The organism is Paraburkholderia tuberum STM678 (assembly GCF_902833905.1).
GTDB classification, from domain to species: domain Bacteria; phylum Pseudomonadota; class Gammaproteobacteria; order Burkholderiales; family Burkholderiaceae; genus Paraburkholderia; species Paraburkholderia tuberum.
In genome coordinates this window covers 1-50,218 of sequence record NZ_CADFGP010000051.1, presented here as the reverse complement: position 1 = coordinate 50,218, position 50,218 = coordinate 1, and the positions used below count along the sequence as shown (strand labels likewise).

The 50,218-nt window shown below is 63.9% G+C and carries 48 protein-coding genes and 1 tRNA gene; 34 read left to right on the top strand and 15 right to left on the bottom strand.

Features of this window, described 5'->3' with window-relative positions:
* Positions 1 to 191: 191 nt before the first annotated feature.
* A complete protein-coding gene (locus tag HWY30_RS31920; RefSeq protein ID WP_090800653.1) occupies positions 192 to 533 on the bottom strand; it encodes a hypothetical protein in 342 nt (113 codons plus the stop codon).
* Between the two features lie 464 nt (positions 534 to 997).
* Here HWY30_RS31920 and HWY30_RS31915 point away from each other — a divergent pair, with 464 nt between their 5' ends.
* The 23 genes from HWY30_RS31915 to HWY30_RS41135 all read left to right on the top strand — a co-directional run bounded on the left by HWY30_RS31915 (position 998) and on the right by HWY30_RS41135 (position 19,581).
* Entirely contained in the window at positions 998 to 2,284 is a 1,287-nt protein-coding gene (locus HWY30_RS31915; RefSeq protein WP_090805357.1) for an MFS transporter, read from the top strand.
* 19 nt (positions 2,285 to 2,303) lie between these two features.
* Positions 2,304 to 4,739, top strand: a complete 2,436-nt coding sequence (locus HWY30_RS31910) for a glycoside hydrolase family 31 protein (RefSeq protein WP_090800655.1) — start codon at positions 2,304 to 2,306, stop codon at positions 4,737 to 4,739.
* Between the two features lie 61 nt (positions 4,740 to 4,800).
* Entirely contained in the window at positions 4,801 to 5,985 is a 1,185-nt protein-coding gene (locus HWY30_RS31905) for a porin (RefSeq protein ID WP_090800656.1), read from the top strand.
* A 440-nt stretch (positions 5,986 to 6,425) separates the two neighbouring features.
* Positions 6,426 to 7,727: a tyrosine-type recombinase/integrase gene (locus HWY30_RS31900; RefSeq protein ID WP_090800658.1), complete on the top strand. Its 1,302-nt coding sequence runs from the start codon at positions 6,426 to 6,428 to the stop codon at positions 7,725 to 7,727.
* 99 nt (positions 7,728 to 7,826) lie between these two features.
* The gene (locus HWY30_RS31895; RefSeq protein ID WP_090800659.1) at positions 7,827 to 8,117 is read left to right on the top strand and encodes a hypothetical protein; all 291 of its coding nucleotides are present in this window, start codon (positions 7,827 to 7,829) and stop codon (positions 8,115 to 8,117) included.
* Between the two features lie 114 nt (positions 8,118 to 8,231).
* Entirely contained in the window at positions 8,232 to 8,729 is a 498-nt protein-coding gene (locus HWY30_RS31890) for a hypothetical protein (RefSeq protein WP_143037103.1), read from the top strand.
* A 102-nt stretch (positions 8,730 to 8,831) separates the two neighbouring features.
* Positions 8,832 to 9,050 carry a helix-turn-helix transcriptional regulator gene (locus HWY30_RS31885; protein ID WP_167368593.1) on the top strand — a complete coding sequence of 73 codons (219 nt, stop codon included), beginning with the start codon at positions 8,832 to 8,834 and terminating at the stop codon, positions 9,048 to 9,050.
* An 11-nt stretch (positions 9,051 to 9,061) separates the two neighbouring features.
* Complete coding sequence (locus tag HWY30_RS31880) at positions 9,062 to 9,247, top strand: hypothetical protein (protein WP_143037104.1); 186 nt, start codon at positions 9,062 to 9,064, stop codon at positions 9,245 to 9,247.
* On the top strand, positions 9,244 to 10,074 hold the full coding sequence (locus HWY30_RS31875; protein ID WP_090800665.1) for a DUF7146 domain-containing protein: 831 nt from the start codon (positions 9,244 to 9,246) through the stop codon (positions 10,072 to 10,074). The genes HWY30_RS31880 and HWY30_RS31875 overlap by 4 nt, the downstream gene beginning before the upstream one ends.
* Positions 10,071 to 11,285, top strand: coding sequence for an AAA family ATPase (locus HWY30_RS31870; RefSeq protein ID WP_090800667.1), 1,215 nt, complete (start codon positions 10,071 to 10,073; stop codon positions 11,283 to 11,285). Before HWY30_RS31875 ends, HWY30_RS31870 begins: the two co-directional genes overlap by 4 nt.
* A 260-nt stretch (positions 11,286 to 11,545) precedes the next feature.
* Positions 11,546 to 11,749, top strand: a complete 204-nt coding sequence (locus HWY30_RS31865) for a hypothetical protein (RefSeq protein WP_090800668.1) — start codon at positions 11,546 to 11,548, stop codon at positions 11,747 to 11,749.
* Entirely contained in the window at positions 11,746 to 11,976 is a 231-nt protein-coding gene (locus HWY30_RS31860) for a hypothetical protein (RefSeq protein ID WP_090800670.1), read from the top strand. The genes HWY30_RS31865 and HWY30_RS31860 overlap by 4 nt, the downstream gene beginning before the upstream one ends.
* A gap of 112 nt (positions 11,977 to 12,088) precedes the next feature.
* Positions 12,089 to 12,478, top strand: a complete 390-nt coding sequence (locus HWY30_RS31855; protein WP_090800671.1) for a single-stranded DNA-binding protein — start codon at positions 12,089 to 12,091, stop codon at positions 12,476 to 12,478.
* Positions 12,479 to 12,496: 18 nt separating this feature from the next.
* Positions 12,497 to 13,849 carry a hypothetical protein gene (locus HWY30_RS31850; protein WP_143037105.1) on the top strand — a complete coding sequence of 451 codons (1,353 nt, stop codon included), beginning with the start codon at positions 12,497 to 12,499 and terminating at the stop codon, positions 13,847 to 13,849.
* 11 nt (positions 13,850 to 13,860) lie between these two features.
* On the top strand, positions 13,861 to 14,334 hold the full coding sequence (locus HWY30_RS31845) for a Bbp16 family capsid cement protein (protein ID WP_090800674.1): 474 nt from the start codon (positions 13,861 to 13,863) through the stop codon (positions 14,332 to 14,334).
* Between the two features lie 18 nt (positions 14,335 to 14,352).
* Positions 14,353 to 14,928, top strand: coding sequence for a hypothetical protein (locus HWY30_RS31840; protein WP_143037106.1), 576 nt, complete (start codon positions 14,353 to 14,355; stop codon positions 14,926 to 14,928).
* Positions 14,921 to 15,484 carry a terminase small subunit gene (locus tag HWY30_RS31835; protein ID WP_090800677.1) on the top strand — a complete coding sequence of 188 codons (564 nt, stop codon included), beginning with the start codon at positions 14,921 to 14,923 and terminating at the stop codon, positions 15,482 to 15,484. The genes HWY30_RS31840 and HWY30_RS31835 overlap by 8 nt, the downstream gene beginning before the upstream one ends.
* Positions 15,485 to 15,523: 39 nt before the next feature.
* A complete protein-coding gene (locus tag HWY30_RS31830; protein WP_208524344.1) occupies positions 15,524 to 17,803 on the top strand; it encodes a transglycosylase SLT domain-containing protein in 2,280 nt (759 codons plus the stop codon).
* Between the two features lie 28 nt (positions 17,804 to 17,831).
* Positions 17,832 to 18,044, top strand: a complete 213-nt coding sequence (locus HWY30_RS31825; protein ID WP_090800679.1) for a hypothetical protein — start codon at positions 17,832 to 17,834, stop codon at positions 18,042 to 18,044.
* Positions 18,037 to 18,285, top strand: coding sequence for a hypothetical protein (locus tag HWY30_RS31820; RefSeq protein ID WP_090800680.1), 249 nt, complete (start codon positions 18,037 to 18,039; stop codon positions 18,283 to 18,285). The genes HWY30_RS31825 and HWY30_RS31820 overlap by 8 nt, the downstream gene beginning before the upstream one ends.
* Before the next feature lie 102 nt (positions 18,286 to 18,387).
* Complete coding sequence (locus tag HWY30_RS31815; protein ID WP_090800682.1) at positions 18,388 to 18,711, top strand: hypothetical protein; 324 nt, start codon at positions 18,388 to 18,390, stop codon at positions 18,709 to 18,711.
* 4 nt (positions 18,712 to 18,715) lie between these two features.
* A complete protein-coding gene (locus HWY30_RS31810; RefSeq protein ID WP_090800684.1) occupies positions 18,716 to 19,396 on the top strand; it encodes a hypothetical protein in 681 nt (226 codons plus the stop codon).
* Positions 19,397 to 19,443: 47 nt separating this feature from the next.
* Entirely contained in the window at positions 19,444 to 19,581 is a 138-nt protein-coding gene (locus HWY30_RS41135; protein ID WP_167368594.1) for a hypothetical protein, read from the top strand.
* Between the two features lie 238 nt (positions 19,582 to 19,819).
* Here the strand turns inward: HWY30_RS41135 and HWY30_RS31805 are convergent.
* The 6 genes from HWY30_RS31805 to cysS form a co-directional block, all read right to left on the bottom strand.
* Positions 19,820 to 19,913 (bottom strand) — tRNA-Ser (locus tag HWY30_RS31805).
* A 180-nt stretch (positions 19,914 to 20,093) separates the two neighbouring features.
* Entirely contained in the window at positions 20,094 to 21,344 is a 1,251-nt protein-coding gene (locus HWY30_RS31800; protein WP_090800687.1) for an aspartate kinase, read from the bottom strand.
* Positions 21,345 to 21,759: 415 nt separating this feature from the next.
* On the bottom strand, positions 21,760 to 23,235 hold the full coding sequence (tilS, locus tag HWY30_RS31795) for a tRNA lysidine(34) synthetase TilS (RefSeq protein ID WP_090800689.1): 1,476 nt from the start codon (positions 23,233 to 23,235) through the stop codon (positions 21,760 to 21,762).
* Positions 23,236 to 23,288: 53 nt separating this feature from the next.
* Positions 23,289 to 24,260: an acetyl-CoA carboxylase carboxyltransferase subunit alpha gene (locus tag HWY30_RS31790; protein ID WP_090800690.1), complete on the bottom strand. Its 972-nt coding sequence runs from the start codon at positions 24,258 to 24,260 to the stop codon at positions 23,289 to 23,291.
* Positions 24,261 to 24,388: 128 nt separating this feature from the next.
* Positions 24,389 to 25,513, bottom strand: coding sequence for a DNA-3-methyladenine glycosylase family protein (locus HWY30_RS31785; RefSeq protein WP_090800692.1), 1,125 nt, complete (start codon positions 25,511 to 25,513; stop codon positions 24,389 to 24,391).
* A gap of 47 nt (positions 25,514 to 25,560) precedes the next feature.
* On the bottom strand, positions 25,561 to 26,958 hold the full coding sequence (gene cysS / locus HWY30_RS31780) for a cysteine--tRNA ligase (RefSeq protein WP_090800693.1): 1,398 nt from the start codon (positions 26,956 to 26,958) through the stop codon (positions 25,561 to 25,563).
* 250 nt (positions 26,959 to 27,208) lie between these two features.
* Between cysS and HWY30_RS31775 the strand changes: the two genes are divergently transcribed.
* From HWY30_RS31775 to HWY30_RS31760, 4 genes are all read left to right on the top strand, one after another.
* Positions 27,209 to 28,000 (top strand): tetratricopeptide repeat protein, encoded by a 792-nt coding sequence (locus tag HWY30_RS31775; protein WP_090800695.1) that lies wholly within the window; start codon positions 27,209 to 27,211, stop codon positions 27,998 to 28,000.
* Between the two features lie 50 nt (positions 28,001 to 28,050).
* Positions 28,051 to 28,632 (top strand): peptidylprolyl isomerase, encoded by a 582-nt coding sequence (locus HWY30_RS31770; protein ID WP_090800696.1) that lies wholly within the window; start codon positions 28,051 to 28,053, stop codon positions 28,630 to 28,632.
* A gap of 126 nt (positions 28,633 to 28,758) precedes the next feature.
* Positions 28,759 to 29,253: a peptidylprolyl isomerase gene (locus HWY30_RS31765; RefSeq protein ID WP_090800697.1), complete on the top strand. Its 495-nt coding sequence runs from the start codon at positions 28,759 to 28,761 to the stop codon at positions 29,251 to 29,253.
* 63 nt (positions 29,254 to 29,316) lie between these two features.
* Positions 29,317 to 30,114, top strand: a complete 798-nt coding sequence (locus HWY30_RS31760; RefSeq protein WP_090800699.1) for a UDP-2,3-diacylglucosamine diphosphatase — start codon at positions 29,317 to 29,319, stop codon at positions 30,112 to 30,114.
* Positions 30,115 to 30,159: 45 nt separating this feature from the next.
* Here the strand turns inward: HWY30_RS31760 and cysE are convergent, their stop codons facing one another.
* The 3 genes from cysE to HWY30_RS31745 form a co-directional block, all read right to left on the bottom strand.
* Entirely contained in the window at positions 30,160 to 30,987 is an 828-nt protein-coding gene (gene cysE / locus HWY30_RS31755; RefSeq protein WP_090800700.1) for a serine O-acetyltransferase, read from the bottom strand.
* Between the two features lie 255 nt (positions 30,988 to 31,242).
* Positions 31,243 to 32,073: an RNA methyltransferase gene (locus HWY30_RS31750; protein WP_090800702.1), complete on the bottom strand. Its 831-nt coding sequence runs from the start codon at positions 32,071 to 32,073 to the stop codon at positions 31,243 to 31,245.
* 260 nt (positions 32,074 to 32,333) lie between these two features.
* Positions 32,334 to 32,489, bottom strand: a complete 156-nt coding sequence (locus HWY30_RS31745; RefSeq protein WP_167368595.1) for a hypothetical protein — start codon at positions 32,487 to 32,489, stop codon at positions 32,334 to 32,336.
* Between HWY30_RS31745 and HWY30_RS31740 the strand changes: the two genes are divergently transcribed.
* The 4 genes from HWY30_RS31740 to HWY30_RS31725 all read left to right on the top strand — a co-directional run bounded on the left by HWY30_RS31740 (position 32,484) and on the right by HWY30_RS31725 (position 39,109).
* Positions 32,484 to 33,287: an inositol monophosphatase family protein gene (locus tag HWY30_RS31740; RefSeq protein WP_090805360.1), complete on the top strand. Its 804-nt coding sequence runs from the start codon at positions 32,484 to 32,486 to the stop codon at positions 33,285 to 33,287. The two genes, HWY30_RS31745 and HWY30_RS31740, sit on opposite strands and share 6 nt — an antisense overlap.
* 213 nt (positions 33,288 to 33,500) lie before the next feature.
* Complete coding sequence (gene lplT, locus HWY30_RS31735) at positions 33,501 to 34,799, top strand: lysophospholipid transporter LplT (protein ID WP_090800703.1); 1,299 nt, start codon at positions 33,501 to 33,503, stop codon at positions 34,797 to 34,799.
* A gap of 208 nt (positions 34,800 to 35,007) precedes the next feature.
* Entirely contained in the window at positions 35,008 to 37,695 is a 2,688-nt protein-coding gene (gene mutS, locus HWY30_RS31730; protein ID WP_090800705.1) for a DNA mismatch repair protein MutS, read from the top strand.
* Positions 37,661 to 39,109, top strand: a complete 1,449-nt coding sequence (locus HWY30_RS31725) for a hypothetical protein (RefSeq protein WP_090800707.1) — start codon at positions 37,661 to 37,663, stop codon at positions 39,107 to 39,109. The genes mutS and HWY30_RS31725 overlap by 35 nt, the downstream gene beginning before the upstream one ends.
* Here HWY30_RS31725 and HWY30_RS31720 read toward each other — a convergent pair.
* The gene (locus tag HWY30_RS31720) at positions 39,089 to 39,631 is read right to left on the bottom strand and encodes an FKBP-type peptidyl-prolyl cis-trans isomerase (protein WP_090800708.1); all 543 of its coding nucleotides are present in this window, start codon (positions 39,629 to 39,631) and stop codon (positions 39,089 to 39,091) included. The two genes, HWY30_RS31725 and HWY30_RS31720, sit on opposite strands and share 21 nt — an antisense overlap.
* Positions 39,632 to 39,663: 32 nt before the next feature.
* On the opposite strand from HWY30_RS31720, the gene HWY30_RS31715 reads away from it, so the two are divergent.
* Both HWY30_RS31715 and HWY30_RS41985 read left to right on the top strand, forming a co-directional pair.
* Positions 39,664 to 40,917 carry a cupin domain-containing protein gene (locus HWY30_RS31715; RefSeq protein WP_090800710.1) on the top strand — a complete coding sequence of 418 codons (1,254 nt, stop codon included), beginning with the start codon at positions 39,664 to 39,666 and terminating at the stop codon, positions 40,915 to 40,917.
* 231 nt (positions 40,918 to 41,148) lie between these two features.
* Positions 41,149 to 41,400, top strand: coding sequence for a hypothetical protein (locus tag HWY30_RS41985; RefSeq protein ID WP_167368596.1), 252 nt, complete (start codon positions 41,149 to 41,151; stop codon positions 41,398 to 41,400).
* A 189-nt stretch (positions 41,401 to 41,589) separates the two neighbouring features.
* Here HWY30_RS41985 and yoaA read toward each other — a convergent pair whose 3' ends face one another.
* The 3 genes from yoaA to HWY30_RS31700 form a co-directional block, all read right to left on the bottom strand.
* Positions 41,590 to 43,854 (bottom strand): DNA repair helicase YoaA, encoded by a 2,265-nt coding sequence (gene yoaA / locus HWY30_RS31710; protein WP_090800711.1) that lies wholly within the window; start codon positions 43,852 to 43,854, stop codon positions 41,590 to 41,592.
* A 63-nt stretch (positions 43,855 to 43,917) separates the two neighbouring features.
* A complete protein-coding gene (locus HWY30_RS31705; protein ID WP_013089766.1) occupies positions 43,918 to 44,136 on the bottom strand; it encodes a DUF465 domain-containing protein in 219 nt (72 codons plus the stop codon).
* Between the two features lie 148 nt (positions 44,137 to 44,284).
* Positions 44,285 to 45,232, bottom strand: a complete 948-nt coding sequence (locus HWY30_RS31700; RefSeq protein ID WP_090800712.1) for a coiled-coil domain-containing protein — start codon at positions 45,230 to 45,232, stop codon at positions 44,285 to 44,287.
* A gap of 317 nt (positions 45,233 to 45,549) precedes the next feature.
* Here HWY30_RS31700 and HWY30_RS31695 point away from each other — a divergent pair, with 317 nt between their 5' ends.
* Positions 45,550 to 47,904, top strand: coding sequence for a Tex family protein (locus HWY30_RS31695; RefSeq protein WP_090800714.1), 2,355 nt, complete (start codon positions 45,550 to 45,552; stop codon positions 47,902 to 47,904).
* 149 nt (positions 47,905 to 48,053) lie between these two features.
* Here HWY30_RS31695 and HWY30_RS31690 read toward each other — a convergent pair whose 3' ends face one another.
* Positions 48,054 to 49,940 (bottom strand): potassium transporter Kup, encoded by a 1,887-nt coding sequence (locus tag HWY30_RS31690; protein ID WP_090800715.1) that lies wholly within the window; start codon positions 49,938 to 49,940, stop codon positions 48,054 to 48,056.
* Positions 49,941 to 50,218 lie beyond the last annotated feature (278 nt).

Sequence of the window (50,218 nt, the reverse complement as noted above, 5' to 3'; positions counted from 1 at the left end):
CTTCCCCTTGCCGGGTGTGCAGAGGACTTTCACCCCCAAGTCATCCGGCTCGCCACCACAGCGGGTCGGACAGCGCCAGTCACGGCGCTACGCGCCATGCCTGGCGCACCAAAAAACAAAACCGCCCTCCAAGGGCGGTTCTGTCATCGCTGCGGCCGGTTGGCGCGCTTCAGCGCTGACGCAGCGGCGACTCAGTGCCAGCCGCGATGTTGGTCGTAGTGACCGCGCGCATAGTCGCCGCGGCCCGCCGGATGGTGGCGATACCAGTCGTCGCGCGCCCAGTAGCGATGGCCGTCCCAGTAACGGTTGCCATGCCAGCCGATCACGATTTGCGGACCGCCGTAGTACACGGGAGCCGGCTGATAGACAACGGGCGGCGGCGGCGGCGGTGCGTAGACCGGCGCCGGTGCGACGTAGACCGGCGCGGGAATGCCGATATTGACCCCGACGTTGAGCCCCGCGGCCATCGCGGCACCCGATGCAGCCAACGTCAACACGCCGAACACAAGCGGAACAATACGAGCGGACTTCATTGATCACCTTTGTAGGAACATGTTTTGTTGGCGGAAATATAACGCAAAGGCAGCAACACGCGTATTTCAACTTTGTAATAACTGATGCTGAAAATCGCCTCGCCGGCGGCGGCGTAATGTCTGGTTACACACGCCAGACGGCGGTGAAAAAGCACCCTCCGCGCGGGCGCGGGCTCGCGGCCTGGCTGACATCCCGAAAACGAACATTTTAAAGTTCGAAAGAACATATCTGTTCGATATTCCTCACCACGGTCATCCGACCACCGCTCGTAGACGGGGCAAAAAAATATTAAATTATCCAGAAAAATCAAGGAATGATGTGGCAACAACTATGGTTTCCACGGATATCCAAGTCGTTTCCAAGTGGTAGGATGACTTCCATTGAAAACCAATAAATGTTCGAATTCGCGCATACTCGAGCACTGCGTCGGAAGCAACCGCTCAATGCGCCACGGAGACTGATTTTGAAAACGATCAAGGGATTGCGCTGGTGGATCATCGCCCTCGTGTGCGTTGGGACGATCGTCAACTATCTGTCGCGCAACGCGCTCGGGGTGATGGCGCCCGAGCTGATGAAACTGCTGCACATGAACACGCGGCAGTACTCGTACGTGGTCGGCGCGTTCCAGGTCGGCTATACGGTGATGCAGCCCGTCTGCGGCCTGATCATCGATCTGATCGGCCTGCGCCTCGGTTTCGCGCTGTTCGCGTGCCTGTGGTCGCTGACCGGCGTGTTCCACGGTTTCGCGGGCAGCTGGTTTTCGCTCGCGGCGCTGCGCGGTTTCATGGGCCTGTCCGAAGCGGTCGCGATTCCGGCCGGCATGAAGGTCGTCGCCGAATGGTTTCCCGATCGCGAGAAATCCGTCGCGGTCGGCTACTTCAATGCGGGCACCTCGCTCGGCTCGCTGCTCGCGCCGCCGCTCGTCGTTTTCCTGTCGCTGCGCTACGGCTGGCAGAGCGCGTTCGCGGTGACCGGCGCGCTCGGCTTCGTGTGGGCCGCCGCATGGTTCGTGCTGTACCGCTCGCCCGCCGAGCACAAGCGCGTGAGCGATGCCGAGCGCGCCGCGATCGTCGAAGGCCAGGCACCGCCCGCCGCGCGCCGCGCGAGCGTGCGTGAAGTGCTGCGCACGCGCCGCTTCTGGGCGATCGCGCAAGCGCGCTTTTTCGCCGAGCCCGCGTGGCAGACGTTCAGCTTCTGGATTCCGCTGTATCTCGCCACGCAGCGTCATATGGATCTGAAGCAGATCGCGATGTTCGCGTGGCTGCCGTTTCTCGCCGCGGACCTGGGCGGTCTGTTCGGCGGCTATCTGTCGCCATTCCTGATGAAGCATTTTCGCGTGCCGCTGATCTGGTCGCGCATCTCGGGCGTCGTGCTCGGCGCGCTGATGATGATCGGGCCGGCATCGATCGGTCTCGTCGCGTCGCCCTACCAGGCCATCGCCCTCTTCTGCGTCGGCGGCTTCGCGCACCAGATGATCTCGGCGCTCGTCAACACGCTCGCCGCCGACGTATTCGATCCGGGCGAAGTCGGCACCGTCGCCGGCTTCGCGGGCATGGCCGCGTGGATCGGCGGCCTCGGCTTCTCCCTGACGGTCGGCGCGCTTGCCGATTCGATCGGCTACACGCCGCTGTTCGGTGCGCTCGGCGCATTCGACATCATCGGCGCGACGCTGCTGATCATCCTGATGCGCGGTGTGCCGCGCCACGGCCGCGCGCGCCGCGCCGAACTGAGCGTCAACACGGCTGCCTGACCTTCCTGGAAGACTCATCATGCGTTCACAGATCAATCTCAAACATCCGCCGCGCTTCGCGCTCGTCCCCCACGCTGGCGACCCGGCGGCCAACCCGGTCGTGCTAAGCGCGCAGCCGAATTGCCGCATCGAGCTGTTCGTGCTCGCCGAGGACATCATCCGCGTGCTCGTGCTGCCGGACGGCGAAACGCGCGGCCCGCGCACATGGGCGATCGCGCCCGGGATCGACGACGTGCCGCTCGAAGGCCGCGAGCGCCGCGACCTGAGCGGCTTCACGCCGCCGCCGTTCACGGTGAACGAAGCAGCCGGTCACATCGAGATCGAAACGGCGCGCGTGCGCGTAAGCGTGGCGCTCGAAGGCGGCGCCTGCGCCTGGGACATCCTGCACGAAGGCACATGGCATCGCGTGATGAGCGATCGCAAGACCCAGGCCTACAACTTCGGCTGGTGGGACTCGCGCGTCTATCACTACGTCGAGCGGCGCCGCGACGAAATGTACGTGGGCCTCGGCGAGCGTGCCGGCTCGCTCGATCGCGCGCAGCAAAGCTACGAGATGCGCAACATCGACGCGATGGGCTACAGCGCGCGCACCACGGACCCGCTGTACAAGCACATCCCGTTCTACGTGACGTGGCAGCCGCAGACGACGACGGGCTTCGGCCTGTTCTACGACACGCTCGCCGATTGCCGCTTCGACATGGGCCGCGAGCTCGACAACTATCACGGCCACTATCGGCACTTCATTGCCGAGCATGGCGATCTCGACTACTACTTCATCGCATCGCCCGGCTCGCCGCTCGACGCGGTGCGCCGCTTCACGTGGCTCACCGGACGTCCCGCGTGGATGCCGAAGTGGGGCCTCGGCTACTCGGGCTCGACGATGAGCTATACCGACGCGCCGGACGCGCAACAGCAGATGGGCAAATTCATCGAGCGTTGCCGCGAACACGACGTGCTGTGCGATTCGTTCCATCTGTCGTCGGGCTATACGTCGATCGGGCCGAAGCGCTACGTGTTCAACTGGAATCACGACAAGTTTCCGGACATCGACGGCTTCGTGCGGAGCTATCTCGATCACGGCGTGCGTCTGTGCGCGAACATCAAGCCGTGTCTGCTACAAGACCACCCAGCGTTCGACGACGTCGCCCACGCCGGCCTGTTGATCGAAGCGCCCGATGGCGATCCCGCATGGGTGCAGTTCTGGGACGAAGTCGGCGCGTACCTCGACTTCACGAATCCCGCGACGATCGACTGGTGGAAAGCTCGCGTGAAGGACGCACTGCTCAAATACGGCATCGCGGCCACCTGGAACGACAACAACGAGTTCGAGATCTGGTCGCCGCAGGCGATCGCGCGCGGCTTCGGCAAGCCCTATCCGGCATACCAGGCGAAGGTGCTGCAGACGCAGCTGATGATGCGCGCGTCGCACGACGCGCAGCGCGAGCACGCGCCTGACAGGCGCCCGTTCCTCGTGTCGCGCTCGGGCGGCGTCGGCATGCATCGCTACGTGCAGACGTGGTCGGGCGACAACTACACGTCGTGGGAAACGCTGCGCTTCAATCTGAAGATGGGTCTCGGGCTCGCGATGTCGGGCGTGTCGAATAGCGGTCACGACATCGGCGGCTTCTCGGGTCCGGCGCCGGAGCCGGAGCTGTTCGCGCGCTGGGTCGCGTTCGGCATCTTCCTGCCGCGCTTTTCGATTCACTCGTGGAACGACGACGGCACCGTCAACGAGCCGTGGATGCATCCCGAAGTCACGCGGCACGTGGCAGACCTGATCAAGCTGCGCTATCGCCTGATCCCTTATCTCTACGAGCTGCTGTGGCAATCGCATAGCGCGTACGAGCCGGTGCTGCGGCCGCTGTTCGCGGAGTTTCCGCACGATCCGCGCTGCCTCGTCGATGGCGACGACATGATGCTCGGCTCGTCGATGCTGGTCGCGCCAGTGGTCGATCCGGGCCAGAGCACGCGCGCCGTGTATCTACCGGCCGGTTCGCGCTGGGTGTCGTACTGGAGCGGCGAAACATTCGACGGCGGCCAGACCGTCACGTTGCCCGCGCCGTTCGAGCGGCCGGTGTTCCTGCTGCGTGAAGGCAGCGTGATTCCGCTCAACATCGCCGAGCAGCATTTTGGCCGCCCCGCCGACGAACGCGCATTCCTCGCGGTGCCGTATGCCGACGCGGGCACCGCGCAAGGCGGCTCGATCGAGGACGACGGCGAGACCGAAGCCTGGCGCAACGGCGAGCAAGGCCGCTGGAACGTCACGCTGACGGGCGACGCAAACACTTTGCGGGTGACGCTCGAGCGTTCGCAATGGATGCCGCGCGTGCAGCCGCAAGTGCGCGTGTTCGTGCCGATGCGCGAAACACGCGCGGTCGTCTGCGCTAACGGCACGCTCGTCACCGATCACACTGCGCACGGCTGGCGCTGCCTGACGATTTCGGTGCCGCACTGAACAACACACCGCACCGGCCTGAGGGATCAGGCCGTCCCATCAGTCTGGAGACATCCCAATCATGAAAATAAACCAGCGCGCGCGCACCCGCGCGTTCGTCCTCTGCTGCCTGCCGTTCGCGGGCACCGCGTTGTCCACCAGCGCATCGGCGCAAAGCAGCGTCACGCTGTATGGCGTCGTCGACAATGCGTTCGCCTATGCCAGCAACCAGAAGGGGCATTCGAATTTCTACATGAGCCAGGGCAACCTGCAGGCGAGCAAGTTCGGCTTCCTCGGCTCGGAAGATCTCGGCGGCGGCACGAAGGCGATCTTCCGGCTCGAGAGCGGCTTCAATTCGCTGACTGGCGCGCAAAGCACCGCGGGCTACCTGTTCAATCGCCAGGCCTATGTCGGCCTCGCGAACGACCGCTACGGCACGGTGACGCTCGGCCGCCAGTACACACCCTACTTCCAGATGGTCGGCGCGCTCGGACCGACCGGCGTGCTGACCGGCGCGACCGGCGCGCACCCCGGCGATCTCGACGCCCTCGACACGACGCTGCGCTTCAATAATTCGGTAACCTACCTATCGCCGACGATCGGGGGCCTGCAGGCAAGCGCGCAGTATGGTCTCGGCGGCGTGCCCGGCAGCGTCGCGAACGGCAGCCTGTTCAGCGCGGCGCTGCGTTATGACTTCCAGCCCGTGTCGCTCGCAGCCGGCTACGTGAAGCTGAAGGACATTTCGACGAGCGCGGCGCTCGGCAGCTTCGCGATCAACTCGCCGGTCAACAACGGTTACGCGAGCGCGCGCAGCGCGCAACTGTTCGCCGCGGCGGGTCGCTATACGTGGCACGATCTGATGGTGGGCCTCAACTACTCGAATGTGCAGTACGCGCCGGGCCACGGCTCGCTGTTCTTCGACAAGGCCGTGTTCAACACGTACGGTGCGATCGCGACGTACCGGATCACGCCGAGCGTGACGGTCGGCGGCGGCTATAGCTTCACCCAGGCAAGCAAGGCGAACGGCATCAGCGATCCGGCGCACTATCATCAGATCTCGCTCGAACAGACCTACAACCTGTCGACGCGCACCACGCTGTACGCGCTCGAGGCCTATCAGCATGCAGGCGGCAAGTCACTGATCTCGTCGGGCAGCGGTGTGACCATCGCCGACGCGGTCGCGGTGGTCGGCGACTCGCAGAACACGACGCCGTCATCGGGTCCGTCTCAGTTCGTCGGCATGGTGGGGTTGCGGCACGCGTTCTAAGCGAGGCGGTCTCGGTCAGCGGCACGACGGGATCAGTCATGCGGACTCCTTGCCTGCCGCGCCGGATCTGGCGCGGTTTTCTGCGGACCAGCGTGGCGGGCTAACGGCGCCATGCATTGATCAGCAGACCTGCCTATTCACGTAGGACGTGGTCACACGCTGGAGGGCGGGAATGCCGCTGACGTCGCTGAAGTAGCGAGCGAGATCAAAATCAAGCCGCGCAAAAACAAAAACCCCGCAGAGCTAGACTCTGCGGGGTTTCGCCACCATTGCTGGCGGAGACGGAGTCCGCCATTTGTTTCTCTACGGTTGTCTACATCTCTCTCCCCTATCCGTCATAACCCCCTGAAAAACAGGCGCTTTCCGCACATACTGCTCTTGTATACTCCACGATCATCTACTAGAATCTACGCAATGGGTGTGGGTAAGAGTGGGGGTAGATGATGGCAACGAAGGGATTGGGAGCGCTGCACAAGCTGTCCGCGGCTGGCGTCAGCAAGCTTAAAGAGCCCGGTTATTTCGGGGACGGTGGCGGCCTGTACCTGCAGGTCTCGCCGAGTCTCTCGAAGAGCTGGATCTTCCGGTTCAAGATTCACGGGAAGTCGAGAGAGATGGGGCTCGGTTCGCTCAATGCGCTGAGCCTTGCTGATGCACGCGAGAAGGCCGCCGATTGCCGTCGCCTGCTCAACGATGGCGTTGACCCGATCGAAGCCCGGAGGTTGAAAAAGGATCAGGAACAGCGCGACGCCGCCCTCAGGGCCGCCACGTCGATGACGTTCGCGGCGTGCGCGAAGGCTTACATCAGTGCCCACTCGCCCGGCTGGAAGAATTCGAAGCATGCCTCTCAGTGGACGAACACCATCGAGACCTACGCCGCGCCCGTGGTCGGCCTGCTGGCCGTTCAGGACGTCGATACGGGGTTCGTGCTGCGCGTGCTTGAGCCGATCTGGAAGGAGAAGCCCGAGACCGCCAGCCGCCTGCGTGGCCGTCTTGAAAACATCCTCGACTGGGCGACCGTGCGCGGGTTCCGCGCCGGCGACAACCCGGCGCGCTGGCGCGGGCATCTGGAAGCGCTCCTGCCGTCGCGCGAGAAGGTACGCGCAGTGCGCCCTATGCCGGCGCTCCCGTTCATTCAGGCCGGCGCATTCATGGCCGAGTTGCGCGCCCGTGAAGGCCTCGCCGCGCTCGCGCTCGAGTTCCAGATCCTGACCGCCGCGCGTTCCGGCGAAGTGCGCGGCGCCAGGTGGGAAGAGTTCGACCTGGAGGCGAAGGTCTGGACGGTGCCGGCCGCGCGCATGAAGATGAAGGTTGAGCACGCGGTGCCACTCTCTACGCGCGCGGCGGCGATCGTCGAGCGGCTGAGCAAGACGAAAACCGGCCCGCTGGTCTTTTCTACAGGCACGAAGCCCCTCTCTGACATGACGCTCGCGTCCGTCATCAAGCGCATGAACGGAGACAGCGAGCCGCCGACGTGGCGCGATCCGAAGCAGCAGAATGCCGCGGTTGTGCCGCACGGGTTCCGCTCGATGTTCCGCGACTGGGCGGCCGAGCGCACGAGCTATGCGAGCGAGGTTGTCGAGATGGCGCTCGCGCACGCGATCGGCAACAAGGTTGAGGCAGCGTATCGGCGCGGCGATCTGTTCGAGAAGCGCCGCCGGCTGATGAACGAATGGGCGAAGTTCTGCGCGACCGTGGCGAACTCGTCGACCGTGGCATCGATCGGATCGGCGCGCGCGGCATAGATTGAAGACCGCAGCCTGACGGTATCAGGTAGCGGCGGCCAGGGTGTTGGCGCACCATGGTCGCCTGACCACAGCATGATCTTCAGAGGAGATCACACCATGGCTAAGAACGATTCTATCGCGTCAGACACCCAAGTCCTGACGCACACGGCTTTTGACCGGCCGCCCGTGCTGAATGCGCGGCGTCGCGGGTCGACACCGCGCGACGTTCCCATGCTCAACCGCGAGCGGAGGCAGCGCGCGCAGAAGTCCCGGCATGAGGCGCAGCGCACGCCCACGCCCGAGGAGCGGATCGCCGAGTACGAGGCGACCATCAATGAGGTGGCGTATGAGGCGGCGTACCACCTTCTGATGGCGATACGGGCTATCAAAAAACTCCCGAGGGTGTGACGGCCGCGCGTGCGGGTAGGCGGCGGGGTAGCAGGTCAACGCGCCCCGCAATCCCACGCAGAACAAGGGACGGCGGCGGAGTGCTTCTCCGCCGCGCAGATCGTCGAGGTGAGAATGACAAGTAAGCACGCGTACGTGACCACGCACCGCGGCGACGTCGCTGCAGCCGCTCGCTGGCTGCTTCATGAGTTCGACCCCGCAGCCTTCGCCGCTGTCTGTCTCATCAATGACACACCAGAGTACCGCGCCGAACTGGCTGCAAACGCCGAGCGCCTCGGCAAGCTCTTTCAGAAGATGGCAAAACGCCAGCGGAGCGGCGACGAGTTCGAGGCGCGCATTCCCCGGGATCTGGCGAGATGGTTTGGCGGGCTCCTGACTCCCATTCGTTGGCACCGTCATAACCTCACCGTGGCGTGCCACGCGGCAGCCAATAGCCGGTCGGGAAGGCCGCGCCCTGACAAAATTCGCGCCTTGCACCGCGTGACGCTGGTAGGCATGGACGAGCGATACGAACGAAGGCTTCGGGCGCGCATCCGGCAAGACCGGGAAGTGGACGAACTGGTCGAACGTCTCGTCGCGAATGGCGGTTCGATCATCGGCGGCGCGTTCTAAGAATCTCCGGAATTCTGACCCGTCTCAAGTACGGACGCGCTCCTTACTCTAGAGCCAAGTAGATGCACCGCATCTGCGTTGACTCTAAGCATGGAGCGCGTCATGCACCCTGTAATCTCCTCACTCGGCACCAATCTCACTGACGATCGCCACCTTCGCCCGAACGCGGCGGCGGAGTATCTCGGCATCGGTCTGAGCACCCTTTTCAAGTACGCGAAGTACGACCCGACCTTCCCGAAGGGCATCAAGCTGTCCACGAAGTGCACGGTGTACAGCATGCGGTCACTTGCCGAGTGGGTGCACTCGAAGCGCGCTGCCTGATCGGAGCGACCGTGAGCGATCCCCTTCAATACGTTGCAGGCGAGCACGCAGCCGCCGCGGTGCTGGCGAACATTGCCACCGACATCGCCGTCCCGAACGAGATCTATCTGACCTTGGCTCGGCTTGAAACCGATTCGGCGCGCGTCGGGTTCTGCCGTCTACTTCAGAAGCATTTAGAACAAGCGGCGGCTGCATGATCGCGTGGAGCCAATACGAACCCGGCCAGCATCGTGCGTCCTGTCCTGAGTGCGGGCGCGGCGAACGCGACAAGACGCTTGGCATAACCATCGAATGGGACGGCAAAGGCGTCGCGCACTGCTTCCGGTGCAATCACGTCGAGACCTTCCGCCCCGAGCAGGGCGTCCATGTCACAGCCTCTGATACGCCTCGCATCCGGGCCACTGCGCCGATCGCGAAGCACGACACCTTGTCGGACTATGGCCGCGACCTGTGGGCCGGCAGCAAGCCCGTCGCCGGCGTCGCGCGCGGCTACCTGACTGAGCGCCGCTGCTGCATCCCGCCGGCCGATGGTGACCTGCGCTGGCATCCTGCACTGAAGCACCCGAGCGGCTATGTCGGGCCGGCACTGATCGGGCTGGTGACCGACGCAATCACTTGCGAGCCGATCAGCCTGCACAGAACGTGGATCAATGCCGACGGCACCAAGGCTGACGTCGATCCGCCGCGGATGCTGCTCGGTGGCCATCGCAAGCAGGGCGGCGTGATCCGTCTGTGGCCCGATGAAGCGGTCGCCTCGGGGCTTGGCATTGCCGAAGGCATCGAAACGGCGCTGAGCCTTGCACATGGATTCGAGCCGGTGTGGTCATGCATCGACGCGGGCAACCTTGCGCAATTCCCGGTGCTGCCGGGTATCGAGAGCCTGACCATTGGCGTCGATAACGACCCTGCCGGCATCGACGCGGCCAATGCATGCGCTGTGCGCTGGGTGCATGCAGACCGCGAGGTGTTCGTGACGCGGCAGGCAGAGAACGACCTTAACGACACGCTGGCGGGTGCGGCATGAGCAGAGACAACAAGGCCACCATCCGCGCGGTCATTGAGCCGTTCGTCAGGCCGGAGCCGTTGCGCGAGGTCGCGACCAACGATGGATATGCCGAGATGGCAGCGGAATACGACGCCTGTGTGAACGGCGAAATCGCCGGTGAACCGGGCGCGGATCGTATTCCGGTGCGGCAATTCGGCTTCACGCGCCTCGGCGAGATGGGCTCCATCCAGCCGACTGACTGGGTGATCAAGCCGATCATCGAGAGAAACAGCATCGTCGACATGTTCGGCGATCCTGAGGTCGGGAAATCCTTCGTGGGGGTCGGCATGGCGTGCTCGGTTGCCACTGGCACGCCATGGCACGGCAAGCACGTGAAACAGCCGGGCGCCGCTTTCTACATCGCGGGCGAAGGCCTGAATAACCTCCACAAGCGCTTCCACGCATGGGGGCTGGACCATGGCGTGGATCTGTCAGCCGCGCCGATTTTCCTCAGCAACCACTCGACGCAGCTCATCTCGCTCGAAGAGGCGGACCGGGTGGCGGACACCATCAAACAGATGGCAGATGCGGCCGGCGTGGCACCAGTGCTGATCGTCATCGACACACTCGCGCGGAACATGGGCGGCGATGAGAACAGCACGGCCGACATGTCGCAGTTCATCAATGCGATCGATGGCGCGCTGAAGCACCGCTTTAACGCCTGTGTGCTCGTGATCCATCACAGCGGCATCGCCGACAAGAACCGCGGGCGAGGTTCAGGCGCTCTCAAGGCAGGCGTCGACGCCGAATACCAGATCACCCGCGACGACGGCGTGATCCGGCTGAAGTGTTTGAAGATGAAGGACGCGGCGCACCCGGAGCCGATGGCGTTCTCTACCCGGGTTATCGATCTCGGCGTGGTCGACGAGGACGGTGATCCGGTGACTAGCCTTGTGCTGCAGTCCGAGGAATGCGAACAGCCTCGCGAGGCTCCCAAGTACCCGCGCGGAGACACACAAAAGCTCGTTTTTGAGGCCATCAAACAGAGGCTGATTGTGTCCACCGATTTCGGCAAAGGACACAGCCCGGTTGGCCGTCCCTGTGTCTCCGTTGAGGATGCGATCGAAGCCGGCGCGGGCGCTCTGACGTGCGAGGCAAAAAGGCGCAAAACCCTTGCCAGACGGGCGATTGATGGAATGCTCGCCAGTGGTATTTACGCCAAATCTGGCGAGTGGTTGTGGGTGAAATGATGCAGCGGACACAGCGGACACAACCGGACACAAAGCACGGATTGTGTCTCGGGACACAGGACACAGCGGACACACCTCTCTATAGAGAGGTGTCCAGTGTGTCCACCCTGTGTCTGTGCCCGCGTACTTCACTGAGCAGGGTTATGCCGGGCAAGGTTGGGACACTGCCGGGGCACGAAAGGGGCAATTACCCATGTGTTTCGATAGCGCAAGCCAATCGTGGGAAATGTTGCACGTTCTGCGCGCGCGAGGGGAAAGCAATGGGCCTGAAGGAACAGCGGCTGGAGGCATGGCGGCGCTTCATCCGGGCCGTGCATGCGGGCAAGCGCGGCGACTACGGTCCTGCTGTCTCGCTGGTGGAAGCGGTACGGGCGAAGCACGGCGATGCGGCGGCCGAGTCACAGCGGCGCGAACTGTGGCGTGTGATGAACGCGGGTCAACAGAGCAAGGGGGAAGCGAAATGAACGATCGGCCAGATGAGATGACGGCGTTCGACCACGAGATGAATCTCGTGTCGAGCTTCGCCGTCGAGGCACGACAGGCGGGCTATCGGTTCGATCCGGACGCGATGCTGCTAGGCATCGTTGACGAGCTGGCGCAGAACGCCCACCTGTTGCCGGCATCGACGTGCGCGGTGTTGCGTAACGCGGCGGCCAGGGCGCTGATGGCCCGGATGGAGCGGCAGGAATGAACGTCAGGCGGAGTCAGCGTCCGCATGGATGCCCTGTCTGGCAACGCATTCGCAGGACCGTGATGTCACAACCCACACCGCTACCCACACTCAGGCCGCGAAGGGAACCACGATGAGCATCGACGCATTGATAGCCGGGAAGCTTTTCAAGACAGCCGAGGAGCGCCGCTCGGGCGCCGGCAAGGTCTTCGTGACCGCGAAGGTGCGCGCTGCCATGGGCGACGGCGAATCGATCTTCGTGAACGTGATCGCGTTCAGCGACTCCGCGAAGGCCGCGCTGCTGGCACTGGATGACGGCGAAGCCGTGGCGCTGGCCGGCAGCCTGACGCCGAAAGTATGGACCGACCGTGACGGCAACGCGAAGCCAGCGCTCGACATGGTGGCGGCGCAGGTGCTCACGACCTACCACGTGCAGCGCAAGCGCAAGGCGGTGAGCAAGGAAGCAGGTAGTGAGCAGCGCAAGCCGGCAGCAAGCGCCCTCGATTTCGACGACGACCTTTAAACCACGAGGAAACGAATGATGGAACAGATCAACCCGATCGAAGACCTGACGCACGATGGCGCCAGCGATAGTCAGTATTCCCAGGTCTTGGAGCCGCTCGCGACGTCGGAGGCATCCACCCCTCACCCGGAGTCCGCCGAGTCCGCCACGGGCGAATTTGACCCGCTCCCGGACGTGCAGGACGGCGACGATCCCGAACTGAGCAACTGGCGCGCGTCGGTGGAGGCATACGTCGCGACTCAGACGCAGCCGTTCACCGTCGATGACGTGCTCGAACATGGCCTGCACTTCACGCCCGGCGGATGGGACCGCAGCGAGCAGATGCGCGTCGCAGCGATCCTGCGCGAGCTGGGCTTTGACCGACAGCAGCGCCGCATCGAGGGCGTGCGTGCCCAGTACTGGTCCAGCCCGACGATGGGACAACCGCATCAGGAAGTAGCGGCAGCCGTGTTCGATGAGCAGCATGTCGAGCCAGCAGAAGCCATGCAGCCGACGCCCGCACCCGAGCAGGACGGCTCGATCATCGGTGACGCAGTGGACGACGACACGGCCGCACCGTCGGCACCTGTCGAGCCCGCACAACCCACCGAGCCGGCCGAGAGCGCCAGCACCCGTTACGCGCGGCTGTCGGCACGCCAGACCGACATTAAGCGCAAGCTCGCCGACGCGCAGCGTGTGTTGCACTTTGCACAGGACGCACGCAAGCAGACCGCGCTCGCTGCTGTGGAGGGCGGCTTCAAGGCCGAGGCTGCCTACTACGAGGCCGTCGAGAAGCATACGCAGGCAAGCGCTCACGTTGAGCAGCTTACGGCGGCACTGGCGCAGGTCAGTGCAGACCTCCAGCGCGCGAGCGTGTATGCCGAGGCGGAACGTCGCGTCCTGCAATGCCAGGCAGTGCGCGATGCGGCGCGTCGGGTCGAAGCGTATGGGCCGAAGATCGAGGGGTTGCTCACCGACCTTGGCAAGGCGGTCTCTGGCTACCTGCACGACGTCAACGTCGTCTACCGGAAAGCATGGCCTGTCATGACCGGGCAGCACGAGGTTGCCACGCCGTGGACAGAACCGGTGTCGTGCGCGCTGATGGGTCACTTCCTGCGCTCCGCCGGCCTCGATCCCGAGTTCTTCACCGACCTGTCGTCGCACGGCCTGAACGGATTGTTGAGGTACGAGACGCCCTCGCAGGTCGTGGACATGCAGCTCGGAAACATCGTCGAAAGGCTCGCCGATAACTACCTGGAGTTGATCGAGGTGCGCGAAGTCGAACCCGAGACGGCTGAACTCCAAACCGGGGATACATGGGCCGAGGTTACGCGCGGACATGAACTCGTGCCGCCGGGCATTTTCCCCACTCAATCCACCGATGCTGACTGAAAGGAAAAATCATGATCTTAGATGCAAGTCTGTTCTTTGATTCGGCCGCTGCTATCACGAGCACGATCCCTTCGACCAACACGCTGGACCTGTGGACCTTCCGCGACCTCGGTGTTGACGGCGGCAAGTACGCCGTTCCCAAGCTCATGTGCCTCGTCACGACGGCCTTCACGACGTTTAACGGCGCCACGTTGCAGGCCAGCTTCCAGGGTTCGACCGATAACAGCGCCTGGACCACATATGCATCGTCGGCTGCTGTGCCTGCGGCGGCGCTCGTCGCTGGTGTGCGTCCCTTCGATCTTGGCCTGCCGCGGCCGCCTACTGGCGTCGCGATCCCCCGTTACCTGCGTCTGCTCTACACGGTCGGCACTGGCGTGTTCAACACTGGCGCCCTGACCTCGACGCTGGTAATCGGACGTGAAGACCAGGTTATGAACGGCGCTTTCCAATCCGGCTACCGGGCCGGCATCACGGTCAACAATTAACCCACGAGGAAACGAATCATGACTGACAAAACTCTCGCCCAAGCCCTTTATCCCACCGTCGGCATGCAGCCGGACGGAAAGAAGATCGAGCCCGCTACGGTGGGCATTTCGCCGAAGCTGGCCAACAGCATCGGCAATGGCGAGTGGACCCCATGGGACGCTGCGCCGCCCGAGCTCGATCAGGTCTTTTGGAACGAGACGCCTGCAGCGTCGACGGCCGACTACAACGCGGCCTTTGACCTGAAGGGCTATTCGTTCGAGCGCCCGCACGAGATCGACCATGCGAAGAAGGCCCTGCATGCGATGCAGCTCGGCACCACGGCAGCCCGCGCCGCGGTGGCCCTCTACAAGCGCTCGATAAAGAACGGACGCGTGCCGTTCACCAGCGACGAAGCGAAAGCCAGGATGCTGGAAGCGTGGGGCGATAAGACGGACGAGCGGATCGCCGAGGTGAAGGCATACATCAAGGACGCGAAGAAGAGCTATCCGAACATCAGCGCGTGGCTGGGCGAGTCGGGCCTGGGCAACGACCCGGACTTCATCAAGTTCGTGCACCGCGCTGCCCAGCGCAAGAAGGATCGCGGCCATGGCTGAGTTCAAGCTCACGCAGAAGCAGGAGGCCTTCTGCTGTGCGTACATCGAGACCGGCAACGCGAGCGACGCGTACAGGCGTTCCTATGACGCCTCGCAGGCGATGCCGTCGACCGTGAACCGCAGGGCCAAGGAATTGATGGACGACCCGAAGATCGCCGCGCGGCTCAGGGAGTTGCGCCAGCCCGCGATCGATAACGCGCAGTTCACGTTCGAGTCGCACCTCGCGAAGCTGGCCGAGTTGCGTGACGCTGCGCAGCGGAAGGGCAACTTCAGTGCCGCCATTCAGGCAGAAGCGCTGCGGGGCAAGGCGGCCGGATTCTATGTCGAGCGGGTGGAAGTCGAGCAGAAACTGACGCTGGCCGACCTCATCGAGCAAGTGACGCAGAGCCGGTTGGACGACCTGCCGCGAATGCTGGAAAGCGATGATCCGAACGAGCGTAAGCGCGCCGAGGTATTGCAGGAGCAGGAGCGGCGTCGCGCGCTTGTGCAACGGAGCAGCGCGGACCGTCTCTCCGCCCCTGGGCCTTCACCTGCAAGCGTTGCCGAGATGCATTGAGCGCCTACCCCGACCCTTACCCACACATTCGAGGCTCCCATGCCATCCATCCCACTACCGACAGAACAGTCCGCTTTCTCGCAGGGCTCGCTCCCGTACGAGAACGTCCCGGCGGCCACGCCCGAGGCCTTCGGCGCCATGACCGCGCGCGCTGCGCAGGGCATCGGGCAATCGCTGGAGAACGCCGGCAACGAGACGATGCAGACCACGTTGGCCAAGCAGCAATTCACCAACGAGGCGTCGGCAATGTCCGCTGCCAACCAGTTTCAGCAGACCGCCGACGACCTGATGAACGGCAACGCCGACAAGGGCATCCCCGGGTACAAGACCCTGCGCGGGAAAGACGCGATGGACCAGCAGGGCGCCTATCAGGGCAAGCTGCAGGATGCGTACAGCGAAGCGCGCGACTCGCTCAACCCCGCGGCGCAGCGTGTCTTTGACGGCTATGCACACTGGGGCTTGCGCGGCGCGATGGGAAGCCTGGGTGACCACGCCGCGCAGCAGACGACGAACTACAACTACACGGAGGCGCGTGGGGCCGTTGATCTGGGGGTGAAGACCGCGCTGAACAATGCCGATATTCCCGACGCGTGGAACAGTGGTCTTGCACAGATCCAGGAAGCCAGCCTGCGCTCCTCGAAGATCATGGGACTCGATGGTGACGCAGCGGAACAGCAGCGCCAGAAAGACCTGTCCGGTGCATACGAAGCGCGTACGCGACAGCTCGAACAGAGCAATCCGATTGCTGCCCAGAAGTTCTATGAGGACAACATCGGGATGTTTTCGCCCGAGATCCGGTACTCCATCGAGCGCGAACTCCACCAGACGACGACCGCGCAGTACGTGGCTACCGATGGTCAGACGGCCTACGCCAACGCAACGGGGCGCACGCCTGCCGGGCCTGTCCCGCAGAACTTCAACGCCGACACGGTGAAGCCCTATAGCCAGCAGCAGGTCGACGGCATCGTGTCGCTGGTGAAGAAGCCCTCGCAGTATGACGACATCATCAACCAGACGGCGCAGAAGTACGGCATCAGCCCGACAGAGATCAAGCTGCGTCTTGCGGCTGAATCCGGCTTCAATCCGAACGCGGTGAGCTCTCAGGGTGCGAAAGGTATTGCCCAGCTCACCGACGCAACGGCCAAGACACTTGGCGTCGATCCGATGAACCCGGCGCAGGCGATCGACGGTCTGGGCCGGCTGGTCGTGCAGGCCAACTCTGCCGCTGGTGGTGACAGGTCCAAGGTCGATCGCTTCTACTATGGCGGCTCGACCACGGCGACAGGTCCGAACACGGATCAATACACTGCCAACCTCGGCGCCGTGCGCAATTCCCTGTACGGTCCCAATGCGGGCGCACCGCTGACTGCCGACGTTCTGGAGGGTAAGCGGGCTGATGTTGAAGCACAGGCACGCGCGCAGGCCGAGCAGCGCCGGCCTGGTGACCCGGTCTATGCCGATCAGGTAGTTGCCGAGGCCGACAAGAACTGGGCCCGGCAGGTTCAGGACATCCGTGGTTGGGATTACTCGAACATGACGACGGTGCAGGACGCCGTCATCAAAAGTGGCTTCCAGTCGACCAGCGAACTGCCGCCGGAACTGCAGGCGACCTATGCACACCTCACGCCGCAGAACCAGCTGAGCGTCAACAAGCTGTATAGCGAGAACACGCGCAAGGCCAACGGCGAGTACACGGCCAGCGACCCGAAAGTCTTCAATGACACGCAGCGCCGCATCAACCTGCCGATTGGCGATCCGGAGCGCATCAGCGACCCGTCGCAGATCACGCCGCTGATCTCGCAGGGGCTGAACTACACGGACAGTCAGCACCTCATCACCGAAATGAAGGAACTGAACTCGCCGGAAAATAACGCGTTCATGAAACAGGTCAACGGCGTGAAGCAGACCGCGCAAAAAATGCTCAACGGTTCCGTGAACAGCATTGGACAGATGGGGGCGGCGCCGGAGGCGGCCTACCGTTTCGGCTTCGCTCTTGATCAGCAGATCGCCACGTACCGCAAGGCCGGCAAAGATCCGCAGTCCCTGTTCGATCCATCCTCGCCTGACTACGCGCTCAAGCCATCGCGCGTGATGGCATTCATGCCGACTGAAGCGCAGATCGTGGCCGATCAGGCGAAGGGTCTGCAGACTCAGCCGACCGGCACCACGCCGAACCCGTTCACGCCGAATGCGCCTGCACCGTCGACAGGGCGACCGGGCGGCGTGCAGTTGACGCCGACGGCCAGCGCACGTTTGCGCAGACCCGGAGAGACGCCCGCGCAGTACCTTGCGCGCCAGAGCTATCAGCCTGCGCCGTGATAGGCCAACACTTTTCAAGGAGTTGAAAATGGGCGGCGCAACCAGCATAGCAGCACCCAAACCCACTCCCGCGGCACCGCCGCCACCGCCTCAGGTCCAGCAACCTGCTGAGTCCACAGCGGCCAGTCAGGCCGAGGCGCAAGCCGCGAACAGGGCCGGTGTCGGCGCAACCATCAAGACCAGTGCTCAGGGCGTGCAGCATCAGGCCACGATCGGCACGACGAGCCTGATCGGTGACTGACATCCTCGTCCTCGTCGCGCGCGTCCATTGGCTCGACGTGCTCGCCGATCTGAGAGCGACGGGCGTGTCGGGTTATCGCCTGACGAACATCATGCTGACGAGCCGCTCGACCGTCCAATCGTGGGAGAAAGGCAGCGAGCCTAGTCACAGCTACGGCATCGCAATCCTTGAGGTGCACACGAGATTCTGCGGCGAGGCGCTGACGGCACAGCGTGTGAGGGAAGCGAGGCTCGTCTGGTAGCGCGAGCGTACGGCGCGGCTGTGATCGTTGGCGAACATGGAGGAGAGCCGAGCGACCGTATGCTAAGCTGTAGCAGAACACCACATTTTTCGGAAGAATGCCATGACGGACCAAGCCAATCCTAGTGCAGCGCCCGCTTCCCCTGAAGATGCTTTCCGGAAGATGAGCGCCGCTATGGTCCCCCATATGTACTTCAACGGCTTTGCTATTGCTTACGGGCCAGCTGACGTCACGATCTTTCTCAACCAGAATGAGAACGTCGTCGGAAAGCTAAGCCTGTCTCATGAAACGTTGCGCTCCCTTCGCGACAAGCTCGTCGAGGGCATACAGGAATTTGATAAAGCGGCGGGCCTGAGTCTCCCGTCCTCTGACGACATCAGCAACAGTCTTCAGAAGGCCGGGGCGGTAGTCGTTCCCCGAGGGTGAGAAAATGAATTCGGTTTCGTTCATTTATAAGGCGAGCCTTTCAGGCTTCGAAGAGCGCAAGTTCGAATCGGGCGTCGCCAGATGGCGTTACGTCGCGGAGAAAATCAATGGATTCGGTCGGCTTAATGAGGGATGGCACTTTGGAGAGGGAGTGCCAGCAACCGAAGACAACGTCAGAGATGCATTAAGCATTCTGAAGTCGGGCGTTGCCCACGGACTTTGGAGGGTCAATGCTTTCCCCGGCGTTGAGGGCTCCGTGTTGGTCAGCTTCAAGCACGGAGAGGACTTGATTGAAATCGAAGTCGAGAACGGGGCCGCAACCTGCACGCATGAAAGAGGACGCGAAGAAATTTCCTTCGATGAATCTATCACCGTAGGTGAGGCGACGGAGAAATTGATAGGCATCGCAAAACAATTATGTACGTTCGCGCCCTTCACCCTAAGCATTTCGATGAACTCGACGGTTGCTGGAACGGAATGGCTTTCGAGCCATCGAGCGACGGCGGCCTCTCCATCTTCTGTGCCTCGTGTGCTGAGAGAGAGTCAGGTAGCGTCTGTGCGCATCTCAGAACGTTTTACGCCCCCCAGTCTTCTGATCCCCCCATTTACTGGCGATTTCGCGACCTCCCCCCTGAGACTGCTGTTGCCTTCGAAGCAGCCGCAAACAACGATCCGTGCCACATGAACGTTCGGTCCTCGAACGGGCAGGCAGTAAGCGGTTTCAAGAGCCGAATGAAGAAGTACTTTCGCAATAACTTTGGAACGCGCTTGGATCAGTTCTCTATCTGCGATGCAGCGGGTGACCGGGCACCGTTGCTGGAAGAGCTAACTGCAATGGCGAAGACTACTAAGACCGGCTCCGACGTGTAGGGACTGGGCGTGTAGGATCTGATACCGGAGGCCCCGCCAAGAGCGGGGTTTTTCATCTGTTCCCCGGTAAGTCTCTTTGCCGAGCCGCGTTAGCTGCCGGGCGAGCCACCCTGTGTCGTTCGTAGACAACGCATCGAAAAGCAGCCAGCGGGTGGAAATTGCACCGCGCGCATGCGTGTGGGTAGCGGTGTGGGTAGAAATGAAAAACGGGCCGAAAGGCCCGTATTCATTGATGCACTGGCGGAGACGGAGGGATTCGAACCCTCGATCCAGGTTTTGGCCCAGATGCTCCCTTAGCAGGGGAGTGCCTTCGACCTCTCGGCCACGTCTCCCAAACTTTCTGTCGCACAGGGAGTCAGTGCGACGAAGCCAAGATCATAGCGGGCCGGGCCGATAAGGTCAATGTCTGACGAACATTATTTGTGCCAACGTGGCGTCTCATCACGCAATTCATTCACATGAACGCCACAAAACAAACGGAACGCTCCAGAGCGCCCCGTTTTTCCCGCCACTTATGCCTGATCGAGTTCGAAGGCCTTATGCAGCGCGCGTACCGCGAGCTCCATGTACTTTTCGTCGATCAACACCGAAATCTTGATCTCCGAGGTCGAGATCATCTGAATGTTGATGCCCTCTTCCGACAGCGTGCGGAACATCTTGCTGGCGATGCCGACGTGCGAGCGCATCCCGACGCCGACCACCGACACCTTCGACACCTTCGGGTCGCCCAGCACCTGCTCGGCCTGGACGTGCGCCTTCACCGTGCCGGTGAGGATTTCCATTGCACGCGCATAGTCGCCGCGGCCGACCGTGAACGTGAATGCCGTCTTGCCCTCGACGCTCTGGTTCTGGATGATCATGTCGACATCGATATTCGCGTCCGCCACCGGGCCGAGAATCTGATACGCGATGCCCGGCTTGTCGGGCACGCCCATCACGGCGATACGAGCTTCGTCGCGCTGGAACGCGATACCCGAGATGACTGCTTTTTCCATGGTCTCGTCTTCTTCAAAAGTAATCAGGGTGCCCGACTTCATTTCTTCGTCGAGTGGCATCAGCGGATCGGTCAGGCTCGACAGCACGCGCGTTTTCACCTGATATTTGCCGGCGAATTCCACCGAGCGGATCTGCAGCACCTTCGAACCCAGGCTGGCCATTTCCAGCATTTCTTCGAACGTCACGCGGTCGAGCCGGCGCGCTTCTTCAACGACGCGCGGGTCCGTGGTGTACACACCGTCGACGTCCGTGTAGATCAGGCACTCGTCGGCCTTCAGCGCGGCCGCGACCGCGACTGCCGACGTGTCCGAGCCGCCGCGGCCGAGCGTCGTGATGTGGCCGTCCGGGTCAATGCCCTGGAAGCCGGTGATCACGACCACCTTGCCGGCTGCGAGGTCTTGCATGACGCGCTCGCCGTCGATGTCGCTGATGCGCGCTTTCGTAAACGCGCTATCGGTCTTGACCGGCACCTGCCAGCCTGCGTAGCTGACCGCTTCGACGCCGGCTTCCTGCAGCGCGATCGCGAGCAGACCCGAGCTGACCTGCTCGCCGGTGGCGGCGATCATGTCGAGTTCACGCGGGCTCGGTTGAGTCGTGATTTCTTTCGCGAGGCCAAGCAGGCGATTGGTTTCGCCGGACATTGCCGACGGCACGACGACCATCTGATGGCCGGCCTTGTGCCATTTCGCGACGCGCCTGGCGACGTTCTTGATGCGCTCGACCGAGCCCATCGAGGTGCCGCCGTATTTATGTACGATGAGTGCCATTGTCGTTCTGAACTGGAAGAGAAACCGCGCTGGCGCGCTGGAGACGACCGCACAGAAAGCACAGGGGCGCAACGTCTCGTGAACGGCGGCAAAGTGTGTGGCGGCGTAGATGCAGCACGCGTGCAGCACGCGCGGATTTGCCCGGGATGAAATCGCAAATGGCTGATCGGAATTGAACGGCGACGACGGATCACGCACGCCTGCCGGCACTAACGACCGATAGCGACAAAAGCGACGGCGAAATCGGGTCGGGCAAACAAGTTAAAGTACCTGATTAGGCGCAAAAAGACAAGACGCAACGAGCGCTCAAATGCGTCGAATCAGGCCTGCAATGGCCTGTTTTATCGTTGATTTGCGCCCTGTTTCACGCTTTCGACATCTGCACGCACCGCTTGCGCGACTGTCCGACCGGCGCTCAGGCGATCAGCAGATCCTCGCGCCAGACGATTTTCACGCACGCTTCGCGCTCCGGAGATGCGTCGCGCACAGTCCCGCGATTCACGCCGATCAGCGGCACGAACAGCAGTTCATCGCCAACGTAAAGCAATGGCACGTCGCGCTTCCATGCGGGAATGCCGCGCTCCTGAAACAGGTTCTTCAGCGTGCGGCTCGGCGTGTTCGGCACACCGATGCGCATGCGTTCTCCGCCGCGGCGCGCCCGCACTCTTAGAGAGGCTCGTTGCAGGACGCTGACGGGAACCATGTCGCATGCTTCGTTACGTGGCGCTGCGTGCGTTGCGTCGGCTACGTCGGAAGCAGCGGCTGCATCCACCATCGCGAACACGAACGTGCCGCGCCATTGCGGCAAATGCCAGATCTCTTGCCCTTGCCACGCGAGTTCACTGATCTCGCGCTCGACGAGCGCGGTTTCGTCGGCGGGTTCGCTGCTATCGCCGGCTTCCCAGTAGACGAGGCCGCGATAGCTGCGCAACGCATGCCCCGCATGATCGATGCGGAGCCGATGTCCGTCCTGCCCCGCTGCCACTTCGCGCAACTGCCGCAGTGCATCCGCGACACGCGCGCTCGATGCCGCGACGAAGCCGAGCGTACGCATCCAGTAGCGCAGCAGATTGAGCGCGCGATCGTCGTCGAGAGCGAGCAGCACGTCGTGCGCGAGGGCGCGTCCTTCATCGCGCGACGCGCTTTCCATGTCGGCGCGCGCGAGCGTGTCGAGCAATCGCTGCGCCGATGCCGAATGCGCGGCCGTGCGCGCGAGCGCATCGCGAAAGCCCGGGAAGTGCACCGCGAGCACCGGCATCACCTGATGACGCAAGGCGTTGCGCGCATAACGCGTGTCCGCGTTCGATTCGTCGTCGATCCAGCGCAGCTTGCGCGCGCTCGCATAGTGTTCGAGCTGCGCGCGCAGCAGATGCAAAAGCGGCCGCACGCGTGTCGTCGACGCACCTGTCGGCAGCGAGCCGGGCGCCATCGCCGCGAGACCCGCGAGCCCCGCGCCGCGCAGCAGTTGCAGCAGCACGGTCTCGGCCTGATCGTCCGCATGCTGCGCGAGCCATAGCGTGCCAATGCCGTGCGTTGCGCACATCGCTTCGAGCGCGCGATAACGCGCGTCGCGTGCCGCGGCCTCGATGCTCAGGCCCGGCGCGCGCGAAACATCCACGCGTCGCGCGTCGAATTCGACGCCACGTTCGCGCGCGAAAGCCTCGCAGTGCGCGAGCCACGTATCGGCATGTGGACTCAAACCATGATGCACGTGCAGCGCGGTACAGCGCGACGCACCCGCGACGCGCACCGCCGCATCGAGGAGCACGCTCGAATCGACGCCGCCGCTGAATGCGACCGCAATGCGCGCGTTCGAATCGAGCCCGGACAGCGCGGCGCCGAGCGCCTCGATCACGAGGCGCTCGGCGGATGAGTCGGCGGTGGTGGTCACGTCGTTAGCGCGGAAAGCGCCGGTGGACGAAAGAGACAGGCCAACGCGCGGGCTTATGCGCCCGGCGTCGTTTCCTTGAATTTGCCGTACGCCATCAGCCGTTCGAAACGGCGTTCGCGCAGGTCGTTGGTGCTCATACCCTGGAACTGGCGCAGCGAATCGGCGAGCGCACGGCGCAGCATCGCCGCCATGCCCTTCGGATCGCGATGCGCGCCGCCGAGCGGCTCGTTGACGATCTTGTCGATCAGACCGAGCGCCTTCAGACGATGCGCGGTCAGGCCGAGCGCCTCCGCTGCTTCCGGTGCCTTGGCGGCGCTTTTCCACAGGATCGATGCGCAGCCTTCCGGCGAGATCACCGAGTAGGTCGAGAACTGCAACATCAGCACGCTGTCGCCCACCGCGATAGCGAGTGCGCCGCCCGAGCCGCCCTCGCCGATGATCGTCGCGATCAGCGGCGTCTTCAGCTCGGCCATCACGTACAGATTGCGGCCGATCGCTTCGGACTGGCCCCGCTCTTCCGCGCCGATGCCCGGGTACGCGCCCGGCGTGTCGATGAACGTGAAGATCGGCAGGCCGAACTTCTCGGCGAGGCGCATCAGCCGCTCGGCCTTGCGATAGCCTTCCGGACGCGGCATGCCGAAGTTGCGCAGCGCGCGCTCTTTGGTGTCGCGGCCCTTCTGATGACCGATCACCATGCACGCCTGGCCGTTGAATCGCGCGAGACCGCCGACGATCGACAGATCGTCCGCGAAGTTGCGGTCGCCATGCAGTTCATGGAAGTCGGTGAACAGCTCGCTCACGTAGTCGAACGTGTACGGACGCTGCGGATGACGGGCGATTTGCGAAACCTGCCACGGTGTGAGGTTCGCATACAGATCTTTGGTGAGCTGCTGGCTCTTCTTGGACAGCCGCTCGATCTCTTCCGAAATATCGACGGCCGAGTCGTCCTGCACGAAGCGCAATTCTTCGATCTTCGCTTCGAGTTCAGCGATCGGCTGTTCGAAATCCAGAAACGTGGTCTTCATTGGTTGTAATCCTTGGACTTACCGGGCAGCGCGTATTCTAACCGCGTGCGCCGATGTCAAAACCATTTCTCAACTATCGATATCATATACGCGATAGTCTCTGAAACGGCTTCGTTTCCTGTTCTTCTTTAGTAGTCGACCGGTAACGGATCGAGACTACGCCACATGTACCAGGTCGCCACCGTGCGCCACGGCTCCCAATTCGCGGCAACCTCGCGCGCTTCGCTGCGCGTGACGGGTTCGCCGCTGAAATAGTTGACGCTGATCGCGCGGATCAGGCCGAGGTCGTCGAGCGGTAGCACGTCGGGACGCGACAGGTTGAAAATCAGGAACATCTCCGCGGTCCAGCGGCCGATGCCGCGAATCTGCGTGAGTTCGGCGATCACCGCCTCGTCGTCCATCGACGTCCACTTGCCGACGTGCAACGCGCCCGACACGAAATGCCTCGCGAGATCGAGCACGTACTCGGCCTTGCGTTTCGACAAACCGCACGCGGTCAGCTTCTCGAGACCGAGCTTGATGAACTGCTGCGGCACGAGCTTCGGACACGCGACTTCGACCCTCGCCCACACGGCCTGCGCCGAGGCGACCGAGATCTGCTGGCCGACCACCGAGCGCGCAAGCGTGACGAACGGATCGCCACGACTCAGCAAATGCACGGGGCCGAACTTCGGAATCAGCTTCTTCAAAATGCGATCGCGCTTGACGAGATCCGCGCACGCCTTGTCCCAATACGCGGGACGCGTGACTTCAGGCGCGAGACCGCCGATCTGCACCGGCACCGCGACTTCGTTCGCGAGCGATGCGACACCGGCCGCTTCGCCGCCCGCGCTGGCCGTGCTCGCCGAGGTGGCCGATACGCGCGTCTTGCGCACGACTTCGCCCGCGTTCTTGTCACGCGCGAGTTCCTGCACGTCGTCGGCGAGCTCGGCCGCGAGTTTGGCCGGCAACGCACCGTTGCCCTTCGCACGCGACGCCGTTTTCGCGCGTTTCGCAGGCGCGTGCGCAGCTTCAGTGCCCGCGCCATTGAGCGAGCGTTTGGCCGCGCTCTTCTTTGCCGCGGCCGAGTCGGCTTTCGCCGCCGCCCCGCCCGCTTTCGAGGGCGCTTTGTCTACCGCGCCGCCGCCCGCACGAGTCGACTGAGCTGCGGCAGCCGATGCTGCGGCTGCCGACGCTGCGGCAGCCGATGCCGCGGCTGCCGCACTGGTTTGAGACGCCGCGCGTTTAGCCGGCGTCTTCGTGGCCGTTGCCATCCTGCCTCCTGCCTGGCGAGTCGTTCAGAGGGAAGTACGAGGTGCGCTCACACGCGCCGCCACTCGGTCAACCCGCCGGGTTTGTCTTCAAGGGCAACGCCGGCATCGAGCAATTCGGCCCGGATCCGGTCTGCTGCCGCATAGTCCTTTGCCTGCTTGGCGGCGATGCGCGCGGCGATCTTCGCTTCGATCGCGACGGGCTCGAGCGCGCCTTCGGCTGCAGCACCCGCTGCCTGCTGCAGGTATGCACGCGGTTCGCGTCCGAGCAGCCCGAGCACCGCGCCAAGCGCGCGCAATTGACGGGCCAGCGCGGGGTCGCGCATGCGGTTCACTTCGGTGGCCAGCTCGAACAGCACCGACACGGCCACCGGCGTGTTGAAGTCGTCGTTCATTGCCGCCTGGAAACGCTGCGCGTGCGCTTCGTTCCAGTCGAGCACGGCGCTATCGGGCGTCACGTCTTTCAACGCCGTGTACAAACGCGCGAGTGCATTGCGCGCGTCGTCGATATGTACGTCGCTGTAGTTCAACGGCGAGCGGTAATGCGCGCGCGCGATGAAGAAACGCACCACCTCCGCATCGTACTGCGCGAGCACTTCGCGAATCGTAAAAAAATTGTTCAACGACTTCGACATCTTCTCATTGTCGATCTGTACGTAGCCGTTGTGCATCCAGTAATTGACGAATGTTTGTCCGGTCGCGGCCTCACTTTGCGCGATCTCGTTTTCGTGGTGCGGAAACTGCAGATCCTGGCCGCCACCGTGAATGTCGAACTGTTCACCGAGCAGCGTGCAGCCCATCGCCGAGCACTCGATGTGCCAGCCGGGACGACCGCGCCCGTACTTCGAATCCCAGCCGCTGTCGGCCGGTTCCTCGGGCTTCGCCTGCTTCCACAGCACGAAGTCGAGCGGGTCCTGTTTCGCGTCGTTGGCCGCCACGCGTTCGCCAGCGCGCAGGTCTTCGAGCGACTTGCCCGACAGCTTGCCGTAGCCTGCGAATTTGCGTACCGCGTAGTTGACGTCGCCGTCGCTCGCCTGGTAGGCGTAGCCGTTTTTCTCGAGCGTCTCGATCATGCCGAGCATCTGCGGAATGAAGTCGGTCGCGCGCGGCTCGATATCCGGACGCTCGATGCCGAGCGCGTCCGCGTCTTCATGCAGCGCGGCGATGAAGCGATCGGTCAGCGATTTGATGGTTTCACCGTTCTCGACTGCGCGCTTGATGATCTTGTCGTCGATATCGGTAATGTTGCGCACGTAAGTCACGTTGTAGCCAAGCGCACGCAACCAGCGCTGCACGATGTCGAACACGACCATCACCCGCGCATGACCGACGTGACAATAGTCGTACACGGTCATCCCGCAGACGTACATCCGCACGACACCTTCGCGCAGCGGCACGAAAGTCTGTTTGTCACGCGCGAGCGTGTTGTAAATGCGCAGAGATTCCATAGAGAGCGGTGCGTGGGCCGAAAGAAGTCCGCATTGTGCTTCATGCGCGCCGCGACCCGCGAAACGAACAGGATAACGGGTGCATCGCATACAGCTGAAACCGGCGCACCTCGTGCGGCGATCAGGCTGCAGACGAGGCTGCGAACCGGGCGGAGACGGCCACGAGTGGCGAAAAGACAGTCGGCGGTTCGACGGAACGCGCAGACCTTTTGTTAGAATGGCTCGGAGTATAACATCCAGACCTGAGCCTATGAAACACTCCAGCGGCCGCGCGCACAGCGCTGCGACCCTCGCCGCGACTGCGTTTGGCAACGTTGTCGGTGGCGTTACTTTCGAAGCGGCGCGTGCCCTCGCGTGGCGCGTCACCGTCGTTGCCGCACTTGCCGCGGTGCCGGTCGCGAGCGCTTATGCGCAGAAGACCGCGGTGATGCCGCAAGGCCCCGCCGTGCGTGACAATACGCCGGAAATCGACGCGTTGATCGCGCAGAAAAACTGGCAAGCCGCGCTGACCCAACTCGATGCGCGCGTCGCCGCGAATCCGCACGACGCACAAGCGAAGTTCAAACGCGCAAACGTGCTCGTGCATTTGAATCGCGACGACGAAGCGATCACTGCGTTCACCGAACTCACGCAGCTGTATCCCGAGTTGCCCGAGCCGTACAACAACCTCGCCACACTCTTCGCGAGACAAGGCCGTCTGACCGAAGCGCGCGCGGCGCTCGAGATGGCCACCCAGGTCAATCCGAACTACGGCCTCGCGTTCGAGAACCTCGGTGACCTCTATCTGCGCCTCGCCGATGCCGCGTACCGTCGCGCGGAGAGCCTCGGCAAGGCGAGCCCGAGGACCGCGCAGCGTCTCGCGGATATCCAGAAGGTCGTGTCGCCGGCAACACCCGCTACCGCGGCGTCACAGCCAGCCGCCGAGCAGACGACCGTGCCCGCCGCGCACCCCACGTCGAACATCACGGACAGCCCGAGCTTCCAGTTCGGCGGCCCGAATGGCTCGCTCGCCATGCCGCCGTACATGGCGCCGTCGCGCTGAGCGCCGGGCTCGTTGCCTGCCGCAAGTTTTCTCCAACCCCGAGGACTTTCATGAAATGGTTGATGTTGGCGCTCGGCAGCGCCGCCCTGATCGCAAACGCACCCGCCTTTGCGCAGTCCGGTTCGCAGGCCGCTCATCCTTCCGTGCTGCTGAAGACGTCGGAGGGTGACATCCGCGTCGAGCTGTATCCCGAGAAAGCGCCAAAGACGGTCGCCAATTTCCTCGACTACGTGAAAGCCGGCCAATATAGCGGCACGATCTTCCATCGCGTGATTCCGGGCTTCATGATCCAGGGCGGCGGCTATACGCAGAGCTTCGTCGAGAAGCCGACGCGCGCGCCGATTCCGCTCGAGAGCCGCACCGGTCTGAAGAACACCGCTGGCACGATCGCGATGGCGCGCACCAGCGACCCGAATTCGGCCACCGCGCAGTTCTTCATCAACACGGTGGACAATGCCAATCTCGACTACCCGAATCCGGACGGCAACGGCTACGCGGTATTCGGCAAGGTCACGAGCGGCATGGACGTCGTGAAACGCATCGAAGCCACGCCCACCACCACGCGCGGCCCGATGAGCGATGTGCCGCAGAAGCCGATCGTGATCCAGTCGGCGACGGTGGTGAGCAAGTAAAAACGAACGGGCAAGCGAACCCGCGCGGCCGAAGCCCGGCCCCAACCAACGCCCCGGCGCGGCCGGTCGTCAGCACATGACGACGCGCCGCGCCTTTTATCCACCTGTTCATCAAAGGATTCCATCATGGTTGAACTGCATACGAACCACGGCCTCATCAAACTCGAGCTGAATGCCGAAAAGGCGCCGAAGTCGGTCGAGAACTTCCTGAACTACGTGAAGGCCGGCCACTACGACAACACGGTGTTTCACCGCGTGATCGACGGCTTCATGATCCAGGGCGGCGGCTTCGAACCCGGCATGAAGCAGAAGCCGACGGCCGAGCCGATCACCAACGAGGCGAACAACGGTCTGAAGAACGAGAACGGCTCGATCGCGATGGCGCGTACCAACGACCCTCATTCGGCGACCGCGCAATTCTTCATCAACGTGAACGACAACGACTTCCTGAACCACTCGTCGCCGACGCCGCAAGGCTGGGGCTATGCGGTGTTCGGCAAGGTCGTCGAAGGCATGGACGTGGTCGAGAAGATCAAGAAGGTCAAGACCGGTTCGAAGGGCTTCCATCAGGACGTGCCGGTCGATGATGTCGTGATCGAAAAAGCTGTCGTCGTCGGCTAAACCGTGAGTGAGTCGCGCCTCATGCGGGCGTCGACTCCTTTGAACTGAAATCAGGCACCTTCAATGCTGCAAGAGACGCCGCTGCGAAGCGTCGCCGCGGGCGTGCCAGGCGAGGGCCAACGCCCGCACGCCGCGCGCCCTTTTTTCTTCCTCTCCGATCTGCATCTGAGCGAGGCGATTCCGCGCACGGTCGCCGCGTTCGAGCATTTCATCCGCGTGAGCGCGGAAGCGGCCGACTCGGTGTTCATCCTCGGCGACCTGTTCGAGTACTGGGTCGGCGACGACATGCTGAGCGAGCCGTTCGTCGCCCATATTGCGGCGCTGCTGCACACGCTGTCCGAGCGCGGCATCGCGCTTTACATCATGCACGGCAACCGCGACTTCCTGCTGGGCAAGCGCTTCATGAAAGCGGCCGGCGCGATCTGGCTGCCCGATCCGTTCGTGATTACCGCGTTCGGAACGCGCATTGCGCTCGCCCATGGCGATGGTCTGTGCACCGCGGATCGCGGCTATCAGTTGTTCAGGTGTTTCGCGCGCAATCGACTCGCGCAGATTCTGTTTCTCGCGTGGCCGTTTCGTTGGCGTCGCAAGCTCGCCGAGAACATGCGCTCGAAGAGCGAGCATGGCCGCACGCGGCCGATGCCGATCAAGTATGACGTGACCCCGCAAGGTGTCGCCGCGCTGTTCAGGAAATCGAAGACCGCGACGATCATTCATGGGCATACCCATCTGCCCGCGCGGCATCGCGAGCCGGGCGGCACGCGCTGGGTTCTGCCCGACTGGGATCTCGATCACGGCGAGCGCCGGGGCGGCTATCTGAAGATCGATGCCGACGGGATTCGAGCGCTGCCGCTGGATTGACCTCGTGGGTACGGCGTGCGCTTCGCGCTGGCGAGGCGCCGATACCTAGCGCTCCCCCGCCAGCCCCTCCATCTTCCCCGCGATCGCCGCCGATAGCCGCCGCAAATCGAGCAACGCCGCATCCGCGCCTTGCAGACCTTCGAGGCTCGTGCCGAGCCGCTCGAGCGCATCGACGATTTCATCGATACGTCGCGCCTGAGTAGCCGCATGGTCGATCAGACCGTGAATCGCGAGCGAAACCGGATCGTCGGCGTTGGGCGTGATGCCGTATGCGCAAAACGCGCTGATTTCGCTGCCGCGCTTCGCGTCACGCGCGGCGTTGTTCGCATTCGGGTTCGCACCGTTCGCAGCCGCCGCGGCCGGCACGATGATCCGCGCCGGATTGCCGAGCGCCGTGCCACGCGCGGGCACCGGCTTCGTCACGACCGCGTTCGATCCGATCTTCGCGTCCGCGCCGACGGTGAAGCCGCCGAGCACCTTCGCGCCCGCACCGACGATCACACCACGCTCGAGCGTCGGATGCCGCTTCGCGCCGCGCGTGAGCGACGTGCCACCGAGCGTCACACCCTGGTAGATCGTGCAGTCGTCGCCGATCTGCGCGGTCTCGCCGATCACGACGCCCATGCCGTGATCGATGAACACGCGCCGCCCGACGCTCGCGCCCGGATGAATCTCGATGCCGGTCATGAAGCGCGCCATCTGGGACACGAAACGCGCGAGCCAGCGGCGCTTCGTGCACCAGCACGCGTGAGCGATCCGATGCAGCACGAGCGCGTGCAGCCCCGGATAACACGTGAGCACTTCCCATGCGCTGCGGGCGGCGGGATCGCGCTCGCGGATGGTGGCGATATCTTCGCGAAGTCTCGTGAACATGGCAGGGACTGTATTGTTGGAGGAAAACCGTCTGCGTGAGCGAATCCGCGCGGTTTGCGCATGCGCGGGACTCTGCGTTTCGCGCCATAGCTAACGGCATCGCTGCCGCTTAGCACGGCGGCGGCTTTGCTTCTAACGTTTCGTGGATTGTAGGGCGATTGCGCGAAACCTGCCGGAAGTCCCCGTCACCTGCAAGGTTGTCGTCAGACGAAGGCGGCGCATCAGGTGCGCCGTTACGGGCTGGTCAACGGACCGTCAGCCGGTCCGCCTGGTCTTGAGCAGGATGTGCTTGGCGATGCCGCGCACGATGTTGACCTCCTCGCGCTCGAGGCCCGAGCGCGCGAAGAGCCGCCGCAGCCGTGACATCAGCTTCTTCGGATTGGCCGGATCGAGAAACTCGAGCGCGACCAGTGCGCTTTCCAGATGCGCGAACATGCTCTCGATCTCGTCGCTGGCCGCCATCTGCGCGCGTGGAGCGGCGGATTCGGCCGGCGCCGCGTGTGCTCCCGCGGTGGGTGCGCCGTCGCTCGCTTCGTCGGCGCCGAGGTACGCGGTGCGTAGCTCGTAGGCGAGCACCTGCACCGCCTGCGCGAGATTGAGCGAGCTATAGGCCGGATTGGCCGGAATATGCGCAATCGCGCTGCATCGCTCGACATCCTCGTTCGACAAGCCCGTGCGCTCGTTGCCGAACACCAGCGCGATCTCGCCGTGCATCGCCTCTGCGTGCGCGGCGGCGGCAGCCGCACGCGGCGTCCATTGCGGCGGACCGTATTCGCGCAGCCGCGCGGTCAGCGCAATCGACCAGTGCACGCCAGTCAGTGCATCGGCGAGCGACGGCACCACGTGCACGGAGGCGAGTACGTCATCGGCGCCGCTCGCCATCGCGATCGCTTCGGGGTCGTTCTGCACGTTCGGCACGCGCGGCGACACGAGCACGAGCCGCGAAAAGCCCATGGTTTTCAGCGCGCGCGCCGCGGCGCCGACATTGCCCGGATGGCTGGGCTCGACCAGCACGAAACGCGTCGACGTGAAACCGCCGCGCAAATCGGCCACGGCGGGGTCGGAGGAATGGTGAGTGTGATCCACGATGAAACTCGGCTGGCTAGGACTCAAGACGCGTATGGTAGCGCCAACGGGCACTTATGCCGAATCAGGCGCACGCGCGAGCCACGCGCGCGGACGAGGGCGCAGCATCGGATCGGCACCGGCCGGCGCCTGTGCGGTACATCAGCCGCACGTGAGCGAGCACCTGCGCGAGGGCGCCCGGACTCAGGTAAAATACCGCTTTTCGCGTCCGGCGCCGACGTTCGCTGAAGCTTGCGTCGAACCGGTCGCACCGTTCTTATTCAATTCGTCTCCGTCGACGGAATGCTCTCCGGTTTGATAGCCGGTCTGCCCGTTCCGTGCTGTTTTTGCGTCGTTGCAGCGCCCGTCAGCGCAGTTTCGCGCTTATTTACCGGCCGGCAGCCGTGCTGCCCCGGCACAAGGATCAGTTTATGCATCCCATGCTCAATATCGCTGTGAAGGCCGCGCGCCGCGCAGCTCAGATCATCAACCGCGCATCGCTCGATCTCGACCTGATTCAGGTCAGCAAAAAGCAGCACAACGATTTCGTCACGGAGGTCGACAAAGCGTCCGAAGCGGCGATCATCGAAACGCTGAAGACCGCTTATCCCGATCACGCCATCCTCGCCGAAGAGTCGGGCAAGTCGGACCACGATTCCGAATACCAGTGGATCATCGATCCGCTCGACGGCACCACCAACTTCATCCACGGCTTCCCTTACTACTGCGTGTCGATCGCGCTCGCGCACAAGGGCGTCGTCACGCAGGCCGTCGTCTACGATCCGACCCGCAACGATCTGTTCACCGCGTCGCGCGGCCGTGGCGCGTTTCTCAACGATCGCCGCATCCGCGTCGCCAAGCGTGACCGCCTGGCCGACTGCCTGATCGGCACCGGCTTTCCGTTCCGCGCGCAGGACAGCCTCGAATCGTACGGCCGTCAGTTCGCCGAGATGACCGAAGCCTGCGCCGGCCTGCGCCGTCCGGGCGCCGCCGCGCTCGATCTGGCCAACGTCGCGGCCGGCCACATGGACGGCTTCTTCGAGCAGGGCCTGAACGCGTGGGACGTCGCGGCGGGCAGCCTGCTGATCACCGAAGCCGGCGGCCTGGTCGGCAACTACACCGGTGATTCGGAGTTCCTGCACGTCGGCGAAGTCGTCGCGGGCAACCCGAAGGTCTACGCGCAGATGATTCCGATCCTGTCGCGCTACAGCCGCACGCGTCAGCAGTCGGCGTAAGGTGCGCCGCCGCGGCCGGTCCGCGGCAACGCATAGCGGTTGCAGAGAAAAGCGGCTTCGGCCGCTTTTCTGTTGGCGGCGCTCCAGTGTCCGGAGCGTCGTGCTAAAAAGCGGGAAGTCATTCGGGGCGGTACTCGGCCGGGACCGTTCCCTGCTCCCTGCCGCTTTGACCCTGCCCGACTTTCGCCCCGGGCGCAGCCTCCAATCTGCCCCATGAAAAAAGGCTTCCATACGATCATCGCGGCACAGTTCATTTCGTCGCTGGCCGACAATGCGCTGTTGATCGCCGCCATCGCCCTGCTTTCCGTGATGCGCTCGGCCGCGTGGGTTACGCCGCTGCTGCAGATTTTTTTCACGATCTCGTACGTGCTGCTCGCGCCGTTCGTCGGCGCGTTCGCCGATTCGATGCAGAAGCGCCACGTGATGTTCATCTCCAACGCGCTGAAAGCGAGCGGCTGCCTGATGATGATTCTGGGCGTTCATCCGATGATCGCCTACGGCGTGGTGGGCTTCGGCGCAGCCGCGTATTCGCCCGCCAAGTACGGCATCCTCACCGAGCTGCTGCCCGCCGAAAAGCTCGTGCAGGCGAACGCGTGGCTCGAATCGGCGACGGTGCTGTCGACGATCGCCGGCACGATGCTCGGCGGTGCGCTGATCAGCACCGTCTTCGAGCATTTCGTCATGCGTGCGCATATGCCGCTGATCCGCTCGGCCGCCGATCTCGCGATGGGCGCGGTCATGCTCACCTACGCGATCGCCGCCGCGATCAACATCTTCATTCCGGACACTGGCGCGCGCTATCCGAACCGGCTGACCGAGCCGAATAAGCTGGTCGGCGATTTCCATCACTGCTTCCGGGTGCTGTGGGCCGACAAGCTCGCGCAGATCGCGCTGTGGGTGACCACGCTGATGTGGGGCGCCGCGGTGACGATGCAGCTGCTGGTGCTCAAATGGGCGAACGTGAACCTCGGGCTGTCGTTGTCGAGGGCGGCGGTGATGCAAGGCGTGACCGGCTTCGGCATCGCGATCGGCGCGGCGGGCGCGGCCGCGCTGATTCCATTGCGCCACTCGCTGAAGGTGTTGCCGGTCGGCGTGCTGACGGGCGCGGTGGCGATCGCGATGGCCTTCTACAACAAGGACCTGTTCCCGGCGGGCGCGGGCCTGCGCTTCGGCACGCACGTCGCGCCCTACTACATTCTGCTGGCCTATCCGCTGATGATCGTGCTCGGTGCGTTGTCGGGCTTTTTCATCGTGCCGATGAATGCGATCCTGCAGCATCGCGGCGCGACGCTGCTGTCGGCCGGTCACTCGATCGCCGTGCAGAATTTCAACCAGAACCTCGCGGTGCTGCTGATGCTCGGCGCGTACGCGCTGCTGCTCACGGCGAAGATGCCCGCGCAGTGGATCATCGTCGTGTTCGGCACCTTCATCACGCTGCTGATGTGGCTCGCGAAACGCCGCAGCGCGGCGAACGAACGCAGGGTGGACATGCGGGCGATGATCGAGGAATGAATGCATCACGGTGCTCCAGCAATGACTGCGCGAGGCTCGGCTCGACGGCCGTAACCCGCCGCGACGGCGTGCAACCCCCGCTTTGATCGAATCGGTCATGCTGACATTCAGCTCTTGTGTTGGGCATCGTCCGTTCGGCCAGGGTCCGCTCGCCGCGCCGGCGGGTTAAACTCACGCCCTGAGCATCTACCGCAAGAAGACACGAAGGATGGGTATTCAAACCGCAGCGGCCAACGACGTCGCACAACACACGCCGATGATGCAGCAGTACCTGCGCATCAAGGCGGAGCATCCGGGCACGCTGGTGTTCTACCGGATGGGCGACTTCTACGAACTCTTTTTCGACGACGCGGAAAAAGCCGCGCGCCTGCTCGACCTGACGCTCACGCAGCGCGGCGCGTCGGCGGGCAATCCGATCAAGATGGCCGGCGTGCCGCATCACGCTGTCGAACAGTATCTGGCCAAGCTCGTGAAGCTCGGCGAATCGGTCGCGATCTGCGAACAGATCGGCGACCCGGCCACCTCGAAAGGCCCGGTCGAGCGCAAGGTCATGCGCGTGGTTACGCCTGGCACGCTGACCGACGCCGCACTGCTGTCCGACAAGAGCGACGTCTATCTGCTCGCGCTGGGCGTCGCGCACAATCGCCGCGGTGTCGCCACGAGCGTCGGTCTCGCATGGCTCAATCTCGCGAGCGGCGCGCTGCGCCTCGCCGAAGTCGCGCCCGATCAGGTCGCCGCCGCGCTGGAGCGCATCCGTCCCGCGGAAATTCTGGTCGCCGACGCCACCGCCGATTCGACCAGCTGGACACCGCCTGTCAACGCCGGCGCGCTCAAGCGTGTACCAGCCTGGCACTTCGATATCACCTCGGGCACGAAGCGCCTGTGCGACCAACTCGAAGTCGCGAGCCTCGACGGCTTCGGCGCGCATTCGCTCGGTTGCGCGTGCGGGGCGGCCGGCGCGTTGCTGCTGTATGCGGCGTCCACGCAGGGCCAGCAACTGCGCCATGTGCGCAGCCTGAAGGTCGAATACGAATCCGAATACATCGGCCTCGATCCGGCCACGCGCCGCAACCTCGAACTCACGGAGACACTGCGCGGCACCGAATCGCCGACGCTGTGCTCGCTGCTCGACACCTGCTGCACGACGATGGGCAGCCGCCTGCTGCGGCACTGGCTGCATCATCCGCCGCGCGATTCGGCGGTGGCTCAGGCGCGTCAGCAGGCGATCGGCGCGTTGCTCGACACGCCGCCGGGCGCCGACCTCCATACCTTGCGCAGCGCATTGCGGCAGATTTCGGACATCGAACGGATCACCGGACGTCTCGCGCTGCTGTCGGCGCGGCCGCGCGATCTGTCGAGCCTGCGCGATACCTTCATCGCGCTACCTGCATTGCGCGCGCAGCTCGCGGCGGTGGCCTCGAACGCGGATTCGCTCGCGCGCATCGACGCGGCGCTCGAACCGCCGCACGCGTGCGCCGATTTGCTGAAGCTCGCGGTCGCGCAAGAGCCGGCCGCGATGGTGCGCGACGGCGGCGTCATCGCGCGTGGTTATGACGCCGAGCTCGACCAACTGCGCGATATTTCGGAGAACTGCGGACAGTTCCTGATCGATCTCGAAACACGCGAACGCGCGCGCACCGGCATCAGCAATCTGCGCGTCGAGTACAACAAGGTGCACGGCTTCTATATCGAAGTCACGCGCGGCCAGACCGACAAGGTGCCGGACGACTATCGCCGTCGGCAAACGCTGAAGAATGCCGAGCGCTATATCACGCCCGAGCTGAAGACCTTCGAGGACAAAGCGCTGTCCGCGCAGGAACGCGCGCTCGCGCGCGAACGCGCACTGTACGACGCGTTGCTGCAATCGTTGCTGCCGTTCATTCCCGACTGTCAGCGCGTTGCGCTCGCGCTCGCCGAACTCGATCTGCTGGCCGCGCTCGGCGAACGCGCTCGCGCGCTCGACTGGGTTGCGCCGACGTTCTCGGCGAACGCGGGTATCGACATCGAGCAGGGTCGTCATCCGGTGGTCGAGGCGCAAGTCGAGCAGTTCATCGCCAACGATTGCTCACTCGCGACCGAGCGCAAGCTGCTGTTGATCACCGGTCCCAACATGGGCGGTAAGTCGACTTTCATGCGCCAGACCGCGCTGATCGCGCTGCTCGCTTACGTGGGCAGCTATGTACCAGCGCGGCGCGCGGCCTTCGGACCGATCGACCGCATCTTCACGCGCATCGGCGCGGCCGACGACCTCGCCGGCGGCCGCTCGACCTTCATGGTGGAGATGACCGAAGCCGCCGCGATCCTCAACGACGCGACATCGCAAAGCCTCGTGCTGATGGACGAGATCGGCCGCGGCACGTCGACGTTCGACGGCCTCGCGCTCGCGTGGGCGATCGCGCGCCACCTGCTCGCCCACAACGGCTGCTACACGCTGTTCGCGACGCACTATTTCGAGCTGACGCAACTACCCGCGGAGTTTCCGCACGCGGCCAACGTGCATCTGTCGGCAGTCGAGCACGGGCACGGCATCGTGTTCCTGCACGCGGTCAACGAAGGGCCCGCCAATCAGAGCTACGGTCTGCAGGTCGCGCAGCTCGCCGGCGTGCCGAACGCGGTGATCCGCGCGGCACGCAAGCATCTCGCGCATCTGGAGCAGCAATCGGCCGCGCAGCCCGCGCCGCAACTCGATCTGTTCGCGACGCAGCCTGCCATGCTCGCCGAAGACACGGACGACGACCACGAGACGGCGAGCGACGCAACGCCCGCGTCGCCCGCGATGCAGACACTCGTCGAGCGTCTGCGCGGCATCGATCCGAACGATCTGCGGCCGCGCGAAGCGCTCGATCTGCTGTACGAACTGCATGAACTGGCCGTCGCGCCGGATGCGGACCACTGACACGCCGGGACATCCGCCGCGCCCGCGCGGGCTTCGCGCGGCGCTGCGCCACGTGCTCGCACCGGCAGGCGGTATCGTCGTGCTGGTGGCAGTGTGCGCATGGACCGCGCCGGCGCACGCTGAGGCCTCGCGCTTCGCGTTCGCGGTGATTTCCGGCACGATGCACAGCCCCGCCGACGAAGCCGCCACGCAACGGCTGCTCGAGGCGATCGGCCGCGAGCGCGACGTGCGCTTCATCGTCTACGACGGCAATCTGAAGGGGCCAAAGGAAGTTTGCCGCGACGCGCTGTTCGAGCGCCGCCACGCGCTGCTCGACAGCTCGCGCACTGCCCTCTTCTTTATCCCCGGCCAACATGACTGGGTCGATTGCGGCACGGCGGAAGCCGGCGGCTTCGATCCGGTCGAGCGGCTCGACCAGTTGCGGCAAACGCTGTTCGCCGATCCAACGTCGATGGGGCAGAACCCGATCGCGTTGACGCGCGAGAGCGAGGTGTCGCGCTTCCGCCCGTTCCGTGAAAACGTGCGCTGGGTGGTCAACGAAAAAACGAACGACAAAGCGAACACCAACGCCGGCGACATCGTCTTCATCGGCCTGAACGCGCCGGGTCCGAACAACCACTACCTGAGCGCGGGCGGCCGCAACGGCGAGTTCGAAGATCGCGTGATCGCCAACGCATTCTGGCTCGAGCACGCGGCCGAATACGCGAAGCGCCGCGACGCGCGCGCGATCGTCGTGTTCATTCAGGGCGACTTCGACCCGGAGCGCTACGAGCGACCCGAACGGTTCGCCTGGCTGCACTTCGCACATAGCTCGCGCCGCGACGGCTTTCTGGAATTCAAGCGCAGTCTGCTCAAGCTCGCGCAGATTTTCCCCGGACCCGTGGTCGTCATTCATGCAGACGAGGACCGGCCGGCCGGCGGTTTCGTCATCGATCAGCCGCTACGCAACGACAAGGGGACGGTCGTGACGAACCTCACGCGCATTGCGCTCGCACCGCATGATCGTCTCAACCAATGGATTCAGATAGAAGCGGATTTCGGCAGCAAGCCGCCGTTCAGAGTCAGCGTGCGCGACGTGCCGAAGCAGATGCCGCTGCCCACCACGCCGCCGGTCTTGCCGCCCGCATCGCCGCGCGACGAATCCGGCGCGTCGATGCCGGTTGCGCCGGAGATGCCGAATGTGGAAGGTTTCGGGCCGGCGTCGGAATTGCCGCCCGTATTGCGGACACCTGGAGAGTCGCAGGAGCAGCAGCCGCGCATCCCGTCCGACCAGGGCGGCGGCGACTATGGGCCCGCTATCTCGATGCCGCCGGGGTCGATACTGCCAGCCTCGCCTGCGTTGCCCGCATCGGTGCCGTCTGCCCCCGCGACGACACCGCGCATGCCCGCAAGCTCAGTGCAGGGTCGGTTTTGAGCTGTCTTCTTCGTCCTCGTCTTCATCGTCGTCGAGAACTTCGAGGCCGTCCGCGCCATGCGCGTGCTCGTGCTGGATTTCGTCTTCAGTTGCCGGACGCACGTCTTTGACGGTCAACGCGAAACGCAGCGCCATGCCGGCGAGCGGATGATTGCCGTCGAGCACGACCTTGTCTTCCGCGACGTCGGTCACCACGTACACCAGCGCATCGATTTCCTCGTCGCCATCTTCGGGGGTGCCTTCGAACTGCATGCCGACTTCGAGCGGTTCCGGGAAGCGATCGCGCGGCTCGATCTTCACAAGCTCGGGATCGTATTCGCCGAACGCGTCTTGCGGCTCGAGCTGGATCTGGGTCTCGAAGCCGGCCTCGTGGCCGTCGAGCTCTTCCTCGATCTTGGGGAACGTGCCATCATAGCCGCCGTGAAGATAGACCATCGGCTCTTCGCTTTCCTCGATCAGATTGCCCTGCGCATCCGACAGCTTGTAGGCGACCGACACGACGGTGTTCTTTGCGATTTTCATTCGACTCTCCAGAATACAACTCACATTATACGATGCCCAGGCGGCCCACCCACCTCCCGGCCGATGCAGGTTCGGCAAGCAATTCGCCGTCTGCTGCAAAGCCGGCCACGCGGCCCACTCTTCCGCCCTCGCCCGACGTTCCGACCGCACTTCTCGGCCATCTGAGCCCGTCGCAATTCATGCGCCGCTACTGGCAGAAAAAGCCGCTGCTGATCCGTCAGGCGATTCCGGACATCGAAGCGCCGCTGTCGCGCGACGAGCTGTTCGAGCTGGCCGATCGGGACGACGTCGAAGCGCGCCTGATCACGCACTTCCGCAACAAATGGCAGCTGGAGCACGGCCCGTTCGCGCCCGACGAACTGCCGTCCGTCAAACAGCGCGCATGGACACTGCTCGTGCAGGGCGTGGATCTGCACGACGACCGCGCGCGCGCGTTGCTCGACCGTTTCCGTTTCGTGCCGGACGCGCGTCTCGACGACCTGATGATTTCGTATGCGACCGATAGTGGCGGCGTCGGCCCGCACTTCGATTCCTACGATGTGTTTCTTTTGCAAGTAAAAGGCAAGCGCCGCTGGCGCATTAGCGCGCAGAAAGATCTGACGCTGCAGCCCGGCTTGCCGTTGAAGGTTTTACAGCACTTCGAGCACGAACAGGAGTGGGTACTCGAGCCCGGCGACATGCTGTACCTGCCGCCGCACATCGCGCACGACGGCATCGCCGAGGGCGAATGCATGACCTGCTCGATCGGTTTTCGCGCGCCCTCCGAAAGCGAGCTGACCGCGCAGTTCCTCTACCACCTGGCCGAGCGCGGAGAGGCCACGGGCAAGGCGGGCGCCCTTTATCGCGACCCACGGCAGGCCGCGGTCGAACAGCCGGCCGAGTTGCCCGCGGCGCTCGTCGAACGGGTGGGCGCGATGCTTGCTAAAGTGCGATGGAATGAGCAGGACATTGCGTCGTTCCTTGGCACGTACCTCAGCGAACCTAAGCCGAGTGTCGTCTTCGATCCGCCGCAACGGCCGCTCAACGAAGCCCGTTTCATCGGCGCGGCGTCGAGATCCGGTCTACGGCTCGATCGCAAGAGTAACCTGTTGTATGAACGACGTTTTTTCTTCGTAAATGGAGAAGAAATATCGTGGACCGGCGCGAAAAAATGGCTGTTTGAACTCGCAAATCTGCGGTGCATGAGTGCGATACGCTTTGTAACACTATCACACGATTCATCGGTGACAGCACTGCTACACGAGTGGTATTGTGCGGGCTGGATACAGGTAGGCGAGATTGCGTAACTCTGCCCGCCTGTTATACCGTACGGTGAAATTTTGTATGAGAAAGACAACGTATTGACCCGCATTTATCGACTGTCAGTACGAAAGTGCATATAATTTCCGCCCAAGCCGTAGGGAAGATTCCAGCTCGTCAAAAGAGCATCTCCACCAGCGGCCCAGGTCGGTGTTGGAGCACATTACCGGTTTTATTTTGCGCTGTTGCTTACCTTTAAACCATAAAAGGACGTGATCATGAAGAAATCCCTCCTCGTAGCATCCCTGTTGGCAGTTGTGGCACTCGCTGCATGCAACAAGAGCAACGATCAGGCTGCTGCACCGTCGGAAGCTGCGTCCGCACCGGCGGCAGCATCGCCTGCTGAAGCAGCATCGCCGGCAGTTGCAGCATCGCCGGCCGAGGCAGCATCGCCGGCCGAAGCAGCATCGCCGGCCGAGGCAGCATCGCCGGCTGAAGCAGCATCGCCGGCAGCAGGCGCAAGCCAGTAAGCCGCAACGGTTCGGCGCTGTAGCGGCGCTCCCGCTACAGCGCCTGCGCACGAAACGTTTGGAGGTTGGCCGGAAACGGCGCGGGCCGCAAACGGGCAAAGAAAAACGCCACGGATTCACATCCGTGGCGTTTTGTCATTCAGGGCCGCTTTCCGCTGCGGAGCTCGTCGCATGTGTGGAACACATCCCCTATCGAACCGGCGCCGCTGGCCCAGCGCTCTCCTCAAAGAACTCACGCACCACGTCGATCTCGCGGGTGCGCTTGAACGGCGGCAGACTCTGCCAGATGCGGCGGCCATAAGGTTTATCGACGAGACGTGTATCGCAGATCATCAGCACGCCACGATCGGTCTCCGCGCGAATCAGCCGGCCGGCGCCCTGCTTCAGCGTGATGACGGCCTGCGGCAGCTGATGCACGGCGAACGGGCTCAAGCCCTTCTTCGTCAGTGCGTCGAGCCGCGCGGCCAGCACGGGATCGTCCGGCGGCGCAAACGGCAGCTTGTCGATCACGACCAGCGACAGCGCGTCGCCACGCACGTCCACCCCTTCCCAGAAGCTCTGACTGCCGACCAGGATCGCATTGCCGTAGGCGCGAAAGCGGTCGAGCAGTTCGGTGCGGCTCGCATCGCCCTGCACGAGCAGCGGATAGTCCCAGCCGCGCGACTCGATCGCGTCGCGCAGCTTCGCCGAGATACGATCCACCGCGCGCAGCGTCGTGCACAGCATGAAGACGCCGCCGCCCGAGGCTTCGATCGCGGGCAATGCGGCATCGAACACGGCGTCGGTGAACATCGGCGATGACGGCTGTGGCAGATTGCGCGGTACGTACAGAAGCCCTTGCGATGGATAGTCGAATGGGCTCGGCAATGTCATCGAGCGCTTCGAGTTCAAGCCCATCTGCGCCGCATAGTGCGTGAAGTCGCCGCGCACCGACAGCGTCGCCGATGTGAAGATCCACGCGCGCGGTACGCCGGCGCGCTGCTTCGCGAAAATCGGCGCGACCGACAACGGCGTTTCGTGCAGCTGCACCGTATGCGAGAACACCTCGATCCAGCGCACCTTTTCATTCGGATCGGCGCGCTCCGCGCCGGCGTCACCCTCGCGGGTCGCAACCGCGTCGCGTTCTGCACTCGTGGGTGGCGTGGTCCAGCCGCTCAGCACGTCCTGCAACTCGCGCGCGCGACGCAAACACGCGCCGAGCGATTCGGCTCGCTCGGCCTGGCCCGCCAATGCCGAGGCCAACGCGTCGAGCTCGGCCTCGAGCGTCTCGAGCGCGGCGAACAGCGGGTGATCGTCGGGCAGCTGGCCGATCGACAGACGCACCGAGTCTTCCTTGAACGCGAGCCGCACGTCGCGCGCGGCGCGCTCGAGCGTCGCGCCGAGCTTGACCCAATCGACCGCATCGCGTGCGTGACCGAGGCCCTCGGCGACCGAATCGCGTGCGAGTTCGAGAAACTGCGCGGTCGATAGCGTCTCGCCGAAAAACAGCGTCGCGGTTTCGGGCAGCTGGTGCGCTTCGTCGAAGATGACCGTATTCGCAGTCGGCAGCAGCTCCGCCATGCCGGTATCGCGCAGCATGATGTCGGCGAAAAACAGATGGTGGTTGACCACCACGATATCGGCCTGCTGCGCTTCGCGGCGCGCCTGCATCACGAAGCAGTCCTTGTAGTGGGGACACTCCTGGCCGAGACAGTTGTCGCGCGTCGACGTGACCATCGACCACACCTGCGCCGTTTCCGGCACGCTCGCGAGTTCGGCCTTGTCGCCGGTGCGCGTGATCTTCGCGAAGCGCACGATGTCCTGCAGATACGAGGTCTCCTGGCGCGACGGCAGACGGCCGTTGTCCGCGGTGCGTTGCAGGTAGTAATGGCACAGGTAGTTCGCGCGGCCCTTCAGCATCGCGACCGACACCGGCACCGCGAGCGCGTCGCGCACGGTCGGAATGTCGCGCTGGAACAGCTGATCCTGCAGATGCTTGGTGCCGGTCGAGACGATCACCTTGCCGCCCCACAGCATGGCCGGCACGAGGTACGCATAGGTCTTGCCGGTGCCGGTACCCGCCTCTACGATCAGCGTATTCTCACCACCGTCGACGCCATCGGCTTGTGCGTTGCTCCCGGTCGACTCAGAGACGGCTTCAGCGCCGGTCTGCTGCAGGCGCCGCGCCGGGCGCTTCTGCGTCTCGAACATCGCGGGCTCGGGCATCGCGCGGCCCGACGCCTCCATCGCCGCGGCAACCGCGCGCGCCATCTCGATCTGCGACGCACGCGGCCGATAACCGTCGATCTGCCGTGCGAGCAGACCGTTGTCGGCGAAGATGTCGTCGAGCTCGCTCGCGCGGCGCCGATTCAGCGACACACCTGGCGCCGGTGCTGCCGCGCGCGGCGCAGGCGTACCCGAAGCAGATGCGTTGTCCGGCGCGGCCCGGGATGAAGTGTCATGCGATGAATTCAAGGCAAGCGTTCCTGCTAAGTCCGGCTCGCGCGCTGCGCGCCCGGCGCCTGCCAGGCCGCGAACTCAGGCGCGCGCGTCCGGTTCGAGCTGCAATTGCAGCAAGATGATGGTGTCCTTGACTTTAAGTTTGCGCTTTTTCAGGCGCTGTAACTCGAAGTCGTCGATGCCGGGTTCATCCGACATCCGGTCGATCAACCGGTCGAGTCCACTATGCTCCGATTCCAGTTGCAGAATGCGGTCGCGAAGTGTGTTTGCGTCGATGACGTGATGACGATCGCGCATGCTCGCCTCCTCTGGTCGGCGGCACGAACCGCGTGCGCGCGGTCCGATGCCTGAGGTTGCTGTCCGCCTCAAAACGCATTACGGCGACTACGGCGGCCCTGGCCACGACCGCCACGGCTTACTCTACGATACAGCCACTACAGCACGCTTACTGTTGCTCTTGTTGCTGCTTTTTCTGCTCTTCGAGCTGTTGCTGCTTCAGCTCGTCCTGACGCTTCTGCTCGGCCTTCTCGGCGGCCTGCTTTTGACGTGCTTCGACATCGAGCTTGTGCTGCTCGGCCTCGGCCTGCTTCCGCTCGAAAGTCTCCTGTTTCTGCTGGCGCTCCGCGGCCTTTTGCGCACCCTGCCGACGCGCTTCCTCGAGCTTGCGCTGGTAGTCGCTCTGCTTCTGGTCGTAGGCCTTCTGATTGGCCGCCGCCTGCGCAGGCGTGACACCACGCTGCGCCTGATCGAGCGCGTGCTGGCGCTGCTTCTCCTCGTAGGCCTGCGCGTTGGCTTCGTGCTGCGGTGCCGCGGCGTTGCGCTGCGCCTGATCGAGCGCGTGCTGACGTTGCTTCTCCGCGTAGGCCTGCGCATTGGCTTCGCGCTGCGGCGCCTCGGCGTTGTGCTGCGCCTGATCGAGCGCGTGCTGACGCTGCTTTTCCTGATACGCCTGCTCGTTGCGCGCGTCTTCGGCGGCACGTTGCGGCGCTTCCGCCTCGTTTTGCGCGCGCCGCAACGCGGTGCGTTCGTCGCGTTCACGGGCGCGCTGCGCACGCTGCTCGGCGTCGAGCGCGAGCTGTTCCTTGCGGATGTCCGCCTGCACGCTGCGCATCGCGTCGCGCGCGCGGTTCAGACAGTGATTGACGAAGAAGCGGCTGTAGCAGTTGTGTTGCGCGACAGCGAATTGATAGTTGTTGTCGTCCGTGCGCTGATTGAGCACCTGTTGCCGCTCGTCGAACGACTTGTCCAGCACGGCTACGTCACTTGCGCTTTGAGGGCCGTCGGCGGTTGCGGCGGCTTGCGGTCCCGAGGCCGCGACGGGCCCGGTACCTTGCGCCGGCGTCGCGCTTTGCGCCACGGCCGACACCGGCACGACGAGCGCTGCGGCGATCACGCACGACGCGGCAGCCGTTAAAGCCGACCGACCGAACGAGCGCAAAGAAACCAGCGGCAATTGAGACGAACCCGGCAGTGAACCCGGCAGTGAACCTGACGCCAGCGAAGAGACCAGGCGGTTGAGGGACAAGGAGATTGGCAACGTCGTAGAGGGTCAACGGAACATGCCCGAAATTCTAACACCCCACGGTTGAGCCCTTTGGCATTTATGGCAAAATGCCCCGCTCTAGACTTGGTCGCGGCACATGCCCGGCCTGTCCCGATTTGCCGCCGGCGCGCGGCCCATCACTGAGTCCGCAGGAACACCAAGACCTTATGACGGAAACCGTAGCACTCAAGATCGTCCAGCGCATCGCCACCGAACTGTCCGTCCAGCCGCGCCAGGTCGCGGCCGCAGTGGAACTTCTCGACGAAGGCGCGACCGTTCCGTTCATTGCCCGTTATCGCAAGGAAGTGACCGACAATCTCGACGACACGCAACTGCGCAATCTCGAGGAACGCCTAGTCTATTTGCGCGAGCTGGAAGACCGGCGCGCGGCGATCATCGCGAGCATCGACGAACAGGGCAAGCTCACCGACGAGCTGCGCGGCGCGATCGAAGGCGCCGACAGCAAACAGGTGCTCGAAGACCTCTATCTGCCATACAAACCGAAGCGCCGCACGCGCGCGCAGATCGCGCGCGAAGCCGGCTTGCAGCCGCTCGCCGACGCGCTGCTCGGCAATCCGCTGCTCGATCCGCAAGCCGAAGCCGCGGCGTACGTGGACGCGGACAAAGGCGTCGCCGATGTGAAGGCCGCGCTCGACGGCGCGCGCGACATCCTCTCCGAACAATTCGGCGAGACCGCCGAACTGCTCGGCAAGCTGCGCGACTATCTGTTCAACCAGGGCGTGGTGTCGTCGAAGGTCGTGGAAGGCAAGGAAACCGCGGAAGAGGAGAAATTCCGCGACTACTACGACTACGCCGAAACGATCCGCACGGTGCCGTCGCATCGCGCGCTCGCACTGTTCCGCGGCCGCAATGCCGGCGTGCTGATGATCAAGCTCGGCCTCGGCGAAGAGCTCGACGCGCAGGTGCCGCACCCGGGCGAAGCGCTGATCGCGCGGCACTTCGGCATCGCCAATCAGAACCGCCCCGCCGACAAGTGGCTCTCCGACGTGTGCCGCTGGTGCTGGCGCGTGAAGGTGCAGCCGCACCTCGAAAACGAACTGCTGACCAATCTGCGCGACGAAGCCGAACACGAAGCGATCCGCGTGTTCGCGCGCAATCTGAAGGACCTGCTGCTCGCGGCGCCGGCTGGTCCGAAGGCCGTGATCGGTCTGGATCCGGGCTTGCGCACCGGCGTGAAGGTGGCGGTGGTCGACCGCACCGGCAAGGTGCTCGCGACCGACACGATCTACCCGCACGAGCCGCGCCGCGACTGGGACGGCTCGCTCGCGAAGCTCGCGCGAATCGCCGCGCAAACGCAGGCCGAGCTGATCAGCATCGGCAACGGCACCGCGTCGCGTGAGACGGACAAGCTCGCGAGCGAGCTGATCGCGCGTCATCCGGAGCTGAAGCTGCAGAAGATCGTCGTGTCCGAAGCCGGCGCGTCGGTGTACTCGGCGTCCGAGCTTGCCGCGAAGGAATTCCCCGCCATGGACGTGTCGCTGCGCGGCGCGGTGTCGATTGCGCGACGTCTGCAGGACCCGCTCGCCGAGCTCGTGAAGATCGAGCCGAAGGCGATCGGCGTCGGCCAGTATCAGCACGACGTGAACCAGCGCGAACTCGCGCGCTCGCTCGACGCGGTCGTCGAAGACTGCGTGAATGCGGTCGGCGTCGATGCGAACACCGCGTCGGTCGCGCTGCTCGCGCGGGTGTCGGGTTTAAACGCAACGCTCGCGCGCAACATCGTCGACTATCGCGATGCGAACGGGCCGTTCCCGTCGCGCGAGCATCTACGCAAGGTGCCGCGTCTCGGCGACAAGACCTTCGAGCAGGCTGCCGGCTTCCTGCGCATCAATAACGGCGAGAATCCGCTCGACCGTTCGTCGGTGCACCCGGAAGCGTATCCGGTCGTCCAGCGCATCCTCGCGAAGATCAGTAAGCAGGTCGGCGAAGTGCTCGGCAATCGCGACGCGTTGCGCGGACTGTCACCCACCGAATTCGTCGACGAGCGTTTCGGTCTTCCAACCGTGCGCGACATCCTGGTCGAACTCGAGAAGCCGGGCCGCGATCCGCGTCCCGAGTTCAAGACCGCGACGTTCCGCGAAGGTGTCGAGAAGGTCAGCGATCTGATCCCGGGCATGGTGCTCGAAGGCGTCGTGACGAACGTCGCGGCGTTCGGCGCGTTCATCGACGTCGGTGTGCATCAGGATGGCCTCGTGCACGTGTCGGCGATGTCGACGAAGTTCGTGAAGGACCCGCATGAGGTCGTGAAAGCCGGTCAGATCGTCAAGGTCAAGGTGCTCGAAGTCGACGTGAAGCGCCAGCGTATCGCACTGACGATGCGTCTCGACGACGAACCCGGTGCAGCGGCCGTGCGCAGCGGCGGCGGTGCGCAGCAGGATCGCGGTGGCTCGGGCGGCAGCTTCAATCGCGGCGGAGCGGGACGCGGTGCGCCGCAACGCTCGCGCGAACCGGAGCCGGGCGGCGCGATGGCGGCTGCGTTTGCGAAGCTCAAGCAGAAGTGAGCGTCACGGACCGGAGCACGTCGTCGCACGCGCTCCGGTCCGTGACATGACTGCGTCGCGCGCTCAACCGCTTGCACGCGCGCATGAACAAAAAGCCCACGCATTGCGTGGGCTTTTTGTTTGCGCTCCCGCACGTCACGCGCGAGCCGTCAAATCTCGATCTTCGTTCCCAGTTCCACGACCCGGTTAGCCGGGATGCTGAAGAAGTCGGTCGGCTTCGCGGCGTTCTGATGCATCCACGCGAACACACGCTCGCGCCATACCGACATGCCCGGCAATTGCGTCGGCACCACCGTTTCGCGCGCGAGGAAGAATGACGTGTCCATCAATTCGAAGCTCATGTCGTGCGTGCGGCCGACGTCGAGCAGCACCGCCTTCACGTCGGGCGTTTCGTTAAAGCCGTAGGCTGCCTTCACCAGCCACAGGCCACCGTTCATGTCCTTCACGGTCACGCGATCGGCGTCCTTCACGTACGGAATGTCGCGCGTGACGAAGGTCAGAAAGATCGTGCGCTCGTGCAGCACCTTGTTGTGTTTCAGATTGTGCAGCAGGCTCACCGGCACCAGCGAATCGCTGCCGGTCAGATAGATCGCGGTGCCCGACACGCGATGCGGCGGATGCGCGAGCAGGCCTTGCAGGAACGGCATCAGCGGAATACCGTCGGCGGCCGTGCGTTCCTTCACGATCATCCTGCCCTTGAACCACGTCATCAGCAGGAAGAACAGCAGGCCGCCGATGCATAGCGGCAACCAGCCGCCCTCTTCGACCTTCAGCAGGTTCGCGCCGAAAAAGCCCAGGTCGACCACCATGAACACGCCGATAATGAGCCCAACCAGCAGTTTGTTCCAGTTCCACACCTTCACCATCACGACGCAGGCAAGGATCGTCGTGATCACCATCGTTGCCGTCACCGCGATACCGTACGCGGCCGCCAGATTGTCCGAGCTCTTGAACGCGATCACGATGCACAGGATGATGAACAGCAGCATCCAGTTCACGACCGGCACATAGATCTGCCCGATCGCGAGTTCGGACGTGTGCAGGACCTTCATGCGCGGCACGTAGCCGAGCTGGATCGCCTGGCTCGTCAGCGAGTACGCGCCCGAAATCACCGCCTGCGACGCGATCACCGTCGCGACCGTCGACAGCACGACGAGCGGCAACAACGCCCAGTCCGGCGCGAGCAGGAAGAACGGATTTTCGATCGCCTTTGGGTCGTGCATCAGCAGCGCGCCCTGGCCGAAGTAGTTCAGCACGAGCGAAGGCATCACGAGCACGTACCACGCCATGCGGATCGGCTGCGCGCCGAAGTGGCCCATGTCCGCGTACAGCGCCTCCGCGCCGGTCAGCACCAGCACGACCGAGCCGAGCACCACGTAGGCCTGCAGCACGTGCGCGGCCATGAACGTGTACGCGTAGTAGGGATTGAGCGCCTGGATCACATTCGGCGACTGCATGATGTGCCACAGGCCGAGCACGGCGAGCACGAGGAACCAAAGCGTCATGATCGGCCCGAACAGACGGCCGACCGTGGCCGTGCCGTGCCGCTGGATCCAGAACAGCACGATCAGGATCACGACGGTCAGCGGAATCACCAGATGCGCCAGATGCGGCGCGGCGATTTCGAGACCTTCGACCGCCGAGATCACCGAGATTGCCGGCGTGATCACCGCGTCGCCGTAAAACATGCAGGCGCCGAAGATGCCGAGCATCATCAGAAGGCCGGCCATTTTCGATTTCTGATCGACCGAGCGCATCGCCAGCGCCATCAGCGCGAGGACGCCGCCCTCGCCGTTGTTGTCGGCGCGCATCACGAACAGCACGTACTTGACGCCGACCACGATCACGATTGCCCAGAACAGCAGCGAAATAACGCCAAGGATCGACTGATCGGTCAACGGGATGCCGTGCGACGGACTGAAGGCTTCCTTCAGTGCGTACAACGGGCTCGTACCGATGTCGCCGAACACCACTCCGATCGCGGCAATCGCAAGGGAAGGCAGTGGCTGTTTGTGTACGTGATTGTTATCTGTCATGGACGCGAGGAAATCCGTTCCGGGGCGGAAAAAACGACCGCTATTTTAAACTGCCCATCCGGTACCGCCCGGCTTGTTGTGGATACGCCACGTGGATGTCCGCGCAGTGTAGCACTGCGATATGGACGCGCCTGCCGCGGTGCGGACGTCGCGGCGCGGCGCTTGACGATCGGGTAGGAGGCGGGGTTGCCCCCGCCGTCCTCCCACAACACCGGACGTACGGATCACGTATCCGGCGTTTCCTGACGACTGGATTGCTCCAGCGAGCTTCGTTTCGT

Bases quoted from the DNA above. Each gene is read 5' to 3' on its own strand.
- HWY30_RS31835 (WP_090800677.1), top strand. From the start codon at position 14,921: ATGGCTGAGTTCAAGCTCACGCAGAAGCAGGAGGCCTTCTGCTGTGCG.
- HWY30_RS31705 (WP_013089766.1), bottom strand. From the start codon at position 44,136: ATGCGCGATCGTCATCACGTCATCGACGCAAACACACTTCGCGACCGC.
- HWY30_RS31815 (WP_090800682.1), top strand. From the start codon at position 18,388: ATGACGGACCAAGCCAATCCTAGTGCAGCGCCCGCTTCCCCTGAAGAT.
- HWY30_RS31895 (WP_090800659.1), top strand. From the start codon at position 7,827: ATGGCTAAGAACGATTCTATCGCGTCAGACACCCAAGTCCTGACGCAC.
- HWY30_RS31760 (WP_090800699.1), top strand. From the start codon at position 29,317: ATGCTGCAAGAGACGCCGCTGCGAAGCGTCGCCGCGGGCGTGCCAGGC.
- HWY30_RS31800 (WP_090800687.1), bottom strand. From the start codon at position 21,344: ATGGCACTCATCGTACATAAATACGGCGGCACCTCGATGGGCTCGGTC.
- HWY30_RS31905 (WP_090800656.1), top strand. From the start codon at position 4,801: ATGAAAATAAACCAGCGCGCGCGCACCCGCGCGTTCGTCCTCTGCTGC.
- HWY30_RS31715 (WP_090800710.1), top strand. From the start codon at position 39,664: ATGCCCAGGCGGCCCACCCACCTCCCGGCCGATGCAGGTTCGGCAAGC.
- HWY30_RS31830 (WP_208524344.1), top strand. From the start codon at position 15,524: ATGCCATCCATCCCACTACCGACAGAACAGTCCGCTTTCTCGCAGGGC.
- HWY30_RS31840 (WP_143037106.1), top strand. From the start codon at position 14,353: ATGACTGACAAAACTCTCGCCCAAGCCCTTTATCCCACCGTCGGCATG.
- HWY30_RS31855 (WP_090800671.1), top strand. From the start codon at position 12,089: ATGAGCATCGACGCATTGATAGCCGGGAAGCTTTTCAAGACAGCCGAG.
- HWY30_RS31740 (WP_090805360.1), top strand. From the start codon at position 32,484: ATGCATCCCATGCTCAATATCGCTGTGAAGGCCGCGCGCCGCGCAGCT.
- HWY30_RS31870 (WP_090800667.1), top strand. From the start codon at position 10,071: ATGAGCAGAGACAACAAGGCCACCATCCGCGCGGTCATTGAGCCGTTC.
- HWY30_RS31770 (WP_090800696.1), top strand. From the start codon at position 28,051: ATGAAATGGTTGATGTTGGCGCTCGGCAGCGCCGCCCTGATCGCAAAC.
- lplT (WP_090800703.1), top strand. From the start codon at position 33,501: ATGAAAAAAGGCTTCCATACGATCATCGCGGCACAGTTCATTTCGTCG.
- HWY30_RS41135 (WP_167368594.1), top strand. From the start codon at position 19,444: ATGAAGAAGTACTTTCGCAATAACTTTGGAACGCGCTTGGATCAGTTC.
- HWY30_RS31745 (WP_167368595.1), bottom strand. From the start codon at position 32,489: ATGCATAAACTGATCCTTGTGCCGGGGCAGCACGGCTGCCGGCCGGTA.
- HWY30_RS31720 (WP_090800708.1), bottom strand. From the start codon at position 39,631: ATGAAAATCGCAAAGAACACCGTCGTGTCGGTCGCCTACAAGCTGTCG.
- HWY30_RS31725 (WP_090800707.1), top strand. From the start codon at position 37,661: ATGAACTGGCCGTCGCGCCGGATGCGGACCACTGACACGCCGGGACAT.
- HWY30_RS31825 (WP_090800679.1), top strand. From the start codon at position 17,832: ATGGGCGGCGCAACCAGCATAGCAGCACCCAAACCCACTCCCGCGGCA.
- HWY30_RS31850 (WP_143037105.1), top strand. From the start codon at position 12,497: ATGGAACAGATCAACCCGATCGAAGACCTGACGCACGATGGCGCCAGC.
- HWY30_RS41985 (WP_167368596.1), top strand. From the start codon at position 41,149: ATGAAGAAATCCCTCCTCGTAGCATCCCTGTTGGCAGTTGTGGCACTC.
- HWY30_RS31885 (WP_167368593.1), top strand. From the start codon at position 8,832: ATGCACCCTGTAATCTCCTCACTCGGCACCAATCTCACTGACGATCGC.
- HWY30_RS31910 (WP_090800655.1), top strand. From the start codon at position 2,304: ATGCGTTCACAGATCAATCTCAAACATCCGCCGCGCTTCGCGCTCGTC.
- HWY30_RS31765 (WP_090800697.1), top strand. From the start codon at position 28,759: ATGGTTGAACTGCATACGAACCACGGCCTCATCAAACTCGAGCTGAAT.
- HWY30_RS31790 (WP_090800690.1), bottom strand. From the start codon at position 24,260: ATGAAGACCACGTTTCTGGATTTCGAACAGCCGATCGCTGAACTCGAA.
- cysE (WP_090800700.1), bottom strand. From the start codon at position 30,987: ATGTTCACGAGACTTCGCGAAGATATCGCCACCATCCGCGAGCGCGAT.
- HWY30_RS31785 (WP_090800692.1), bottom strand. From the start codon at position 25,513: ATGGCAACGGCCACGAAGACGCCGGCTAAACGCGCGGCGTCTCAAACC.
- HWY30_RS31865 (WP_090800668.1), top strand. From the start codon at position 11,546: ATGGGCCTGAAGGAACAGCGGCTGGAGGCATGGCGGCGCTTCATCCGG.
- HWY30_RS31810 (WP_090800684.1), top strand. From the start codon at position 18,716: ATGAATTCGGTTTCGTTCATTTATAAGGCGAGCCTTTCAGGCTTCGAA.
- mutS (WP_090800705.1), top strand. From the start codon at position 35,008: ATGGGTATTCAAACCGCAGCGGCCAACGACGTCGCACAACACACGCCG.
- HWY30_RS31875 (WP_090800665.1), top strand. From the start codon at position 9,244: ATGATCGCGTGGAGCCAATACGAACCCGGCCAGCATCGTGCGTCCTGT.
- HWY30_RS31690 (WP_090800715.1), bottom strand. From the start codon at position 49,940: ATGACAGATAACAATCACGTACACAAACAGCCACTGCCTTCCCTTGCG.
- cysS (WP_090800693.1), bottom strand. From the start codon at position 26,958: ATGGAATCTCTGCGCATTTACAACACGCTCGCGCGTGACAAACAGACT.
- HWY30_RS31775 (WP_090800695.1), top strand. From the start codon at position 27,209: ATGAAACACTCCAGCGGCCGCGCGCACAGCGCTGCGACCCTCGCCGCG.
- HWY30_RS31695 (WP_090800714.1), top strand. From the start codon at position 45,550: ATGACGGAAACCGTAGCACTCAAGATCGTCCAGCGCATCGCCACCGAA.
- HWY30_RS31890 (WP_143037103.1), top strand. From the start codon at position 8,232: ATGACAAGTAAGCACGCGTACGTGACCACGCACCGCGGCGACGTCGCT.
- HWY30_RS31920 (WP_090800653.1), bottom strand. From the start codon at position 533: ATGAAGTCCGCTCGTATTGTTCCGCTTGTGTTCGGCGTGTTGACGTTG.
- HWY30_RS31845 (WP_090800674.1), top strand. From the start codon at position 13,861: ATGATCTTAGATGCAAGTCTGTTCTTTGATTCGGCCGCTGCTATCACG.
- HWY30_RS31900 (WP_090800658.1), top strand. From the start codon at position 6,426: ATGATGGCAACGAAGGGATTGGGAGCGCTGCACAAGCTGTCCGCGGCT.
- HWY30_RS31860 (WP_090800670.1), top strand. From the start codon at position 11,746: ATGAACGATCGGCCAGATGAGATGACGGCGTTCGACCACGAGATGAAT.